At 61.3% G+C, this 56,118-nt stretch carries 57 protein-coding genes and 1 tRNA gene (2 of these 58 cut by a window edge); 41 read left to right on the forward strand and 17 right to left on the reverse strand.

Annotated elements, in window-relative coordinates; genetic code table 11:
* From V7660_RS01335 to V7660_RS01360, 6 genes are all read left to right on the forward strand, one after another.
* A protein-coding gene (locus V7660_RS01335) for a helicase-related protein (protein ID WP_335601320.1) crosses the window boundary here: on the forward strand, positions 1-265 show its 3' end. Its footprint begins 2,450 nt before the window's first position; 265 of the gene's 2,715 nt are visible here — the last part of the coding sequence; the start codon falls outside the window, past its left edge; the stop codon is at positions 263-265.
* On the forward strand, positions 262-549 hold the full coding sequence (locus V7660_RS01340) for an RNA-binding S4 domain-containing protein (RefSeq protein WP_335601321.1): 288 nt from the start codon (positions 262-264) through the stop codon (positions 547-549). Before V7660_RS01335 ends, V7660_RS01340 begins: the two co-directional genes overlap by 4 nt.
* Positions 546-992: a tellurite resistance TerB family protein gene (locus V7660_RS01345; protein WP_335601322.1), complete on the forward strand. Its 447-nt coding sequence runs from the start codon at positions 546-548 to the stop codon at positions 990-992. Before V7660_RS01340 ends, V7660_RS01345 begins: the two co-directional genes overlap by 4 nt.
* An 85-nt stretch (positions 993-1,077) precedes the next feature.
* The gene (fdxA, locus tag V7660_RS01350) at positions 1,078-1,422 is read left to right on the forward strand and encodes a ferredoxin FdxA (RefSeq protein ID WP_335601323.1); all 345 of its coding nucleotides are present in this window, start codon (positions 1,078-1,080) and stop codon (positions 1,420-1,422) included.
* A 245-nt stretch (positions 1,423-1,667) separates the two neighbouring features.
* Positions 1,668-2,189 (forward strand): CarD family transcriptional regulator, encoded by a 522-nt coding sequence (locus V7660_RS01355; RefSeq protein WP_335601324.1) that lies wholly within the window; start codon positions 1,668-1,670, stop codon positions 2,187-2,189.
* 274 nt (positions 2,190-2,463) lie between these two features.
* Positions 2,464-2,733: a hypothetical protein gene (locus tag V7660_RS01360; protein WP_335601325.1), complete on the forward strand. Its 270-nt coding sequence runs from the start codon at positions 2,464-2,466 to the stop codon at positions 2,731-2,733.
* A gap of 54 nt (positions 2,734-2,787) precedes the next feature.
* Here the strand turns inward: V7660_RS01360 and V7660_RS01365 are convergent, their stop codons facing one another.
* Positions 2,788-4,359, reverse strand: coding sequence for a long-chain-fatty-acid--CoA ligase (locus tag V7660_RS01365; RefSeq protein WP_335601326.1), 1,572 nt, complete (start codon positions 4,357-4,359; stop codon positions 2,788-2,790).
* Positions 4,360-4,529: 170 nt separating this feature from the next.
* On the opposite strand from V7660_RS01365, the gene V7660_RS01370 reads away from it, so the two are divergent.
* The 14 genes from V7660_RS01370 to V7660_RS01435 all read left to right on the forward strand — a co-directional run bounded on the left by V7660_RS01370 (position 4,530) and on the right by V7660_RS01435 (position 18,132).
* Complete coding sequence (locus tag V7660_RS01370) at positions 4,530-5,804, forward strand: glutamate-5-semialdehyde dehydrogenase (protein WP_335601327.1); 1,275 nt, start codon at positions 4,530-4,532, stop codon at positions 5,802-5,804.
* Positions 5,801-6,400 carry a nicotinate-nucleotide adenylyltransferase gene (locus V7660_RS01375; protein WP_335601328.1) on the forward strand — a complete coding sequence of 200 codons (600 nt, stop codon included), beginning with the start codon at positions 5,801-5,803 and terminating at the stop codon, positions 6,398-6,400. Before V7660_RS01370 ends, V7660_RS01375 begins: the two co-directional genes overlap by 4 nt.
* The gene (locus V7660_RS01380) at positions 6,397-7,149 is read left to right on the forward strand and encodes a HesA/MoeB/ThiF family protein (RefSeq protein WP_335601329.1); all 753 of its coding nucleotides are present in this window, start codon (positions 6,397-6,399) and stop codon (positions 7,147-7,149) included. Before V7660_RS01375 ends, V7660_RS01380 begins: the two co-directional genes overlap by 4 nt.
* Positions 7,150-7,215: 66 nt before the next feature.
* A complete protein-coding gene (locus V7660_RS01385) occupies positions 7,216-8,232 on the forward strand; it encodes an alpha/beta fold hydrolase (protein WP_335601330.1) in 1,017 nt (338 codons plus the stop codon).
* A gap of 18 nt (positions 8,233-8,250) precedes the next feature.
* A complete protein-coding gene (locus V7660_RS01390; RefSeq protein WP_335601331.1) occupies positions 8,251-8,712 on the forward strand; it encodes a YbgC/FadM family acyl-CoA thioesterase in 462 nt (153 codons plus the stop codon).
* Between the two features lie 166 nt (positions 8,713-8,878).
* The gene (gene tolQ / locus V7660_RS01395; RefSeq protein WP_335601332.1) at positions 8,879-9,592 is read left to right on the forward strand and encodes a protein TolQ; all 714 of its coding nucleotides are present in this window, start codon (positions 8,879-8,881) and stop codon (positions 9,590-9,592) included.
* Positions 9,593-9,595: 3 nt separating this feature from the next.
* Positions 9,596-10,036: an ExbD/TolR family protein gene (locus V7660_RS01400; RefSeq protein WP_335601333.1), complete on the forward strand. Its 441-nt coding sequence runs from the start codon at positions 9,596-9,598 to the stop codon at positions 10,034-10,036.
* A gap of 16 nt (positions 10,037-10,052) precedes the next feature.
* A complete protein-coding gene (locus V7660_RS01405) occupies positions 10,053-11,018 on the forward strand; it encodes a hypothetical protein (RefSeq protein ID WP_335601334.1) in 966 nt (321 codons plus the stop codon).
* Positions 11,019-11,048: 30 nt separating this feature from the next.
* Entirely contained in the window at positions 11,049-12,404 is a 1,356-nt protein-coding gene (gene tolB / locus V7660_RS01410; RefSeq protein WP_335601335.1) for a Tol-Pal system beta propeller repeat protein TolB, read from the forward strand.
* A gap of 225 nt (positions 12,405-12,629) precedes the next feature.
* Positions 12,630-13,181: a peptidoglycan-associated lipoprotein Pal gene (gene pal, locus V7660_RS01415; RefSeq protein WP_335601336.1), complete on the forward strand. Its 552-nt coding sequence runs from the start codon at positions 12,630-12,632 to the stop codon at positions 13,179-13,181.
* A 99-nt stretch (positions 13,182-13,280) separates the two neighbouring features.
* On the forward strand, positions 13,281-14,279 hold the full coding sequence (gene ybgF / locus V7660_RS01420; protein WP_335601337.1) for a tol-pal system protein YbgF: 999 nt from the start codon (positions 13,281-13,283) through the stop codon (positions 14,277-14,279).
* 16 nt (positions 14,280-14,295) lie between these two features.
* Positions 14,296-15,321 carry a tRNA lysidine(34) synthetase TilS gene (gene tilS / locus V7660_RS01425; protein WP_335601338.1) on the forward strand — a complete coding sequence of 342 codons (1,026 nt, stop codon included), beginning with the start codon at positions 14,296-14,298 and terminating at the stop codon, positions 15,319-15,321.
* A gap of 92 nt (positions 15,322-15,413) precedes the next feature.
* On the forward strand, positions 15,414-17,336 hold the full coding sequence (gene ftsH / locus V7660_RS01430; RefSeq protein ID WP_335601339.1) for an ATP-dependent zinc metalloprotease FtsH: 1,923 nt from the start codon (positions 15,414-15,416) through the stop codon (positions 17,334-17,336).
* A 211-nt stretch (positions 17,337-17,547) separates the two neighbouring features.
* Positions 17,548-18,132 (forward strand): GNAT family N-acetyltransferase, encoded by a 585-nt coding sequence (locus tag V7660_RS01435; protein WP_335601340.1) that lies wholly within the window; start codon positions 17,548-17,550, stop codon positions 18,130-18,132.
* A 9-nt stretch (positions 18,133-18,141) separates the two neighbouring features.
* Here V7660_RS01435 and V7660_RS01440 read toward each other — a convergent pair whose 3' ends face one another.
* Genes V7660_RS01440 through sdhC form a run of 5 tightly spaced genes read right to left on the reverse strand, consistent with a single transcriptional unit; the run spans position 18,142 to position 22,241 of the window.
* Positions 18,142-18,765, reverse strand: coding sequence for an RDD family protein (locus V7660_RS01440; protein ID WP_335601341.1), 624 nt, complete (start codon positions 18,763-18,765; stop codon positions 18,142-18,144).
* Positions 18,766-18,821: 56 nt separating this feature from the next.
* Positions 18,822-19,604 (reverse strand): succinate dehydrogenase iron-sulfur subunit, encoded by a 783-nt coding sequence (locus tag V7660_RS01445; RefSeq protein ID WP_034814804.1) that lies wholly within the window; start codon positions 19,602-19,604, stop codon positions 18,822-18,824.
* A gap of 20 nt (positions 19,605-19,624) precedes the next feature.
* Entirely contained in the window at positions 19,625-21,412 is a 1,788-nt protein-coding gene (gene sdhA / locus V7660_RS01450; protein WP_335601342.1) for a succinate dehydrogenase flavoprotein subunit, read from the reverse strand.
* Between the two features lie 22 nt (positions 21,413-21,434).
* Positions 21,435-21,830, reverse strand: coding sequence for a succinate dehydrogenase, hydrophobic membrane anchor protein (gene sdhD, locus V7660_RS01455; RefSeq protein ID WP_335601343.1), 396 nt, complete (start codon positions 21,828-21,830; stop codon positions 21,435-21,437).
* Between the two features lie 12 nt (positions 21,831-21,842).
* On the reverse strand, positions 21,843-22,241 hold the full coding sequence (gene sdhC / locus V7660_RS01460; protein WP_335601344.1) for a succinate dehydrogenase, cytochrome b556 subunit: 399 nt from the start codon (positions 22,239-22,241) through the stop codon (positions 21,843-21,845).
* A 95-nt stretch (positions 22,242-22,336) separates the two neighbouring features.
* Between sdhC and V7660_RS01465 the strand changes: the two genes are divergently transcribed.
* From V7660_RS01465 to V7660_RS01495, 7 genes are all read left to right on the forward strand, one after another.
* Positions 22,337-24,085, forward strand: a complete 1,749-nt coding sequence (locus V7660_RS01465) for a DUF885 domain-containing protein (RefSeq protein WP_335601345.1) — start codon at positions 22,337-22,339, stop codon at positions 24,083-24,085.
* Positions 24,086-24,091: 6 nt separating this feature from the next.
* Positions 24,092-24,805 carry a type 1 glutamine amidotransferase gene (locus tag V7660_RS01470; RefSeq protein WP_335601346.1) on the forward strand — a complete coding sequence of 238 codons (714 nt, stop codon included), beginning with the start codon at positions 24,092-24,094 and terminating at the stop codon, positions 24,803-24,805.
* 130 nt (positions 24,806-24,935) lie between these two features.
* On the forward strand, positions 24,936-26,450 hold the full coding sequence (locus V7660_RS01475) for a phosphomannomutase/phosphoglucomutase (protein WP_442910017.1): 1,515 nt from the start codon (positions 24,936-24,938) through the stop codon (positions 26,448-26,450).
* A gap of 226 nt (positions 26,451-26,676) precedes the next feature.
* On the forward strand, positions 26,677-27,987 hold the full coding sequence (locus tag V7660_RS01480; protein WP_335601348.1) for a UDP-glucose dehydrogenase family protein: 1,311 nt from the start codon (positions 26,677-26,679) through the stop codon (positions 27,985-27,987).
* A 26-nt stretch (positions 27,988-28,013) separates the two neighbouring features.
* Positions 28,014-28,664: a fructose-6-phosphate aldolase gene (fsa, locus tag V7660_RS01485; RefSeq protein ID WP_290480135.1), complete on the forward strand. Its 651-nt coding sequence runs from the start codon at positions 28,014-28,016 to the stop codon at positions 28,662-28,664.
* Between the two features lie 5 nt (positions 28,665-28,669).
* Entirely contained in the window at positions 28,670-29,485 is an 816-nt protein-coding gene (gene thiD, locus V7660_RS01490; RefSeq protein ID WP_335601349.1) for a bifunctional hydroxymethylpyrimidine kinase/phosphomethylpyrimidine kinase, read from the forward strand.
* A gap of 84 nt (positions 29,486-29,569) precedes the next feature.
* Positions 29,570-30,388, forward strand: a complete 819-nt coding sequence (locus tag V7660_RS01495) for a PhzF family phenazine biosynthesis protein (RefSeq protein ID WP_335601350.1) — start codon at positions 29,570-29,572, stop codon at positions 30,386-30,388.
* On the opposite strand, the gene purH is transcribed toward V7660_RS01495, so the two are convergent.
* From purH to htpX, 7 genes are all read right to left on the reverse strand, one after another.
* Positions 30,385-31,989: a bifunctional phosphoribosylaminoimidazolecarboxamide formyltransferase/IMP cyclohydrolase gene (gene purH, locus V7660_RS01500; RefSeq protein WP_335601351.1), complete on the reverse strand. Its 1,605-nt coding sequence runs from the start codon at positions 31,987-31,989 to the stop codon at positions 30,385-30,387. The genes V7660_RS01495 and purH overlap by 4 nt on opposite strands.
* Positions 31,990-32,055: 66 nt before the next feature.
* Entirely contained in the window at positions 32,056-33,948 is a 1,893-nt protein-coding gene (locus V7660_RS01505) for a nucleoside-diphosphate sugar epimerase/dehydratase (protein WP_335601352.1), read from the reverse strand.
* Positions 33,945-35,693 (reverse strand): heparinase II/III family protein, encoded by a 1,749-nt coding sequence (locus V7660_RS01510; RefSeq protein ID WP_335601353.1) that lies wholly within the window; start codon positions 35,691-35,693, stop codon positions 33,945-33,947. Before V7660_RS01510 ends, V7660_RS01505 begins: the two co-directional genes overlap by 4 nt.
* Before the next feature lie 3 nt (positions 35,694-35,696).
* Positions 35,697-36,365 carry a ribulose-phosphate 3-epimerase gene (gene rpe, locus V7660_RS01515; protein WP_335601354.1) on the reverse strand — a complete coding sequence of 223 codons (669 nt, stop codon included), beginning with the start codon at positions 36,363-36,365 and terminating at the stop codon, positions 35,697-35,699.
* A gap of 69 nt (positions 36,366-36,434) precedes the next feature.
* Complete coding sequence (locus tag V7660_RS01520) at positions 36,435-36,920, reverse strand: glycine zipper 2TM domain-containing protein (protein ID WP_335601355.1); 486 nt, start codon at positions 36,918-36,920, stop codon at positions 36,435-36,437.
* Between the two features lie 129 nt (positions 36,921-37,049).
* Positions 37,050-38,318 (reverse strand): RsmB/NOP family class I SAM-dependent RNA methyltransferase, encoded by a 1,269-nt coding sequence (locus V7660_RS01525; protein ID WP_335601356.1) that lies wholly within the window; start codon positions 38,316-38,318, stop codon positions 37,050-37,052.
* 28 nt (positions 38,319-38,346) lie between these two features.
* Complete coding sequence (gene htpX, locus V7660_RS01530) at positions 38,347-39,243, reverse strand: zinc metalloprotease HtpX (RefSeq protein ID WP_335601357.1); 897 nt, start codon at positions 39,241-39,243, stop codon at positions 38,347-38,349.
* Positions 39,244-39,333: 90 nt separating this feature from the next.
* Between htpX and V7660_RS01535 the strand changes: the two genes are divergently transcribed.
* On the forward strand, positions 39,334-39,549 hold the full coding sequence (locus V7660_RS01535; RefSeq protein WP_335601358.1) for a DUF1674 domain-containing protein: 216 nt from the start codon (positions 39,334-39,336) through the stop codon (positions 39,547-39,549).
* A 12-nt stretch (positions 39,550-39,561) separates the two neighbouring features.
* On the opposite strand, the gene V7660_RS01540 is transcribed toward V7660_RS01535, so the two are convergent.
* On the reverse strand, positions 39,562-40,746 hold the full coding sequence (locus V7660_RS01540) for an acyl-CoA dehydrogenase family protein (RefSeq protein WP_335601359.1): 1,185 nt from the start codon (positions 40,744-40,746) through the stop codon (positions 39,562-39,564).
* A gap of 96 nt (positions 40,747-40,842) precedes the next feature.
* Positions 40,843-42,714: a DUF885 domain-containing protein gene (locus tag V7660_RS01545; RefSeq protein ID WP_335601360.1), complete on the reverse strand. Its 1,872-nt coding sequence runs from the start codon at positions 42,712-42,714 to the stop codon at positions 40,843-40,845.
* A gap of 104 nt (positions 42,715-42,818) precedes the next feature.
* Between V7660_RS01545 and hemC the strand changes: the two genes are divergently transcribed.
* The 5 genes from hemC to V7660_RS01570 all read left to right on the forward strand — a co-directional run bounded on the left by hemC (position 42,819) and on the right by V7660_RS01570 (position 47,419).
* Positions 42,819-43,802, forward strand: coding sequence for a hydroxymethylbilane synthase (gene hemC, locus V7660_RS01550; protein WP_335601361.1), 984 nt, complete (start codon positions 42,819-42,821; stop codon positions 43,800-43,802).
* The gene (locus V7660_RS01555; RefSeq protein WP_335601362.1) at positions 43,796-44,524 is read left to right on the forward strand and encodes a uroporphyrinogen-III synthase; all 729 of its coding nucleotides are present in this window, start codon (positions 43,796-43,798) and stop codon (positions 44,522-44,524) included. The genes hemC and V7660_RS01555 overlap by 7 nt, the downstream gene beginning before the upstream one ends.
* A gap of 59 nt (positions 44,525-44,583) precedes the next feature.
* Positions 44,584-45,807, forward strand: a complete 1,224-nt coding sequence (locus tag V7660_RS01560; RefSeq protein ID WP_335601363.1) for a COG4223 family protein — start codon at positions 44,584-44,586, stop codon at positions 45,805-45,807.
* A 6-nt stretch (positions 45,808-45,813) separates the two neighbouring features.
* Positions 45,814-47,250 carry a heme biosynthesis protein HemY gene (locus V7660_RS01565; RefSeq protein WP_335601364.1) on the forward strand — a complete coding sequence of 479 codons (1,437 nt, stop codon included), beginning with the start codon at positions 45,814-45,816 and terminating at the stop codon, positions 47,248-47,250.
* A gap of 93 nt (positions 47,251-47,343) precedes the next feature.
* A tRNA-Thr gene (locus V7660_RS01570) sits at positions 47,344-47,419 on the forward strand.
* Between the two features lie 19 nt (positions 47,420-47,438).
* On the opposite strand, the gene thpR is transcribed toward V7660_RS01570, so the two are convergent.
* Both thpR and V7660_RS01580 read right to left on the reverse strand, forming a co-directional pair.
* Positions 47,439-47,972 (reverse strand): RNA 2',3'-cyclic phosphodiesterase, encoded by a 534-nt coding sequence (gene thpR / locus V7660_RS01575; protein ID WP_335601365.1) that lies wholly within the window; start codon positions 47,970-47,972, stop codon positions 47,439-47,441.
* 84 nt (positions 47,973-48,056) lie between these two features.
* The gene (locus V7660_RS01580) at positions 48,057-48,389 is read right to left on the reverse strand and encodes a DUF2853 family protein (RefSeq protein WP_335601366.1); all 333 of its coding nucleotides are present in this window, start codon (positions 48,387-48,389) and stop codon (positions 48,057-48,059) included.
* Between the two features lie 356 nt (positions 48,390-48,745).
* Here V7660_RS01580 and V7660_RS01585 point away from each other — a divergent pair, with 356 nt between their 5' ends.
* From V7660_RS01585 to V7660_RS01620, 8 genes are all read left to right on the forward strand, one after another.
* The gene (locus V7660_RS01585; protein WP_335601367.1) at positions 48,746-49,492 is read left to right on the forward strand and encodes a Bax inhibitor-1/YccA family protein; all 747 of its coding nucleotides are present in this window, start codon (positions 48,746-48,748) and stop codon (positions 49,490-49,492) included.
* Positions 49,493-49,572: 80 nt separating this feature from the next.
* Positions 49,573-50,136, forward strand: a complete 564-nt coding sequence (locus V7660_RS01590) for a GNAT family N-acetyltransferase (protein WP_335601368.1) — start codon at positions 49,573-49,575, stop codon at positions 50,134-50,136.
* 74 nt (positions 50,137-50,210) lie between these two features.
* Positions 50,211-50,801, forward strand: coding sequence for a peroxiredoxin family protein (locus V7660_RS01595; RefSeq protein ID WP_335601369.1), 591 nt, complete (start codon positions 50,211-50,213; stop codon positions 50,799-50,801).
* A 72-nt stretch (positions 50,802-50,873) separates the two neighbouring features.
* Positions 50,874-52,298, forward strand: a complete 1,425-nt coding sequence (locus V7660_RS01600; protein ID WP_335601370.1) for a M28 family peptidase — start codon at positions 50,874-50,876, stop codon at positions 52,296-52,298.
* A 9-nt stretch (positions 52,299-52,307) separates the two neighbouring features.
* Positions 52,308-52,838: a hypothetical protein gene (locus V7660_RS01605; protein ID WP_335601371.1), complete on the forward strand. Its 531-nt coding sequence runs from the start codon at positions 52,308-52,310 to the stop codon at positions 52,836-52,838.
* A gap of 10 nt (positions 52,839-52,848) precedes the next feature.
* Positions 52,849-54,087 carry a murein hydrolase activator EnvC family protein gene (locus V7660_RS01610; RefSeq protein ID WP_335601372.1) on the forward strand — a complete coding sequence of 413 codons (1,239 nt, stop codon included), beginning with the start codon at positions 52,849-52,851 and terminating at the stop codon, positions 54,085-54,087.
* Between the two features lie 28 nt (positions 54,088-54,115).
* Positions 54,116-55,438, forward strand: a complete 1,323-nt coding sequence (locus tag V7660_RS01615; protein WP_335601373.1) for a S41 family peptidase — start codon at positions 54,116-54,118, stop codon at positions 55,436-55,438.
* 82 nt (positions 55,439-55,520) lie between these two features.
* Positions 55,521-56,118, forward strand: the beginning of a protein-coding gene (locus V7660_RS01620; protein ID WP_335601374.1) for a divergent polysaccharide deacetylase family protein. It continues 698 nt past the right edge of the window; 598 of the gene's 1,296 nt are visible here — the first part of the coding sequence; its start codon is at positions 55,521-55,523; the stop codon falls past the right edge of the window.

Below are 56,118 nucleotides of genomic sequence, written 5' to 3' on the forward strand. Positions count from 1 at the left end.
AGGTGGGCGCAACCAGTCTGCCGGCGGCAGAGGCCCGAAAGGCCCACGCGGGCCGAAGCCGCAGGGCGGCGGCGGACGCGCCAATTCACGGCAATCGCGCCAGCCGGATCCGGACAGTCCGTTCGCGGCGCTTGCGGCCCTGTTGCCCGAGCCCAAGCCCGCGGCCAGCAAGCCGAAGAAAAAGAAGCGCAAGCCGAAACCCAAGGCAGAGGCCGCAGCAGCGGGCGCAGCTGAGTCAGGCTTCGAGTACAAGCCCTTTCAATGACGGACACGCCGACGCTGCGCTTGGATGTGTGGCTGTGGCGGGCGCGGTTTTTCAAGACCCGGGCCCTTTCCGGATCCCATGTCCGCAAGCGGGGCGTGCGGCTGACCCGCCACGGCCAGACGCGGCGCGTTAACAAGCCCGGTACGGCAATTTGCGGCGGAGATGTTGTCACGCTCGCACGAGGCGCGCATATCAGGACCGTTGAAGTGCTGGATTTGGGCACGCGGCGAGGACCGGCAGAAGAGGCGGCGGCGCTGTACAGGACGCTGGAGACCGACACATGATGAACGCGCTGAAGAATTTCTTCCGGCAGAAGACCCCCGCCGAAAAGCCGATGGACCCGCAGGTCGCGGCGGCGGCGCTGCTGGTCGAGGCAGCCTTGTCGGACGGGGTCTATGTGAACATTGAGAGCGACATGATCGCCGAAATCCTGCTGGAAGCGTTCAAATTCGACGCCGACAAGGCCGATGCGGTGCTGGCCGAAGGTGAGGCACTGGCCGAAGAGGCGGTCGGCTCGCACCAGTTCACCAAGCATGTGAAGAAGCTTCCCGTCGAGGAGCGGATCTCGATCATTGAGGGCCTCTACCGGGTGGCGCTGGCCGATGGCGAGAAGAGCGACATCGAGGACGCCTATATCCGTCATGTCGCCTCGCTGCTGCATATCGATGACATTTCCCGGGCCCAGGCGCGTCAGGCGGCTGAAAAGCGGATCGCTGACGCTTCCTGAAGACTCCTGTCAGATACCCTCATTGACATGCGCGCCTGCGCGCGCCATTTCGCCCGTGCACAAACCCCAGAAGGCCTGCCTGCCCATGACCTACATTGTCGTCGACGCCTGTATCCGCTGCAAATACATGGATTGCGTCGAGGTTTGCCCTGTCGACTGCTTCTATGAAGGCGAGAACATGCTGGTCATCCACCCGGATGAGTGCATCGATTGCGGCGTGTGCGAGCCGGAATGCCCGGTCGAGGCGATCAAGCCCGATACCGAGGACGATCCGGACGCCAAATGGCTGAAGCTGAATACCGAGTATGCCAAGACCTGGCCAAACATCACCCGGATGAAGGAACCGCCGGCAGACCGGGAAGAATTTGCGCAGGAAACCGGTAAGCTGGAGAAGTATTTCAGCCCGAAACCTGGTGAAGGCGACGCCTGAATTAGGTCGTCCGAACCCTGATTTTGCTGGACTTCTCAATAAACGTTAACAAAATCAGCGGCCTTGGGAACTTTACTTCTGGTTAGCATCTGGGCGTGTCTGTTGAAAAAGCTGCACATTTATGCTATCGTTCAGACTTGAGTAACAACTGACAAGAGCCGGAAACTTCAACTCAGACCGTCAAGTGCGTCGGACTGAGGGGATTTTTATCGGCTCAAAATGCGTAGAAAAGGGCGATATCCAACATGGCTAAAAAAGCATCTGCGGAACTGGCGTTTGAAGTGGGTCAAAGCGTCGTTTACCCCGCACACGGGGTGGGCAAGATCACGAGCGTTGAGAAGCAGACTGTGGCCGGCATGGACCTGGAGGTCTATGTGGTGTCCTTTGATCAGGACAAAATGATCCTTCGCGTTCCAACCAACCGCGCCGAAGCTTCCGGCATGCGGGCGCTGGCTGGCTCCAAGCTGGTCGAAGACGCGCTGAAGACGCTGGGTGGCCGCGCGCGCATCAAGCGGACCATGTGGTCGCGCCGGGCTCAGGAATATGAAGCCAAGATCAATTCCGGTGATCTGATCTCCATCGCGGAAGTCGTGCGCGACCTTCACCGCGGCGAAGACCAGCCGGAGCAGTCCTATTCCGAGCGCCAGCTGTATGAAAGCGCCCTGGACCGGATGGCCCGCGAACTCGCCGCCGTCGAGAACATCGAAAAAGTCGATGCCATGGAAAAACTGGCAGAATCTCTCGCAAAGAAGAAAGTGGCTGCTTAAGCCTCCAACTCCTTTCGATCATGCAGAACCCCCGTACGGCCGCCTCGCCGTGCGGGGGTTTTTCATGTCCGAAGCCCTCAAATTGCATCAATCATGAACAACCGGGCCCGGAATATTAAAATAGCCGGGGTTTCGGCAGGTTCCTGTTAACCATACGGCAAAGGAGAGCGGGCACTCTTTGCCTGTCGCCGGAATGCTCCGGTGGCGGATGGATGCCTTGGCTGACATGCCCGAAACAGGGTGGCGGCGAAGGCCGGGTGACAGGAGAAACAAGATGCCCTTTTCGGATATTGAAATACAGCCAGGTGGCCTGCTGGGCGCCGACGCGAATGCAGATGAATTCTACCAGGCCGGCCTCGCCTGTGCCGCGGGTCTTGAATCAGAGATGGATCTGATCTCTGCGCACAAATGGTTCAACCTCGCCGTGTCCAAGGGTCATGAAGAGGCCCGGATTCAGCGTCAGGAAATGGCTGACATGCTGAGCACGGATGAGGTCAAGGTTGCGCTGTCTGCTGCGCGCGACTGGCTGAGCCTCGCCAACTAGGCCTTGATGATCAGGTGCGGACGGCGCGGGGACGTCGCGCCATCCGCCTTCTGATCAGCTGATACGCCGCGCCTGATCCTTCCAATAGGTCTCGCGCAAATCCTTGCGCAGGATCTTGCCGGACGGATTGCGGGGCAGGGCCTCGATGAATTCAACCGTCTTCGGGCATTTGTAGCCGGCAATGCGTTCGCGCGCCCAGGCGATGATGCTGTCCTGGGTCGGGTCTTCACCCGGCTTGACGACCACAATTGCCTTGACAGCTTCGCCCCATCTCTCGTCAGGCACGCCTATGACCGCCACGTCCGCCACGGCGGGGTGGCCGAAGATCGCATTCTCGACTTCTGCCGGGTAGATGTTCTCGCCGCCGGACACGATCATGTCCTTTACGCGGTCATGGATGTAGAGAAATCCGTCCTCGTCGAAATAGCCTGCATCCCCGGTACGGAAGAAGCCGAACTCGTCGATGGAGTCCTTGGTGGCATCCGGACGGTTCCAGTATCCCTTCATGACAAAGGCCGCCTTGATGGCGATCTCGCCGACCTCGCCGGTCGGAACCGAATTGCCGTCCGCGTCGAGGCAGCGCACGATCGTTGCCGGATAGGGCACACCGCACGAGCGCAGCTTGCCCCAGGCCGGGTCATGCGCTTCCGGGGGCAGGTAGGTGCCGCAGCCGCCTGTCTCGGTCAGGCCGTAAAGCTGTGTGAAGCGGGCGCCCATGATCTCCTTGGCATCCAGCAAAAGGCTCTCGGCAATCGGGGAGGCGCCATAGAAGACCTGCTTCAGGCTGGACCAGTCCAGATCGCGGACCTTCGGCATCTGGGTCAGCATCAGGATGACGGCCGGTACCCAGAAGGCATGCGCGATCTTGTGCTCTGGGATCAGTTTCAGGATCAGCGCCGGGTCGATCTCGCGCAAGACAACGGCCTTGGCGCCCTGGGCCGCCGTCAGGATACCGATGTTTACCCCCGCCACATGGAAGAGGGGCATCGCGTTCATCACGGCGTCGCCGACATCATAGCTGGCCCATTCCAGCATCCCGGCCTGTTCGAAGACGGCGCGGTAATTGCCATTCGTCAGCTGCACGCCCTTGGGCATGCCGGTCGTGCCGGATGTGTAGAGCTGGATCACATCGTCGCCATCGCGCGTCTTCAGGCCGGGCGGATCTGTCAGCTGGCTGTCGCGCCAGACGGTGTAGGCCTTCCAGTCGTCCCGCTCGCCATCAATTGCGATGATATGTTCGAGGTCCGGCAATTCAGCACGGATCTGGTCGATCAGGCCATAGAAATCCTTGCCGACGAACAGGACTTTGACGCGCGCGTCCGACAGGATGAATTTCACTTCCGGCGGGGCGAGGCGCGTATTGACCGCGGTCATCGTCGCACGGGCCTTGGCAGCGCCGAACAGCATCTCGTAATAGACGGCCATGTTCTTGGCGAGATAGCCGACCCGGTCGTCCGGTTTCACGCCGAGCCCGATCAGGCCATTGGCGATCTGGGTCGAGCGTGTCTCCAGTTCCGCGAAACTTGTGGTCTCGCCCTCGAACCAGAAGGCGGTATCGGCGGGCCGGATATTGGCCTGGACGCGCGGAATGTCGGCAAGATGAGGCATCGCCTCTACGTCGATCATGGGGTTCCTCCGGGATAATTCTTGTTTCCTCCTCTTCATTCTAGGGCAAATTCCGGAAGAGTCAGCCCGCCTGCGACTGCTGAAATCATTGGGGAGGCTGGCATGGGTGGCGTTTCGGCGTCTTGCGGTCTGCCCGGCTTTCCGGCACATCCCTTGGCATGACAGACACGATGACCACAGACTCCGCCACTCTTGCCGAAACCATGCTGGACATGGGCCGCCGCGCCCGCGCCGCCTCGCGCAAGCTGGGCCAGATGACGCCGGCGGATCGCACACGCGGCCTGACCGCCGTGGCAGGCGCCATTCGCGCGGACGCAGCCAAGATCCTGGCGGCGAATGAGCAGGACATGGAGGCTGCGCGGGAAAAGGGGCTGGACGCGGCCATGCTGGACCGTCTGGCGCTGGATGCGGCGCGGCTGGAGGGCATTGCCTCCAGCGTCGAAGCCGTGGCCGGCTTGCCCGACCCCATTGGCAAGGAACTCGCCCGGTGGGAGCGGCCGAACGGCCTCGACATTGCGCGGGTGGCTGTGCCCCTCGGCGTGATCGGCATCATCTATGAAAGCCGCCCGAACGTCACCGCCGATGCCGGAGCGCTCTGCCTGCGCTCGGGCAATGCGGCGATCCTGCGTTGCGGGTCTGAAAGCACGCGCTCGTCCCGCGCGATCATCACCGCCATGCGCGGCGCGCTGAAGGCCGAGGGCTTGCCGGAAGACGCGGTGCAACTGGTGATGACAACCGACCGCGCCGCCGTCGGCCACATGCTGGGGGGGCTCGAAGGCAATGTAGACGTAATCGTCCCGCGCGGTGGGCGCAGCCTGGTCGAGCGTGTCCAGAAGGATGCGCGCGTGCCGGTGATCGGCCATCTGGAAGGACTTTGCCATGTCATCGTCGACAAGGCGGCTGATCCGGAGAAGGCGGTCTCCATCGTCGTCAACGCCAAGATGCGCCGGACCGGGGTTTGCGGATCGGCGGAGACGCTGCTGGTCGATGCAGCAGTAGCGGATACTCTGTTGCCGAAGATCGCGACGGGGTTGATCGAGGCCGGGTGTGAGTTGCGCGGCGATGACCGCGCCCGCGCCATCGTGCCGACGATGGTTGAGGCAACCGAGGCAGACTGGTCGACGGAATATCTCGCGCCGATCCTTGCGGTAGCGGTCGTGAACGACCTGACAGCAGCGCTCGACCATATCGGCACCTGGTCGTCCGGCCATACCGAATGCATCATCACCGAAGATGACGCCGCTGCGGCGCGTTTCTTCGCGACCGTCGACAGTGCGATCCTGCTGCACAATGCGTCCACGCAATTCGCGGATGGCGGCGAGTTCGGCATGGGCGCCGAGATCGGGATTGCCACCGGCCGCATTCATGCACGGGGACCAGTCGGGGCCGAGCAGTTGACGACCTACAAATATATCGTGCGCGGGACCGGGCAGGTTCGTCCTTGAGCAGGGCCTTCCTACCGGGACCCTCGGCCGGGCTGCGCATCGGCCTGTTCGGCGGCAGTTTCAATCCGGCGCATTCCGGACATTTCCATGTCGCCTCCACCGCCATGAAGCGGCTCCGGCTCGATTGGGTGTGGTGGATCGTGGCGCGCGGCAATCCGCTGAAGACCGGACACGGAGATTTCTCGAACCGGTTCCAGTCGGCCGCTGCCGTCGCGGATCATCCCCGGATGCGGGTAACGGATATCGAAGCGCGGCTGGGCCTGACCTATTCCTATCGCACGCTGTCCACCCTGACCGCAGCCGCGCCGGAAGCGAAATTCGTCTGGCTGATGGGCGCGGACAATATGGTCAATTTCCATCTCTGGGGCGAATGGCAGGACATTGCCGACATGATGCCGATTGCGATTGTGGCGCGGCCCGGCATTGGCCCCGGCGCCCGCAATTCGCCCTTCGCCCGTCGCTTTGCCGCAAGCCGGATACCGGAAGCTGCCGCGCCGATGCTTGCAGATTGTGATCCGCCGGCCTGGGCTTATTTGCCAGCGCCGCTTGATCCGATCTCGTCGACCGCCATCCGCCAGAAGAAAGCAGGACAATGAGCCTTAGCCCGGAAGATCTCGCCCGCCACAAGCGCCACATCATGTTGAAGGAGATCGGCGGGCCGGGCGTCCAGAAGCTGCGCGCGGCGACCGTGTCGATTGTCGGGGCAGGGGCCCTGGGCGGGCCCTGCGCCATGTTTCTTGCGGCTGCCGGCATTGGCCAGATCGAAATCTGGGATGAGGACATTGTGGAGCGGTCAAACCTCCAGAGGCAGGTCCAGTTCGGCGAACGGGATCTCGGCAAGGCCAAGGTCGAGGTCATGTCAGCCCGTCTGTCGGCCGATCATCCGTCTACTCAGTTCAGGGGACGCCGCAAGCGATGGGCGCCGAATGACGCGCTGGCGGGAAGCGTGCTGGTCGACGCGACGGATAATTTCCAGACCCGCTATGCCCTGAACCGCGTGGCGCATCTGAACGAGCGGCCTCTGGTGCATGGGGCGGCGGCGGGCTGGACGGGGCAGGCCAGCGTGTTTGCTTCAGGCTGCCGGGAGGGTGCGCCATGCTATCGGTGCTGGGTGCCCGAGACGCCGCCGGATGCAGAAGCGTGTGATGAAGTGGGCGTTGTGGGTCCGGTGACCGGAATGGTCTCTACCCTGATGGCTCTCGAAGTGCTCAAGCTTGTGACCGGCGCAGGTGAGCCTTTGATCGGCCAGATCGTCTTGATCGAGGGCTTGTCTGCCGACCTCAGGAAAGTCCGGTTGCGAAGCGATGCAACCTGTAGTGTCTGCGGCACTGAACGCGCGATTTGACTTGCTGCCGCGAGGGAGGCTTAGTGCCGCTCACCTGATTTTGGAAGAGCGGGAGCCGGGAACAAGATGAAACGATTGCTAGTCGTGCTGGTGACGGTTGCGATCATTCTGACGGCGGGCTGGCTGATGCTGCGTCGCCCTGACATTTCCTACAACACGCTGGAATCCGTCTATTCTAAATCGAACAGCCGTTACCTGAAAAGCGGCAGCAAGATCGTGTTGCATTTTACCGATACCGGACCGCGTGACGCGCCGACCCTGGTGCTCGTACATGGCTATTCCGCTTCCCTGAACACGTGGGATGCGTGGGCTCGCAAACTGCGCAAGGATTACCGGGTCATCCGGCTGGACCTGCCCGGTCATGGTCTGTCGCGCTGCGTTGACAATGACGAGATCGGCATTGAGCAATTCATCACCAGTATTGATCGCGTGACTAACTCGCTCAACGTGGACCAGTTCACCCTGGTTGGCAGTTCGATGGGAGGGCATACCGCCTGGGCCTATGCACTCGCGCATCCGGAAAAGCTGGACGGTCTGGTCCTTGTGGATTCGGCTGGCTGGCTCGACGCCCCCGGCGAGGGCGACAAGGAGCCAATGATCTTCAAGCTGTTGCGGAATGGCCTTGCCCGCAATGTGATGAAGGATCTCGACATGTCGGCGCTGATCCGGGCGGGCCTGGAAGACAGTTTTGCGGACCCCGCTCTGGTCACGGACGAAATGGTGGAGCGTTATTCGGCGATGTCGCGTGCCCCCTGTCATCGCGAAGCCCTGCTCAAGCTCATGAGCGGCACCACGCTGCGAGTGCCGGCATCAAAAGAAGCGCTTGGTGAAATTGCCCTGCCGACGCTGATCCAGCATGGCGGCGGTGACAATCTGGTCCCGGTGTCTCATGCGAAGAAATTTGCGGAGGCCATTCCCGGTTCGAAACTCATCATCTATCCGGAGACCGGGCACATCCCTCAGGAAGAAGTGCCGGCTGCGTCGGTTGAAGATTTGAAAATCTTCCTCGAGTCAGTTTATGCGGAACCTGAGACCGGGCCGGAATCAGAGGCAGAGCCGCTGGGCGGTCCGGGCGGGCAATAGACAAGGAGGCTTCGCGCCATGCCGCTGCCAGATCTGGACGAGGCCAATTTCGACCGCGCGCGCCAGCACTGGATCACCGTGCGGGTCTATTATGAAGACACCGATTTCACCGGCATGGTCTACCACGCCAATTATCTGCGTTTCTTCGAGCGCGGCCGGTCGGACCATTTGCGCGATGCCGGAATTTCCCACCAGTCGCTGCTGGAGCGGGATGATCCGGCCGCCTTCACGCTGACGCGGGTCGAAGTGGACTATCGCAAGGCGGCGAAAGTTGATGATCTGCTGCACATCCGGACGCGCTATATTGGCACCGACGGCCCGCGCATCCTTTTTTCCCAGACGTGTTTCCGGGGGGAGGAGATCATCGCCGAAGGCGAGATCACGGCGGTGATGATCCATGCCGATGGCCGTCCGCGCCGTCCGATCCGCGCGTTGGTGAAGCAATTGGAATCCTATCGCTGGGTTCCGGCTGAAAGTTAACCGAGTGCCACAAAATCTTAACCGATGCGTTCTAGCCCGCAATAAGCTGCGGAAACTGGCGATTCTGCCGTGTTTCTGCCGGATTTGGTGTGGATGAAGGGGTGTGCCGGTCCCAGGCGGGATGCGGCTGATCACCCATGATGTGTAGATAGGAGCTTTAGCCCCCATGGAATCAGAAGCGATAGGCACCGCCGCAAGTCATGCCGACTTCTCGCTCTTCAGCCTCATTATGGCGGCTGACCCGATTGTTAAGCTGGTGCTGCTGTTCCTGCTGCTGGCATCTGTCTGGTCGTGGATGGTGATCGGCGAGAAACTGTTTTCCCTCGGCTCGGTGCGCAAGAAATCGCGCCAGTTCGAGGAAGCCTTCTGGAGCGGCCGGACCGAAGATTTTGACATGCGCCCCGGACAGGCGACGAATGATGCGGCCAGCCGCGTGTTCGCTGCTGCGGCCCGCGAATGGTCAGATGCCAAGCGGATGCAACCCAGTCATGGCGAGGCAGCGGCCCTTGTGAACCGTGCCGAGCGCTCCATGCGGGCAGCGGTCGACCGGGAAATCGGACGGGCCGGGAACGGTCTGGGCATTCTGGCGACTATCGGGTCGGCGTCTCCCTTCATCGGCCTGTTTGGCACGGTCTGGGGCATCATGAACGCCTTCCTCAACATCGCCGAACAACAGGATACCAGCCTCGGCACCGTGGCTGGCCCGATTGCCGAAGCGCTGTTTGCAACCGGCATGGGCCTCGTGGCGGCCATCCCTGCGGTCATCTTCTACAACAAATTCACCGGCGATCTGACCAAGTTGGGCGACCAACTCGACACGTTCTCGCAGGACGTGCTGGTGCGCCTGTCGCGCCGTGCCTCCGAATCCGCGAGGGACTAGGCGATGGGACTGATCCTTGGCTCAGGTGGCAAGGGCGGACGGCGTGGCCGTCGCGCGCTGAATGCCGAAATCAACGTGACGCCGTTCGTGGACGTCATGCTGGTTCTGCTTATCGTGTTCATGATTACCGCGCCGCTGCTGGTGCGCGGGGAAGAGGTGAATCTGCCGAAGACGAGTTCGGGCCCGATCAAGACCGAACCGAATGATGATCCCCTGGCTATCTCGATCCGCGAGAATGGAGAGGTCTTTATTCAGACAACCCTCGTAGAGGATATCTCGACGCTGGGCCCGCAATTGCAGGCCATCATCGGCGAGGGCTATGAGCAGCCGATCTATCTGCGCGGCGACGAGAACACGCCCTATGGCCGGATCATGGAAGTGACGGCCGAAATCCGGGCAGCAGGCTATACACGTGTGTCCTTTGTGACCGAACAAAAGAAGTAGGAGCGATCAGCCCCACATGCTTCGCGGCTTTACCATCTCGACTCTTCTTCACGCCTCCGTGCTTGCCGCGGCGGTGATGACGTGGCCGATGAAAAAGAGCGATTGCGACAAGCAGATCGAACGGCTGGAGCGCGAGGAGCCCGGCCTGTCGCCGGTCGATATCCTGCTGCGCCTGCCGCAATGCGCCAGCACCATCGATGTGCCAATCGACATTGTCGATATTGGTCTGGTCACGGACGTTGCGCCGATCCAGAAGGTGCAGGAGCCCGCCGAAGAAGAGCCTGAAGAGACCGAACCGGAAGAACAGCCCGACCCGGTCGAGGAAGACGCAGAGATTGTCGAGGACCCGCCGGAAGAGCCGGAAGAGGTGAACGAGACGCGCGAAACCGAGGCGGCGGAAGAAGAGCCGGTTGTCGAAAACACCAAGGCCGAGCCAGAGGAAAAGCCCGAAGAGCCAGAGCCCAAGCAGGAAGAGCCTCCGAAGAAGGAGCCGAAGCTGATCGAGAAGCAGAAGCCTAAATCCGAGGCCGATGAACTCGACTTCCTGAATGATTTCGAGGACATCCTGAAGGACAAGGCCCAGACCCAGCGCAAGGCTGCGCAGGAACAGGCCCCGCCGCCGATCAACAAGCCCGTGCTGAAAGATGTGCAGCAGCCTCGCAAGGGGGCAGGGGAGCGGCGCGGCAACACGGCCTCGCTGCAGGCCGCGATGCGCCGCCAGATCGGCTATTGCTGGAATGGCGTTGATGATCTGCCAAAGGATGACCAGATCAATGTCGTGATCCGGGTGAGGCTGAATCTGGACGGCTCGCTGGATGGCAATGCGAGCCTTGTGACGCCGCGTTCGATGCCGATTGGCCGCCGGGGCGTGGTGGTGCAACGGGCCCTGACAGCCGTGCGCCAGTGTGCGAACTACCAATTGCCTGAAGACGATTATGACGAGTGGAAAGATATCGAGGTCACGATCGGCCCGCTCAAGTGACCTGAATAGACATTCTGAGGAGAGTTTATAATGACCCGTATCCTGACAGCCTTGATGCTGGCCCTCATGATACCCATCGGTCTCGCCATGCCTGCAGCTGCGCAGCTGCAGGTCCGCGTCGACGAGGGGAATTTCCAGCCCACACCCCTGGCCATTCCGGACTTTGAAGTCCGCGGCACGAATGCCGAAATGGCAGAGGACATCGCAGATGTCGTCCGGGCCGATCTGGAATCGACTGGCCTGTTCGACATTCAGAACCCGGCCTCCTTCATCCAGAAGGATTTGTCGATTGATGTTCAGCCGCGCTTCCCGGACTGGCGTATCATCCAGACCGAGGGGCTCGTCGTTGGCGCGTATGAAGAGCTGCCGGACGGCAAGATTGCCGTCTCGTTCCGCCTCTGGGACGTTTATGGCGGGGAAGTCATGCGGATCAATGGCCAGCCTGGCCGCCGCCTGACCACGACCCCAGACAATTGGCGCCGCATCGCGCACAAGATTGCCGACTCTATCTATACGCGTCTCACGGGCGAAGACCCGTATTTCGATACGCGCATCGTCTATATCGCCGAGACTGGCCCAAAGACCGAGCGCGTGAAGCGTCTGGCCATCATGGATGCCGACGGCGCGAACCAGCAATACCTGACACCGGGGACGAACACGGTGCTGACCCCGCGCTTCAGCCCGTCGGCACAGGAAATCACCTACATGTCGTATGAGGGTGGTCGCCCGCGCGTCTATCTCTTCAATATCGAGACCGGCCGTCAGGAATTGCTCGGCAATTTCCCCGGCATGACCTTTGCGCCGCGCTTCTCGCGTGATGGCGAAAGCGTGTTGATGACACAGGCCCAGGGCGGCAACTCGGAGATCTACCTGATGAATCTGCAGACGCGCCAGTCGCGCCGGCTGACGGATCATCCGGCAATCGATACCTCGCCCTCCATGTCGCCAGACGGACGCGCCATCGTGTTCACCTCCGACCGGGGTGGCAGCCCGCAGCTCTACATCATGAACACCGATGGCAGCCCGCGGACCTGTCCGTCGGGTGGCCGCGATGTTGCCTGCCGGATCACGTTCAACAAGGGCCAGTATTCGACGCCTGTCTGGAGCCCGCGAGGCGACCTGGTCGCCTTTACCAAGCAATTGGGCGGCCGATTCTATATCGGCGTGATCGGAACCGACGGCAAAGGCGAGCGCCTGCTGACCGAATCATATCTCGATGAGGGCCCGGACTGGTCGCCAAACGGCCGCGTGATCGTTTATTTCCGCGAAAGCCGTCCCGGCGCCGGACCCCAGCTCTGGTCGGTCGATCTTTCGGGCCGGAATGAGCGCCGAATGATGACCCAGACGGACGCCTCCGACCCGGCCTGGTCCCCATTGTTGCAATAAATTCATAGGTTTCGCCCCCGGTTTTCGTCCGGGGGCGTTGCTTTTTGGAGACAAAGCGTCAAAATAGTATCGAATTTGGGCGTTAGCTCTGCTTCCGCCCGATTGTCGCCCGAATTCTGTCAGAATATGGAGACAGATACCCGCTACACCCGGCACAACGTTGACAAACGCCAGCCGTTAAGGCGTCAATTAGCACTCAGGACATCCAGGGGAGTCTGAATAGCAATGAATACCACTTTTAAACTCGCAACCGCCGCTGCGGTTGTACTCACGATCAGCGCGTGTGCTTCCAAGCCGGAGCCTGTTGAACAGGTTCAGGAGCAAGCTCCAGTTGAAGTTGCAGAGCCAGCACCGGCTCCGGCTCCTGTTCAGGCAGAGCCAACCGCACCAGCTGGCCCGCTCGCAGGCTCGCTTGAAGACTTCCGCGTCAACGTTGGTGAGCGCGTTTATTTCGACCTCAACGGCTACCGCCTTGATGTCGACGATCAGGAAATCCTGAAGCGTCAGGCTGCCTGGCTGTCTTCCTATCCGGGCGTTCGCATCATCGTGGCAGGCAACTGCGACGAGCGCGGCACACGTGAGTACAACCTTGCCCTTGGCGAACGTCGTGCGTCCATCGTGAAGGACTATCTGGTCAGCCTCGGCGTTGACTCGTCCCGCATCGACACGATCTCCTACGGTAAAGAGCGTCCGATCGCTGCTGGTTCCGACGAGCAGGCATGGGCCCTGAACCGTAACGGCTTCACGCAAATCATTTCCGGCGCAACCACCAGCTAGGTTTCTGCCGCGAATAGCTTCACAAGATACAGCCGGGTGCCTTATTTTGGCCCCGGCTGTTTTTGTATGTTTGCCCGCAATCTTCTGGAGGCTTCCCCCATGTTCAAAGCGCCCGCTCTTGTCCTTGCCGGCTTTTGTTTGATGGCCAGTCCGGCCGTCGCCCAGCGCGCCGCCCCGATCACTCAGGGCGTGACAAGCTCGGACCTGTCCCAGCAGGTTGCGCAGGCCCGCCAGCAGAGCGCGCAGGTGCAGGTCGAGGTCAATGGATTGACCGGCGATGTCATGCAGCTGACCGGACGGGTCGAGACACTTGAATTCCAGCTCCAGCAGGCACGCGAGCAGAACGAGAACCTTTCCCGGGACAATGAGGCGCTGATTGACGAGGTCGATGATCTGCGCACACGGCTGGAAAATCAGTCTGCAGATATTGTCTCGCTCAAATCCTATCTCTCCTCAGCCGGGATCATGCCTGAAGCGGCTCCCGAGCAGGGGAGCCTCGGCGGGGAATTCGGTACGATGCCGGACGCCAATAGCGCGACTGACCAGGGCTTCACCTCTGTTCCACGCCGCCTTGATGCCCCCACCTCCATGGGTGACACGTCTTCAAACACATCCGGTCCGACCCGCCTGACCAGGGGCGGCGCGGCCACCCCAGGCGAGTCTCTGCCGGAAGGCTCGCTGGGCACCATTCCTGCCAGCGCCCTGCCGGGTGAGGCCGGCCCGCTTTTTGCGCTGGCCAAATCCAAGCTGATCCAGTTCGATTATGCCGGCGCCGAAGAAGCCTTTCGGGCCTTCCTTGAGCGATTTGGCGATGATCCGCAGGCGGGCGAGGCGCATTACTGGCTGGGCGAGTCGCTCTACCAGCAGAAGGCTTATGCCGACAGCGGCGCCGCTTACACGACGATGATCCGGTCCTATCCGGACAATCCGCGTGCGCCGGATGCCCTGGTGAAGCTGGCGCGCGCCATGCGCCTGATCGGGGACAAGGAAAAGGCCTGCCTGGCGCTTGGCACGCTGCCGAGCCGCTACCCCAATGCCTCGGGTGTGACGCGGGATTTAGCAGCGGTTGAGCGGACCAAGTCCGGTTGTGACAACTGATCGCTCTTCCTGACTTATGATGAACGCGTTTGACCGGCTCTGTGGCAAGGCTTCAGGGCCGGTTGGCGTTGCGGTCTCCGGCGGCAGCGACTCGCTGGCCTTGCTCGTGCTGGCCCATGACTGGGCCGTGCAGTCGGGTCGCGAGCTTGTGGCTTTCACGGTAGATCATCGCCTGCGCCCGGAAGCCGCCGATGAGGCGCGCCATGTGGCCAGCCTTTGCGCGCAGTTCGGCATCCCTCATGAAACATTGGTCTGGGAGACGCCTGTATCAAAACAGGCGCTGGCCCGCCGGGCGCGGCATGGCCTGATGGCTGAAGCGCTTCGGGCGCGCAGGGGGACGCGCCTGCTGCTCGGCCATACCTCAGACGATCAATGTGAAACCTTTCTCATGCGCGCGCGCCAGGGCTCGACTTGGTATGGCCTTGCCGGCATGCAGCCCCTCGCGCTCTCCCCGGTCTGGCCGGAAGGGCAGGGGGTGATGATTGCCCGGCCGATCCTGTCGCGCGATCGCGCCGAACTCCAGGCTTTTTTGAGCGCGCGCGGCATCCGATGGATCGAGGATCCGTCCAATCGTAACCCGGCCTATGAGCGGGTTCGCGTGCGCAGGCTGCTCAGCGGCCAAAGCGGTCTGAAAACACGTATCCTCGCCTGCCAGAACCAATTGCAAGGCGTGCGCGTGCTGGAAGAGCGGTTGATTGGCCGCTGGATGGCCGAGTCCGTTGCGCAGGAGGGCACGGCTGGCTTCCGGCTTGACTTGTCACGCCTGCCGCCGGAGCGGCTGGAGCGCGCTCTGGGGTTGATGTTGCAGATCGTAGGGGGCCGCGAGGTTCCTCCGCGCCGGGATGCGGTGCAGCCCTTGGCAGCCAGGCTAATGGCAGATCAGCCCTTTTCAGGGGCCACGCTGGGCGGCGTCCTGATCTATCGCAAGGGCGGTAATGTGCAGCTGTCGGCAGAACCCGGAATCGCCGGTATGGCGGCGGATCCAGCCCTTGCGCGCGTCCGTTTCGGGGCAATCCGGGCGCTCTATACCGGCGATACGTGACAAAACAGCCATTTTAAGAGCTTTTGAGTCGTTTTCATGCGATAAACTTCCTATCTTACGGGCGAACACCGGAATCTGGAGCGATACGCAAAATGAACGTCAGGAACTTGGCTATCTGGGGCGCGATTGCCCTTCTGGTCATCGGCATGGCCGTTGCCATGGGTGGAAATCCTCAGGCCGCCCGCGCTGAAAAGGCCAAACTGTCTGTCATTTATGAGCTGGTTGAAGACGGGAAGGTCGCGGATGCGACCCTCGGCGACCAACGCATCATTGTCACCACGACAGATGGCCGGACCATGGTTAGCGAACTGCGGTCGCTCGACATGACGACCCAGCAATTCCTCGAAGAGAACCAGGTGCCGTTCACGGTGGACGCGGACAGCGGCCAGAACACGTTCGCCTCGCTGATCTTCTCCATCCTACCGATCCTGCTGATTGTCGGCTTTGTCTTCTTCATGATGCGCCAGATGCAGTCTGGTGGCGGTCGCGGCGCAATGAGCTTTGGCAAGAGCCGGGCGCGCCTGCTGACAGAGAAGCATGGCCGCGTGACGTTTGATGACGTCGCCGGCGTGGACGAGGCCAAGGAAGAGCTGCAGGAGATCGTCGAATTCCTGCAGGATCCATCCAAATTCCAGCGCCTTGGCGGCAAGATCCCCAAAGGTGCGCTGCTGGTGGGCCCTCCGGGCACTGGTAAGACGCTGCTCGCCCGGGCTGTTGCCGGCGAAGCGGGCGTGCCGTTCTTCACGATTTCCGGCTCGGACTTTGTTGAAATGTTTGTCGGTGTCGGCGCCAGCCGTGTCCGTGACATGTTCGAACAGGCCAAGCGGTCTGCCCCCTGCATTATCTTCATTGATGAGATCGACGCGGTCGGTCGCTCGCGCGGCGCTGGCCTCGGCGGCGGCAATGACGAGCGCGAACAGACCCTGAACCAGCTGCTGGTCGAAATGGACGGTTTTGAAGCCAATGAAGGCATCATCCTGATCGCGGCCACCAACCGTCCGGACGTTCTGGACCCGGCTCTGCTGCGCCCTGGCCGGTTCGACCGTCAGGTCACGGTGGGCAATCCGGACATTATCGGCCGCGAGAAAATCCTGCGCGTTCACATGCGCAATGTGCCGCTGGCCAAGGATGTGGACGCTCGCACCATCGCGCGCGGTACGCCCGGTTTCTCCGGTGCAGACCTTGCCAATCTCGTCAATGAAGCGGCCCTTCTGGCAGCCCGCCGCGGCAAGCGCGTCGTTGCCATGCAGGAATTCGAGGATGCCAAGGACAAGGTGCTGATGGGGCCGGAACGCCGCTCCATGGTCATGTCCGAGAAGGAAAAGGAACTGACCGCCTGGCACGAGGCCGGCCACGCTGTCGTGGCGCTAAAGGTGCCGGCAGCGGATCCCGTGCACAAGGCAACGATCATTCCGCGCGGCCGCGCCCTCGGCATGGTCATGCAGCTGCCGGAAGACGACAAGCTGTCCATGTCCAAGATCGAGATGACCTCGCGCCTCGCCATCATGATGGGCGGACGTGTGGCGGAAGAGCTGAAATTCGGCGACGACAATGTCACGGCAGGTGCTGCCTCTGACATCCAGCAGGCGACCCGTCTCGCCCGTGCCATGGTCACCCGATGGGGCTTTGCCGATGCGGTCGGCCCGGTCGATTATGGCGATGACCAGGGCGACGTGTTCCTCGGCCAGCAGCTGATGCAGTCTTCGCATGTCTCGGAAGAGACCTCGCGCAAGATTGAGGAAGAGGTGCGCACACTGATCCAGACGGGCATGGATGATGCGCGCCGGATCATGACTGAATCCCGCAAGGATTGGGAAGCGATTGCCACAGGCCTGCTGGAATATGAAACCCTGACCGGGGCAGAGATTTCCGAATTGCTGAAGGGCAATCCCCCTTCGCGCCCAGACTTGGGCGATGACGACACGACGCCCGGTTCGGCCGTGCCGGTGATCGGCAAGCGCCGCAAGCCAAAAGGCGATGGCGGTCTCGGCGATCCGGAGCCAAATCCGGTCTGATCGCGGACCAAGCGACACCAAAATCAGAAAGCGCGGTCAGGAATGGCCGCGCTTTTTGCATTCGCAGAACGGCTTGCCTTTCGCCTGCTGAACACTACCGTTGTCCAGCGAGTCAGGAACGAGTTTCTGTCCGAAGGGTTCTGCCATGACCTAATCCTTGGCGGACCCGGGCCGTTGCGAGGCGAGAAACAGAACGGAGGCTGGCAGCTTCATGTGCAATGCGCCCCTTCAGGTGTCCCTCGACACCGGCCAGGACGTGCTTCTGAGGCCAGTGGGCCTCGAGGATGAGGCGCGATTCCAGCAGATCTTCCGCTCCATGTCTCCGGAATCCCGCTATCTACGTTTTTTCAGCGGCGCCAGTACCGTGCCGGATGCGGTGGTGCACATGCTGGCGGACGCCGATGGGGATCTGCACATTGCCTGGGGCATCCTCAACACGGGCGAAGATGGCACGCCGCTGATGGCAGCTGCCCATGCCATTCGTCAGGAAGAAGGCTGTTCGCGCGCGGAGCTCGCGCTGGGTGTGTTGGATCAATACCAGGCTCACGGATTGTCCCGCCTCCTGATTGCCTCTGTGGCGCTTTCCTGCCGCGCCCGGGGGATAACTACGCTGGAGGCCGAAACCCTGCCGGAAAACCGCAAGGCCAATGGCCTGTTCAAGGCGCTGGGGGGCAAGGTCATCCGCCCCATGCCGCCGACGACCGTCTGGGAATTTGACGTGGATGAATTGATCGACCGGCTGCAGGGCATGGAAAAGCCGGAGGGCTTGCGAGCGGTGTTCAGCACAAACGGGTAAGTGCTTACCTCAGAGGTAGTTCATGGCAAGGTCGAGGGTCCGACAGACGATGTAGATGACGAGGGCGAAAATCCAACGCCAAGCACCAACCACTTGGGTCTGGTACTGAAGACTGTCCACGCGGTCCCAAAATACATAACCATCTTCGCTTAGCGTTCGTGCGCAAATGAACTGGGTGATCAGGCTAATTAGTGGAATGCCGAGCCCCATACCGGCAAGCATCGCCAGGGCTGAACGCTTCAGGCTGGACCGGAAGGACAGCCGGCTTCCAATAATGTTCCGTATTCTGATGCCCATCAGGGCCTTGCCGGGTGTATTTCCGAATTGGGAAACACAGAATGCCTCGAGCACAGTGAAGGTCAGGGCGTGAAACATGAGAAAGACGCCCACCAAGATGTAGCCGTCGAAGATGGTCTCATCCACCGGCCATGCCAGCAGGGTCGCCACAAAGCTGTACAAGAAGATAAGCCCCATCATGATCACGAAAGAGGGGATCAGGCAGAGATAAAAATCGATCCATTTGGCCAGGAAGCGGGCCCAAATGCGGGGTTTGTGCTCGGCTGTCAGGTCAATGCGGGGGTGCTCACCCTCCGGCGCCTCGCCAAAGACATCAATGTCAGGTGAAGTCGACATATAAAAAAGCCCCCATCCGGATCAACCCGGGATGGAGGCTAATTTGGATTCATGGATCAGGAAACCCGTTCGACCATCATGTGCTTGATCTTGGCGATCGCCTTGGCCGGGTTCAGGCCTTTCGGGCAGACCTGCGCACAGTTCATGATCGTGTGGCAGCGATACAGCTTGAACGGGTCCTCAAGATCGTCGAGGCGTTCGCCGGTCGCTTCATCGCGGCTGTCGATCAGCCAGCGATAGGCCTGCAGCAGGGCCGCTGGCCCCAGATACTTGTCGCCATTCCACCAATAGGACGGGCAAGACGTCGTGCACGACGCACAGAGGATGCATTCGTAAAGGCCGTTCAGCTCTTCACGGTCTTCCTCGGACTGCTTCCATTCCTTTTCCGGGTCCGGTGTGACCGTCTTCAGGTATGGCTGCACATAGGCGTGCTGCGCATAGAAGCTGGTGAGGTCCGGGATCAGGTCTTTTACCACCGGCTGCGAAGGCAGGGGGGCAATTGTGATGACGCCGCCCGGTAGTTCGTCGAAGCCCTTGGTGCAGGCAATCGTGTTCTGGCCGGCAATGTTCATGGCGCAGGAGCCGCACACGCCTTCGCGGCAGGAGCGGCGGAAGGCCAGCGTCGGGTCGACATTGTTCTTGATGTAGAACAACACGTCCAGAATCATCGTGCCGGCGCGATCCATGTCCACCCAATAGGTGTCCCAGCGCGGATTGCCGCCCTCTTCAGGGCTGTAACGATAGATCCGGAACTGGCGAAGGTTTGTCGCGCCTTGCGGCTTCGGCCAAGTCTTGCCTTTTTTCGGCGCGGAACCTTTGGGGAGGGTAAGCTGTACCATGTCGTGCTTGCCTTACTGTCCTAGTAAACCCGGGCCTTGGGCTCGATGTAGCTGATTTCGTTCGAAAGCGTGTAATTGTGCACTTCGCGATAGTCGATCGTGACCTTGCCGGCCTCGTCGCACCAGGCGAGCGTGTGTTTCATCCACGTTTCATCATTGCGCTCCGAGAAGTCTTCGCGGGCATGTGCGCCGCGGCTTTCCTGACGGTTGGCGGCAGAATTCACCGTAACGGCGGCCTGCGCGATCAGATTGTCGAATTCGAGGGCCTCGACGAGATCTGTGTTCCAGACCATGCCGCGATCTTTCACGTCGATGCCTGGCGCCTTCTTGTAGACTTCCTCAATCGCATCGACGCCATCCTTCAGAACGTCGCCAGTCCGGAAGACGGCGCAATTGTTCTGCATGCCCTTCTGCATTTCGAGCCGCAGCTTGGCGACCGGCTGGTCGCCGGTGGCGTTGCGCAGGCGGTCGAAGCGCGCGATGTGGCTGTCGGTGGCGCCTTTCGGCAGTTCCGGCTGGGTTGCACCCGCTTCGGTGGTCGCGCCGCAGCGCTGGCCTGCAGCGCGGCCGAACACGACGAGGTCGATCAGCGAGTTGGAGCCGAGGCGGTTGGCGCCGTGTACGGAGACACAGGCCGCTTCGCCGACGGCCATCAGGCCCGGCACGACCGAATCCGGATTGCCATTTTTCTTGGTCAGCACTTCGCCGTGATAATTGGTCGGGATACCGCCCATATTGTAGTGAACCGTCGGCAGTACCGGGATTGGCTCCTTGGTGACGTCCACGCCGGCAAAGATTTTCGCCGTCTCGGAGATGCCCGGCAGGCGGGCCGCCAGCACTTCTGCGCCGAGGTGTTCGAGGTGGAGATGGATATGATCCTTCTCCGCGCCGACACCGCGACCTTCGCGGATTTCCATGGTCATGGCGCGGGAGACCACGTCGCGGGACGCAAGGTCCTTCGCAGAGGGCGCATAGCGCTCCATGAAGCGTTCGCCTTCGGAATTGGTCAGGTATCCGCCTTCGCCGCGTGAACCTTCCGTAATCAGGCAGCCTGAGCCGTAGATGCCGGTCGGGTGGAATTGCACGAATTCCATGTCCTGCAGCGGCAGGCCGGCGCGCAGCACCATCGCATTGCCGTCGCCCGTACAGGTGTGGGCCGAGGTGCAGGAGAAGAAGGCGCGTCCGTATCCGCCTGTGGCGAGCACGACTTTCTGCGCGCGAAAGCGGTGCAGCGTGCCGTCATCCAGCTTCCATGCAGTGACACCGCGGCAAGCGCCTTCCTCATCCATGATGAGGTCGAGCGCGAAATATTCGATGAAGAATTCGGTCTCTTCCTTGACGCACTGGCCGTACAGCGTGTGCAGCATGGCGTGGCCGGTCCGGTCGGCTGCGGCGCAGGTCCGCTGGACGGGGCCTTGGCCGAATTCGCGGGTCATGCCGCCAAAGGCGCGCTGGTAGATCTTGCCTTCCTCGGTCCGCGAGAAGGGCATGCCCCAGTGCTCGAGTTCGTACACGGCAGCCGGCGCTTCGCGGCAGAGATATTCGATGGCGTCCTGATCGCCCAGCCAGTCCGAGCCTTTGACGGTGTCGTACATGTGCCAGCGCCAGTCATCTTCGCCCATATTGCCGAGCGAGGCAGCGATCCCGCCCTGCGCCGCCACGGTATGGGAGCGCGTGGGGAAGACTTTCGAGATACAGGCCGTTTTCAGGCCTGCCTGGGCAGCGCCCAGGGCTGCGCGGAGGCCGGAGCCGCCAGCGCCGACAACCACGACATCATATGTATGGTCGGTCCAGGTGTAATTGCTCATCTTTGTGTTTCTCCCGCGAGGCTCAGGCGCCCGCGCCAATCCAGATTTTGAGAACCGACAGGGCCACCGTCACGAACAGCGCGATGCACGCAAAGCTGTTCAGGATGAGCAGGGCCGACTTGGTTCCTGATTTCGCGATATAGTCCTCGATGATGACCTGCATACCGATCCGCATGTGAAAGAACGCCGCGCCGGCGGTCAGGATCAGCAGGATGGCGTTCCAGGGCTTCGCAGCCCAGGCTTGCGCAGCAGCAAGGTCACCGCCCATCGCATTGATGATGGAATAGACGAACCACGGAACGAGGAAGATCAGCGCAATCGCGGAGACGCGCTGGCGGATATGGGTTTCGGTGCCGGTCTTGGCCGAACCGAGCCCGCGAGCCATCTTTGCTGGCGTGATGAAGTCGTGTGATGCCATGTCAGTCGCCTCCTAGAGCCAGGTCGTGGCGGCGAAGATGGCCGCAGCGCCGAGAATGGCGAACAGATAGATGAACACGGAAACCGTGCTGGCGGTCTTCGGCTCAAAGCCGATATGCGGCCCGTCCCAGAGCAGGTGGCGAATGCCGTTTGCGAAATGGAAGAGCACCGCGACGGCCCAGAGGAACAGGATGATCTGGCCATACCAGGCCGAAACCACTGTTTCGATCACGCCATACCATTCGGCATTGGTCGCGAGGGCGACAATCCAGGCTGTGATGAGAAAAGTTCCGAAATACAGGGCTGTGCCCGTAATGCGGTGGGTGATGGACGAGGCCATCGTGATGTGGAAACGCCAGATCTGGAGATGTGGCGACAATGGGCGGGGATCTGCCCGGGAAGTGCTTGTCATGAGGGATGACCTTGCTTGCCTGCAATGAACGCTTTCGCTTGGGTTCTAGGTTTCTCTATGATCCTGTCAACGGCGCAGGGCTTGGGAGCGACAATATGAAACCTTTTCTTTTTGCATTGGCCATTGGGGCGCTGGCACACAGTGCGGCTGCGGACCCGCTGGACACGCTGGTTCCTGCCTATGAGGCTTATGTGGATGCGGTGAGTCCTGAAGATGCAGCTAGGGAAGAAAACCGAGCGCCGGATCGCTGGGCGGATGTGAAGCCCGCCACAATTGCTGCGCAGGCCGAGGCCGCCCGCGCCCTGCTGGAAGATGTGCAAAAAGCTGAAACCGAGCATGTCATCGATCAGGCGATCCTGATTCGGCTGCTGAAATCCGACATCATATGGGCCGAGACCGATTCGGCGCGTATCCCGTTCACTGGCGACTGGGGGTTCCAGGCTGAACCGGTCTTCGCCGCGATGCGGACAGACCTGGACAGCGTGGACGCCGCGGAAGCCTGGATCGCCCGGCTGAATGATGTGCCGCGATATTTCGCAGAGAATATCGAAAACATGCGCCGGGGGATCGAGACCGGCTGGACCGCCAATGAGGACCCGCTGCAGACCGTAATCGACCAGATTCGGGAACAGATCATGGATGACCCGACCGAGAGCGGGCTATACGCCCCGTTCGCCTCGCTGCCCGACGATATGGACCGGGCGACAGCCGCCCGTCTTCAGGCCGAGGGCCGGGAGGCCACCGCAGGCGCCATCTCAGCCTATCTGGATGTCTGGCGCTTCCTTGAGATCGAGTACCGGCCCTATTTGCGCCAGGGCGCGGGTATTGCGGGTCTGGAAGGGGGGCGGGACGTGTATGCCGCCGCAGTCGAGCATTATACGGCCGGGGCGGGGTACTCGCCGGAGGACATCCACCTGCTGGGCCAGTCAGAAGTGGCGCGCATTCGGGGCGAGATGGAAGACGTCTTGGCGGAAATCGGGTTTGAAGGCAGCTTCGAGGACTTCCTCGACTATCTGCGAACCGATCCGCAATTCTACGCCCAGTCTGCGGATGAGCTGATGGCGGCCGCCGAAGAAATTTCGGCACGCCTGCGCGCCAGCCTGCCGGACTATTTCGGTAAACTCCCGGAACTCGATTTCGAGGTTCAGCCGGTGCCGGATGCCATCGCGCCGGGCTATACGACCGGGCGTTATGTCTCTGGCGATCCGGAAGAGGGACGGATGGGCATTTACCTTGTGAATACCTATGCCCTCGACCAGAGGCCACTCTATGAGCTGCCGGCCCTGTCAGCGCATGAGGCGGTTCCGGGTCACCATCTGCAGATCGCTCTGGCGCAGGAAATGCCGGACCAGCCGGACTTCCGGAAGAATTATTATGCGACGGCCTTTGGAGAGGGCTGGGGGCTGTATGCCGAGCGGATTGCAGGCGAGGCGGGCATCTATCGTACGCCGTATGAGCATTTCGGGGCGCTGTCCTATGAAATGTGGCGCGCCTGCCGCCTTGTCGCGGACACAGGCCTGCACTGGTATGGCTGGACGCGCGCCGAGGCAGAGGCCTGCTTCATCGAGAATTCGGCGCTCGCCCCATTGAACATCCAGACCGAGGTGACGCGCTATATTGGCTGGCCCGGACAGGCCGTGGCCTACAAGGTCGGGGAGCTCAAATTCCGTGAGCTGCGGGCCCGGGCGACTGAGGCGCTGGGCGAAGATTTCGATTTGCGCGCGTTCCATGATGTCGCGCTTGCGGAAGGCGCAGTGCCGCTTGATGTTTTGGAGGCCCGCATTGATGAGTGGATCCATGCGCAGCAAAGCACCCGTTCAACTCCTCACGCCTTGCCAAACTGAGCCCACATGAAACTCACCATCATAGAGACCGGACTCGTCCCCGAGCCCATCCGGCAGGACTTTGCAGATTATCCGGAAATGTTCCGGCGCCTGATCTCTGCCGCCGATCCGGACATGGAATTCGAGACGGTTTCGGTCATCCAGGGCGAGGAGCTGCCGGATCCGGCCTCGCTTGAAGGCATCCTCATCACGGGCTCACCCGCCGGCGTTTATGATGACTATCCGTGGATCGTGCCGCTGATGCAGCTCATTCGCGATGTGGCTGCGGCGCGTGTGCCTCAGGTGGGTATCTGTTTCGGTCACCAGATCATGGCCGAGGCGCTCGGCGGGAAGGTCGTGAAGTCTCCGAAAGGCTGGGGCATCGGCCGGCATACTTATGAGGTGAAATCCTGTCCGGACTGGATGGAGGGGGATTGCCCGGCCACGATTTCGGTCCCGGTTAGCCATCAGGATCAGGTCGTCACCCTGCCGCCTGGCGCGAGCGTGCTGGCGCGGTCGGATTTCACGCCCTTTGCGGGCATAGATTATGGCAAGACCCACGCGATCTCGTTCCAGTGTCATCCCGAATTCAACGCGGAGTATTCAGCCGCCCTCTACACGATCCGCAAGGGCCGTCCGCTGGCGGAAACAGCTGTGGACATGGCCATCGGATCGTTGGAACAACCACTCGACAATCCGCGTTTGGGTGGCTGGATCGCCCGGTTCCTGACTCGGTCCTGAGCAGGGGCAGGGGGCATCCGCCCTTGAAACTCGCAGGTTTCCCCTGTGGCGCGAAACCTGCATACTCTTTGTCGAAGTGACACACTCGTGTTGTAGGGACGCACAACATTTTCGGAGACGTAAGCATATGATGCCCAAACCGCTGGCTGACATTAAGCCAAACACGCTCGAATTCGAGATTCTGCCGCTGGTGAAGCCGACCGGTTTTCGCGAATATGATGCGCGCTGGTGGTTCAACGGCATCGGCAAGGAAAAGGCTCCGGAACTAAATTTTACCGGCGTTCAGGCGCTGGGCCTTGGCATGGCAACGCTGTTCCACGAACTGGGCGTCGAACCGAAAGTCGTGACGGGCCATGATTTCCGCTCGATCAGCCAACCGATCAAGAATGCGCTGATCCTCGGCATGGTGCAGGGCGGCTGCGAAGTCCTCGATGTGGGCCTTGCCTTGTCGCCAATGGTCTATTGGAGCCAGTTTGAACTGGACGTGCCCTGCTGCGCCATGGTGACGGCCAGCCACAATGAGAATGGCTGGACCGGCGTGAAGATGGGCGCCAACCGTCCGCTGACCTTCGGCCCGGACGAGATGGGCCGCCTGAAGGAAATCGTCATGGGGGGGGGGTTCCAGCCGCGCGCTGGCGGCGCGCATCACCGCGTGGATGGCCTGCGCGAAAAATACATCAAGGATGTCGTTGGAGATACCAAGCTGTCCCGTCCGCTGAAAGTGGTTGCCGCCTGTGGCAACGGCACGGCCGGCGCCTTTGCTCCGGATGCCCTGCGCATGATGGGGGCCGAAGTCATCGAGATGGACTGCAATCTCGATATGACCTTCCCGAAATACAATCCGAATCCGGAAGATTCGAAAATGCTGCACGCGATGGCAGAGGTGCTGCGCGAGACCGGGGCCGATGTTGCGCTCGGTTTCGATGGTGATGGTGATCGTTGTGGTGTCGTGGACAATACAGGCGAGGAGATCTTCGCGGACAAGATCGGCCTGATGCTTGCGCGCGACCTCTCAAAGCTCCACCCAAATGCCAAATTCGTCGTCGATGTTAAATCGACGGGTCTCTACAAGACTGACCCCGTGCTGCAGGAAAACGGGGCCACGGTGGATTATTACAAGACTGGTCACTCCTACATCAAACGCCGCACCAACGAACTGGGCGCGCTGGCCGGCTTTGAAAAGTCGGGTCACTTCTTCTTCCGGGAGCCGATTGGCCTTGGATATGATGATGGCCTGGTGGCCGCCAAGGCCGTGCTCGAAATGCTCGACCGTAACCCCGGCAAGACGATGGCAGACCTCAAGGGCGAACTGGGCGTGGCCTATACCTCACTCACCATGTCGCCGCATTGTGACGACGAAACCAAATACGGCATCGTCGACAAGATGGTCGCGGAATATGAAGGCCTGAACGGCACGGAAATCCTTGGCCGCAAAGTGATCGATGTGAACACGGTCAACGGCGCCCGCGTGACGCTGGAGGATGGGTCCTGGGTGCTGGTGCGGGCGTCCTCCAACAAGCCGGAACTGGTCGTCGTGGTGGAATCCATGACGAGTGAAGACGACATGCGGGACCTCTTCCACAAGGAAGTGAAGCCGCGTCTCGGCAAGCATAAGGAAGTCGGTGCCTACAATCAGGAAATCTGATCTCTTCGAGGCAGGAGAAACCGCCTAGAACATGATCAGGTCCGTATCGTCCGGAGCGGGCCTGATCCTTTCTCAACCGGGCAAAACGTCTAGCAGCAACTCGCGTGGGGCGGTGCGAAGTACCGTCTGGCAGCGTCGCCAGAATGGCACACTCAGCCCCTTGACCAATTGGCACAAAAATCGCACCTCCTGCCGCGAAGACACTAGTATCTTGTGAGGATTTTTCATGCGCGTTGCGATGATTGGAACGGGCTATGTCGGCCTTGTCAGCGGGGCCTGTTTTGCCGATTTCGGCCACGTCGTGACGTGTGTGGACAGGGATGCTTCCAAGATTGAGAAGCTCGAGGCTGGCATCATGCCGATCTACGAGCCCGGTCTGGACAGCCTGGTCGAGAAAAACGTCAAGGAAGAGCGTCTGTTCTTCACGACGGAAGCCAGGGATGCAATCCGCAATGCCGATGCGGTGTTTATCGCCGTGGGCACGCCCTCGCGGCGCGGCGACGGCCATGCTGACCTCTCCTACGTGTACGCAGCCGCCGAAGAGATCGCCGAACTCATGGACGGCTTCACGGTCATCGTGACGAAGTCCACCGTTCCGGTCGGCACGGGCGACGAAGTCGAGGAGATTATCCGCAAGAAGCGCCCCGATGGCGACTTTGCCGTGGTGTCCAACCCCGAATTCCTGCGCGAAGGCGCGGCAATCAAGGATTTCAAGATTCCGGACCGCGTGGTCGTCGGAACGGATGACGAGCGGGCTCGCGACGTCATGAAGGAGCTCTATCGCCCGCTATTCCTGAACGAAACGCCCATCCTGTTCACCGAGCGCCGGACATCCGAACTGATCAAATACGCCGCCAATGCGTTCCTCGCCGTGAAGATTACCTTCATCAACGAGATGGCGGATTTGTGTGAGAAGGTCGGCGCGAACGTTCAGGAAGTGTCCCGTGGCATCGGACTGGATGGCCGGATCGGCCGGAAATTCCTGAATGCGGGACCCGGCTATGGCGGTTCCTGCTTCCCGAAAGACACGCTGGCCCTGACCAAGACGGCGAACGACTACAATTCCCCGGTGCGGATTGTCGATACAGTGGTTGAGGTAAATGCCGCCCGCAAGAAAGCCATGGCCGACAAGGTGATTGCGGCCATGGGTGGGGACGTGAAGGGCAAGACAATCGGTGTGCTGGGCCTCGCCTTCAAGCAGAATACCGACGACATGCGCGACGCGCCGAGCCTCGACATCATTCCGGCCCTGCAGGCGGCCGGCGCCAAGGTCCGGGCCTATGATCCGGAAGCCATGGACGAAGCAGCCCATCTGCTGAACGATATCGAATTCGCGAAGAACGCATATGACGCGGTTCAGGATGCCGACGCGATGGTAATCATCACCGAATGGGACCAGTTCCGCGCATTGGACTTCGATAGAATCAAGGCCGCCCTCAGCACAAACATTGTGGTAGACCTTCGAAACATCTATTCACCGGACGACATGGCGGCTCGTGGATTCAAGTATACATCCATCGGTCGCCCGTCTATCTGAGGCGCTAGGCAAACAGGATCCTGAACATGAAATTCTTCGTAGATACCGCAGACACCGGCGACATCGCTGAGCTGGCAGCGACCGGCCTGATTGATGGGGTCACCACCAACCCGTCGCTTGTGGCAAAGTCGGGCCGCCCGTTCGCGGATATTATCAAGGAGATCTGCGAGATCGTGCCCGGCCCGGTCAGCGCAGAAGTCGTCGCGACTGACTATGACGGCATGATCTCCGAAGGCCGTAAATTGGCGAAGATCGCTGACAACGTTGCCGTAAAGCTTCCGCTGACGCTCGAAGGCCTGAAGGCCTGCCGGACGCTGTCGGATGATGGCACCATGGTCAACGTGACGCTGTGCTTCTCGGCGAACCAGGCGTTGCTGGCGGCGAAGGCCGGCGCGACCTTCATCTCTCCGTTCATCGGCCGTCTCGACGACATCAATGTCGATGGCATGGAACTGATCGCCGATATCCGCCAGATCTATGACAATTATCTGTTCGACACGGAAATCCTCGCCGCGTCGATCCGGACGGCAAACCACGTCAAGCTGTCGGCCCTGGCTGGCGCTGACGTCGCCACCATGCCGCCCTCGGTCATCAAGGGCCTCGTCAAGCATCCGCTGACCGACAAGGGCCTCGAAACCTTCCTGGCCGACGCAGCAAAGGCTGGCATCAAGGTCTAACCGATATGGCAACGCCAGACGGTCCTCAGGGCCGTGTCCTCATCATCGCCGGATCTGATTCCGGCGGTGGCGCGGGCATTCAGGCCGATATCAAGGCAGTCACCCTGCTGGGCGGGTACGCCATGACCGCTATCACCGCCATCACGGCGCAGGATACGCGCGGCGTGCATGGCGTGTGGCCTGTGCCCATTGAGGGCGTGCTCGGGCAGATGCAGGTCACGCTCGCCGATATTGGCGCCGACGCCATCAAGACCGGCATGCTGGGCTCTGCCGCCCTTGTCGAAGCGGTCGCAGAGCTATTGTCGGAACGCGCGCAGCTCGTGCCGCGTGTCATCGACCCGGTCATGGTCGCGACCTCGGGCGACCGCCTGGTAGATGCCAAGGCCGTCGCAGCCATCCGGTCTGAACTCGTCCCGAATGCACGGCTTGTGACGCCGAATGCACCGGAGGCGGAAGTCCTGACAGGGAAGGCGGTCGAAACAGTCAGCGGCCAGCGCCGCGCCGCCGAAGCCCTGCTGGAACTCGGCGCCAATGGCGCGCTGGTGAAGGGCGGGCATATCGGCGGCGATGTCATCACGGATGTGCTCCAGACCACGACCGGCGAGTGGATTTTTGAAAGCAAGCGGATCGAGACGACGTCCACGCACGGCACGGGATGCACACTGGCCTCCGCCATTGCGGCCCTGCTGGCGCAAGGGACAAGTGTTCCAGACTCCGTCGAACAGGCACGGGACTATCTGCTGAACGCAATCCGCAAGGCCAAGGGTTTCGGATCCGGTCATGGCCCGGTGCATCATGGCTGGGTACTCGACGAGGAATAGGCCGCCTCAAGGGTCCTTCAGAAATCATCGTTTTTCCGGATTTCGGTCTCATGGCATTCAGGTCTTCTCACGGGAGACCCTGTCATGCCGACCTTACCCTTCTACCAAATTGACGCGTTCGCCTCGAAACCGTTCGAGGGGAACCAGGCCTGCGTCATGCCGCTGGATGAATTTCTGCCTGACGAGACGCTGCAGGCGATCGCGGCTGAAAACAATGTCGCCGAGACGGCCTATATTGTTCCGGCAGGGGAGGGTGTATGGACGCTTCGCTGGTTCACACCAACTATGGAAGTCCCGCTCTGCGGACACGCCACCCTGGCTGCAGGTCACGCGATCTACGCTCATCTTGATTATTCAGGCGATGGAATTGCTTTTGATACGGTGAAGTCTGGTCGGTTGAGCGTGACACGCCATCAGGATGGTCAGTTGGAAATGAGCCTGCCTGCCTACAGGATTTACGAATTGCCGATAACGGATGATATCGAGGCCGCGCTAGGGTCGCGACCTGTCAAGGCGTGGGGTGGGGCCTATTATGCGGCCATGTTCGATGCGCCGGAGGATGTCATCGCCCTGAATGTCGATCATGCTGCACTCAAGCCGCTGGGGGTAGAAGAGGCCGGTTGGAGCCTTGGGAATTTTGGATGCTTTGCACCGGGAGGAGATAATGCCGACGTGACGAGCCGTGTCTTCGGTCCGGGAAGCGGAATCGATGAAGATCCCGCCACGGGTAGCTGGCATGCCATGTTGGCGCCGATCATGAAGGCGCAATACGGTTTGGACGTGATGCAATGCCACCAGGCGCACCCCGGACGGGGAGCTTATCTGGGCACACATTTGGAGGGCGACCGGGTCAAGCTGACCGGTCGTTCCGTCACCGTGATCGAAGGGCGCTTTTTTCTCTAGTGGCGGAAGTGGCGCATGCCGGTAAAGACCATGGCCAGACCGGCTTCATCGGCCGCTGCAATGACTTCATCGTCACGGATCGATCCGCCGGGCTGGATAACTGCCGTCGCCCCGGCTGATGCGGCCTGAAGCAGCCCGTCCGGGAACGGAAAGAATGCGTCTGACGCAGCAACGCAGCCCTTGGTCTTTGGCTCGGCCCAGCCAGCCAATTCGGCGGCATCCTCGGCCTTGCGGGCGGCAATGCGCGCGGAGTCGATCCGGCTCATCTGCCCCGCACCAATGCCGACCGTCGCGCCGTCTTTCGCATAGACGATTGTGTTGGACTTCACATGCTTGGCAACACGCCAGGCAAACAGCATGTCTTCCAGTTCCTGCTCGGTTGGCGCCTTCTTGGTGACGATCTTCAGGTCGGCCTTGGTGATGCGGCCGAAATCCCGGTCCTGCATCAGGAAGCCGCCGGCAACCGTCTTGACGAACCGGCCAGCAGAGGTGGGGTCAGGCAGGCCTTCGGTGATCAGGAGGCGGAGGTTCTTCTTCTTCGCGAACACGGCTTCAGCGGCCGCGTTTGCGCCAGGGGCGATGACGACTTCCGTGAATACCTGCGAAATTTCCTTCGCGGTCTCTTCGTCCAGTGGACGGTTCAGGGCAACAATGCCGCCAAAGGCAGAGGTCGAGTCACAGGCCAGCGCGGCGCGATAGGCGTCGATGATGCTTGTGCCCTGGGCGACACCGCACGGATTGGCGTGCTTGATAATGGCCACAGCCGGCGTCTCATCGCCAAGCTCGCCGATCAGTTCATAGGCCGCGTCGGTGTCGTTGATATTGTTGTAGGACAGTTCCTTGCCCTGCAGCTGTTTGGCGGTTGCCACGCCGGGGCGCTTCTCGCCGGTGACGTAAAAGGCGGCCTTCTGGTGCGGGTTTTCCCCATAGCGCAGGGATTGCTGGAGCTTGCCGCCGAGACTCGCCCAACCCGGCGCGGTCTCGCCAAGCTGCTCTGCGTACCAGCTGGAAATCGCGGAATCATAGGCGGCGGTACGGGCATAGGTCTTTGCCGCCAGCTTGCGGCAGAGCGCGACACTCACCTCGCCTGTATTGCTATCCATCTCGGCGAGCACGGCATCCACATCACCGCCATCGGTACAGACCGCGACGAAGGCGCCATTCTTGGCCGCCGCGCGCAGCATGGCCGGGCCACCAATGTCGATATTCTCGATGCAGGTGTCGAAATCCGCACCGGAGGCCATTGTGGCCTCGAACGGGTAGAGATTGACGTAGATCAGGTCGATGGCGCCGATGCCGTGGGTTTCGGCGTCCTTCACATGGGAAGGATTGTCACGCAGGTAGAGCAGCCCGCCATGCACGGCCGGGTGAAGCGTCTTGACGCGGCCATCCATCATTTCCGGGAAGCCGGTCAGGTCGGCGACATCTTTCACGTCGAGCCCGGCCTCTTTCAGGAGTTTCGATGTTCCGCCGGTGGAAACCAGTTCGACGCCCTTGGCTGCGAGCTTCTGGGCTTGCTCGACCAGTCCGGTCTTGTCGGACACGGAAAGCAGGGCGCGGCGAATGCGAACGGGGGCTCCGCGGGTGGCGGCATCTGTCATGTTGGGAAATCCTCTGGCGCAGGCTTCAAGCTTGTGCCGCGCGGGGTAGCATGACCGCCGCTTGCGTCAAGCGCTCCAGCGCCGCGCCTTTTCGGCGCGTTCGCTTGCATATTCCGGAACCAGAACGCCCAGCAGGCGCAGCGCTTCGGACCGTTCGCGCCGGGATGCCGCCTCAATCAGTTCCACGAGCCGCTTTTCGAACAGTTCGGAGGGCGCGTGCAAATTGTCGACCTGCCAGATGCCGTCCACCTTGGTGGGGACAACGGCTTCATGTTCATAGGTCAGCACTTCGTGCATTTTTTCGCCTTCGCGCAAGCCGGTCGTGGTGATCTTGATGTCGACCCCCGGAACGAGGCCCTTCATGCGGATCATGGTTTCGGCCAGTTGCAGGATCGGCATCGGCTCGCCCATGTCCAGCACATAGAGGCCTGTCTCGGATGTGCGATCCTGAAGGGCCGCAGATTGCAGGACGAGCGAGGAGGCTTCTTCCACCGTCATGAAGTAGCGGGTCACGCCAGGGTCGGTGAGGGTGACCGGACCCCCAGCCGCGATCTGGCGCTCGAACAGGGGCACGACCGATCCGGAGGAGCCGAGCACATTGCCGAACCGGACAATGGAGGCGGCCATGCCGGTCTGCGCCGCAATGCGGGATACCGCCATCTCTGCAAGGCGCTTGGTGGCGCCCATGACATTATCCGGATCCACAGCCTTGTCCGTGGAAATGAATACGAAGCTTTTTGCGCCAACGGTTGCGGCAGATTGCGCCGCATTCACGGCTCCTGCCACATTGGTCAGGATGGCTTCGCAGATATTGCGCTCCATCAGGGGGACGTGCTTCAGCGCCGCCGCATGAATGACGACATCCGGTTTGGCGCGGGTAAACACGTCGCGCACGCGGTTGATGTCGCGCACATCGCCAAGTCGGGCTGTATGCCGCTTTGGCGGCAGCATGCCGGCCAGTTCCATGTCAATCGAATAGAGATTGTATTCGGACGCATCGAGGACGGTGATCGAGGCTGGATCGAGCCGGGCAACCTGACGGGTAAGTTCGGAGCCGATCGTCCCACCGCCGCCGGACACCAAGACATTGGCGCCACTCAGGAGATTGCGAACCGGTTCGATACAGAGGTGGCGTTCCGGGCGCGAGAGAAGGTCGGACGGACGGACCGGCTCGAGCACTTGTGCCGTCTCATCCCGGTTCAGCGCCATGATTTCAGCGCCATGATTGGAGGCCGTCTCAAGCACCCGAATGGTCGTCTCGCGCTTGCGTGCCGCGCCTGTGACAGCGACCCAGGGCGTCTGCTTGTAGCGAACGGTCAGTACTTCAATCAGCCCCCCCAACTCATCAAGGGAGCCGAGAATTGGAATGCCGCGAATCGCGCGGCCGGGTTCGGTTTCTTCCACGTCGACCATGCCGAGCAAGCGAATCTTGCTGCTTTGGGCCGAAGACTGAATACGGCGGATAACTTGAACGCAGCTTTTCGAATCACCGACCAGCAAGACAGGTTGCCCATTCTTGGCGACCGGGCTGAAAATCTGGAAAGGCTCGTGAGTCGTGCGCGAGAGGGCGAACATCCGACCGGCAAACAGGCCGAGGGCCCAAAGGGTGAGTGCGACACTGAGTGTCGCGAAAGGTGTGGCCAACAGGCCGTTCAGCATCAGCATAACCGGCAGGTAGATCAGCGCGGCGAGGCAGATCGCCTGGAAAATCCGCACCGCGTCGGGCCACCCCATATGGCGCCACACCTGCTTCTGTATGCCCAGCACAAGAAAGGATGCGGTAACTGCGGCTGCAAAGAACACCGTGCTGATGGCGATCGAATTCAAGGGCAGGTCCCCTCGAGAGGACTCGGACGACCAGACAAGCAATCCGGAGAACGCCATGGCAAAAATCGCAACACTGATATCGAATCCGAGTGTCAGCGTCATAGCGCGTCGCGCGGCCTGTTTTGGCGTCATGCGGATCTTTCCTTCAGAAATGCCCAGCGAATACAATTCGGCGGCTGTTGTCCGTCCCCGTTAGGATCTGCAAAACCAGCCATAACGATTTGCTCCGGTCTTTCAACCACACCGCGTGCAAGATAAACTGTACGTTCAAGGCGCGCACCTTCGTGGCTGGTCTTGAATTTCCAGACTGTGCCATCGTCACACACCAGACGAATGGCGTCGCGGCCCATGATAGCTGTGACCGTAGGATGTAGATGAAAGCGGATTTCAAAGCCAATGAACTTCCGGTCATCCGAAGGGGGCTGGGAAATGGGTCTGACAAGGGAATCTTCGCCGGTAAGCCGTTGGCCATCGCCTGAAATGAAGAGGCGCCGCCGGTGCAACAAACCGCAGGGTGCCTTGTAGCCGCCATGCTGCGCATCGAGCCAGATTTCGTCGGCTTCTTCGAGGCGTTTGGCCGATATGCCTTCAGGGCCCTGCGCAGACAGCAGCCGCGATTCCTCATTGAGGGAAAAGGTCGAGGAATCTCGCCCGGCCAATATCAGCGTTGAATGTGCGCCGGTCCGCCGGACGGCCGCCTGCCAGTCCACATTGACCTCTGCGCTGTACCCACAGGAGGTCACAAGGCGGCAGGGCCCATCGGACAATTCAAAGCCCAGCGCGCCAGCATGGGCGAAATCACTGAAGGGGCGTTCCGGGGCTTCGCCGCAATCAAGAACCAGACGCAGGCCATTTTTCTCAAGCTTCTGGAAGCCTGATTTGGGCGCAAAGGTGAACCGGCGCGGCGGGACGGGCAGCAGCGACAGGGCCGCCTCGACCACTTCCGGTCGGGCTTCGTCCCCGTCATTGAATGGATTGAGCGCGCCGTCGCCAGCCTGGAAGAAGGCGACCATCGCGCCCATGCGCGGAATCCATTTTTCGAAAAAGTCCGGTTCCGGATGGCCGGCATGGCGGAAGAGATCCTGAAGGGTGAGCAAGTGGACCAGGGCGCGCAAATTGCGTGAGGGACTGCGGCTGACATGGCCGCCATCGGGCAGGATTTGCGCCGTGCATTCGGCGTCCAGGCGTGCGAGCGCCGTGTCGAGGCTCATGGCGCGGTCGATGCACAGCGCCCCCGCGACGATTGTCACCGCACCATACCAGCGCGCCTTTGGATCGGTTGCGGCGTCCACCTGGTCAGACAGGTAGCGTATCTGGCGTACCAGGCATTCGAGCCGGATTTGGCGGGCCTCTTCAGAACCGGTTTCAAACAGGTCGCGGCCGCAGATCATCCAGTTCCAGCAGCGAACGCTCGTCGGGGCCAGCCGCCACGAGAAACCATTGAAGCCGCCATGTGTCTCGATCCAGTCGTCGACGAAGCGAATGGCACGCTCTGCGCCGCGTTCCCCCTGATCGAACAGGTCCGGAAGCCAGGAGAATCGGTGCAGTCGGTCTGCAAAATGCTTGGAGGGCAGGGGGCTGGACCAAGGCGGCTGTCCGGGGGCGAGCGTCAGCCGTTCCATGCCGATACGCCAGATGTCCTGCATCAACGCTTCGCCGCGCCGGTCATCGGTGGGTACAAGGCGGTTCAGATGGTGTGAGAATGCCTCCGGGATCGGGCCCGACAGCTTCAGGCGCTGCAGTACGCCGACTTTGGCGTCGTCGCCGCAAGCTCCACGGAACCTTCGCCAGAGAGCGGCATCATCTGCGCCGGTTCTCGTGCGGTCAGCAAGGATTTCGCTATCTCCGCCTCCCACGTTCACCGTCCATTCCGTCAAGAACTATACCGTTAAGGTCGGTTTGAGCGACCTGATATTATCAGCATAAGCTGATGCGCCGCCCTTGAAAACGGCTGATCCGGCGACAATCGCATTTACACCAGCAGCGATGGCTTTTGGGGCAGTCTCCGAATTGAGGCCGCCATCAATCTCCAGAATGATGTCCCTACCAGTCGAATCGATCATCTGGCGCAGCTGTTCGACCTTGCGTAACTGGCTGTCGATAAAGGCCTGTCCGCCAAAGCCGGGATTCACCGACATGACCAGGATCAGATCGATATCGTCCAGAACCGGCTCCACAATGCTGGCAGGCGTGCCCGGATTGAGGGCAATGCCGGGCTTCATGCCTGCCGCGCGAATCGCCTGCACCGTGCGATGAATGTGCGGACCGGCTTCGGGGTGGACGGTCAGGATATTCGCGCCGGCCTTGGCGAAGGCCGCAATGAACGGGTCAACCGGGGCGATCATCAGGTGCACGTCGAAGGGCTTGTCGGTGCATTTGCGCAGTTTCTCGATCACGGGCGGACCAAAGGTCAGGTTTGGCACAAAATGGCCATCCATCACGTCGATATGGATCATGTCTGCGCCGGCATGGTCGATGGCGGCAATTTCCTCGCCCAGGCGGGAGAAATCTGCAGAGAGAATCGAGGGGGAAATCAGCACGTTTCGCATGTGCATTCCCTAAGCTGGAACAGCCGGCCACACAAGATGGCCGGCTGTCCGAAAGTGTAGCAATCAGCCCTAGTAGCCGCCAGCTGGAACCAGTTTCCAGCCATCGGCACCCGCGATGATATCTACCGGTGTACCTGGCGCGATGTAGACGTCCGCGCCCTGAATGATTTCCTTCACGTCGCCCGTGGAAAAGCGGACGATATAGGCATAGCCCTGTTTCTTGCCGACAGCTTTCCCGGCCTCGTTGCCGGCGATGCCGCCGATTACCGCGCCGCCAATGGCGCCCGCCGTCTGGGCCTTGTCACCGCCGCCGAGTTCGGAGCCTGCGAGACCCCCAAGGACAGCGCCTGTGGCCGTACCGATCAGGGACCGGTCTGACTGGATGGTCACCGCACGCACGGAAGTTACCGTGCCGTGATAGACCGTGGAGGCTTGGCCAACCGCTCCGGGTGTCGCCGTGCCGGCGCCGTAACTGTTTGCACAACCGGCAAGCGCCAGCGTGAGAGCGGCAAAGGCGCCCACGGCAACTTTCCGGGGAGAAAATTCGGTAATCATAGTGAGTGCTCCCTGCACATTAGATGGGTCATCATTGCACAATTGGCCCTGAATGGCAGATGAACTCAGCGAGACCTTTTTGTGGCAAGTCTGTTTAAGCTTTGAAAACCATGGCCGACTTGAAACTGATCAAGTCCGCTGCAGGCGCGCAATGTAGAAGGCGTCATGGCCTGCATCGCCCTTTGGCAGCGTCAGCAAGTCGCCTTCAGCTGTCAGGCAGTCGGCGAAACCGGGGATTTCCGCTTCCACCACAGGCTGGCGCGTATAGAGCCCGTCGGTGATCGCCTGATCGACAATCTCCAGCCCTTCCGATTTGAGCGGGGTGCAGACGCAATAGACGACCGTCCCGCCGGGACTGACCATCTCGGCGGCGGCCGCAAGCAGGCGGGCCTGAGCTGCCGGGAACCGGTCGATTTCCGTCTCGCGCTTGATCCACGCGCCTTCCGGATGGCGGCGCAACGTTCCCAGCGCGGAGCAGGGAGCGTCCAGTAGCAGTTTCGAGACCGGCGTCTCCGGGCGCCATTCATCCGCATTGGCCGCAACAATATTTGCAGACAGTTCCGTCCGGGCGAGGTTTTCCCTCAGCCGTTCGAGTCTCGGTTTCGAGCGATCGACGGCGGTGACATTCGCGCCGGTTGCGGCGAGTTGGAGTGTCTTTCCGCCCGGCGCGGCGCACAAATCGACAATTCGGTCCATTTCGGTTGCGGCGAGAAGTTTTGCAGGCAGCGCTGCGGCGGCGTCCTGAACCCACCATTCGCCCGTTTCATAGCCGGGTAGCGCTTCGATGTTGGCGCTGTCCAGACGGATGGAGCCGGTGGGCAGCAGGTCGCCGCCGGTGGCCTCAGCGACCTGAGCCGGATCGGATCTTGCGGACAGGAAGATGGGCGGTTCGTGCAGTTGATGCGCGGCGAGTTGCTCTGCGCCTTCGGCTCCCAGATCGTTCGTAAACCGCTCCGCCAGCCAGTCGGGCCAGACCAGGGTCGCGGGCATCGCATCGAGATCAGGCGGGGACTCTGTAGCGCGGCGCAGGACGGCGTTCAGGAAACTGCCGCCGGAGCGCGCATCCGGCCAGCCCTTGGCCGCTTCGACCGTCTCGGACACGGCGGCATGCGGCGGGGTTTCCAGCCGCCACAGCTGTACCACGCCAACGCGCAGCAAAGCGCGAATGGCAGGGCTGGTGGCCTCCAGCGGGCGAGAGAGCAGAGGGGCGAGACCGGCATCAATACGGCCGAGCTCGCGGAGGACAGCACTTGCCATCAAGCGGGCAAAGCCCCGATCCGGGCCTTCGAGGTCGTTGAAGCTATCGGACTTGACCATGGCCTCGTCCAGCGTGCGGCGGCTTTCCAGCGCCAGCATCAGCAATTCGGCGGCCGCGCGCCGGGGCAGGGCTCCGCTCATGAGGTCAGGCTTTCGGTCGGTCCCACGCTCAACCCCACGGGCCAGCTTGCCGGCGTGGCGCGTCGGCGGTCTCGGAGCTTACGCCCATATCGGCGGCCATGCGGCGCAGGGCCTCGATCCGGTTGGCTGTCGCAGGATGGGTGGAGAACAGATTGTCGGCGCCCCGACCGTTCAGCGGATTGGCGATATACATGTGCGCCATGGCGGGGTTGCGCTCGGCCGCCATGTTGACCGAGGCGCGGGCACCGCGTTCGATTTTTTGCAGCGCCGAGGCGAGCCAGAGCGGGTTGCCGCAAATCTCGGCGCCGCGCTTGTCGGCTTCGTACTCACGTGAACGACTGATCGCCATCTGGACCAAGGCGGCGGCCATGGGCGCAAAGATCATGATGGCGATGGAACCGATCAGGCCAGCGCGTTCGCGTCCAAAGAACAGCGCGAAATTCGCCAGCATGCCGATGGCACCGGCAATCGTCGCGGTGACGGTCATGGTCAGCGTGTCGCGGTTCTGCACATGCGCCAGCTCGTGGGCCATGACACCCGCGACTTCCTCGCGTGACAATGAGCCGAGCAGGCCGGACGTCGCGGCCACAGCGGCGTGCTCCGGGTTGCGGCCGGTTGCGAAGGCGTTCGGTTGTGGTGTCTCGATGATGTAGACGCGCGGCGCGGGCAGGCCGGCACGCTCTGCCATGCGGGCAACATCGCCAGCGAATGTGCGCAGCATGGGGGAGGAGGTTTCCGGCGTGATCTCTTTTGCGCCCTGCATGCGCAACACGATCTTGTCGGCATTCCACCACGAGAAAATATTCATGCCAGCGGCCACAAAAAAGGCGATTGCCATACCGGGAACGCCCCCGATCAGATAGCCGACCGCCATGAACAGCGCGGTCAGCGCAGCCAGTAACATGAAGGTTTTTGCGGTACCCATGGGTGACACGTCTCCAGTGGTTTCAGTCTTGGGGATGGTTAAATTCCCCACGAACCTATATGGGGATTATTAACGAAATGGGGAGTGCAGATGAGCACACCGGACTTTCCCGACGCAGCCGAAATCGAGCGCCGCAAGGCGCTGTCGCCCGAGGCGCGTCGTGCGCTGGAAGAGGCCGATGCAAGACGGATCGAGACCGCCGAAGACGTGGCCGACCTGCCGGAAGACGAGCGTGGCGGGCCTCGAAAGATCGAGCCCACCCGGTATGGCGATTGGGAACGCAAGGGCATTGCCTACGATTTCTGATCGTCGCGCACGCTAGAGGCCGAGCACCTTCTTCGCGATGATGTTGCGCTGGATCTCGTTCGTCCCGCCATAGATCGATTGTGCCCGTCCGCCGAAATAGGCTGCCACATCCGGCGCGGCATAAGCCGGCAGGCTGCCGGGCAAGTCGCCGCTTTTGCCAAAGGCCTGGCCGAAATGGCCGACCGCATCCAGCATGAGTTCGGTGATCTGCTGGTGGGTCGTGGTGGCCAGGATCTTCACTGTCGAGGCGGCGTCGCCCGGTGATCCGCCTGCGGAGAGCGCGGAGAGGATGCGGAAGACAGTCATCTCCAAACCATCGACGGCCATCTCTGCCTCGGTTAGCTTCCGGGAAAACCCCGGATCATCGATCAGCCGGTAATTTCCGCTCTCGGGGAGGGATTGTGCAATCTCCCGGACATGGCGCAGCATGGCGCGCTTGCCGCCGATGCGGGCATAGGAGGTGCGCTCAAACCCGAGCAGATATTGCGAATAGGTCCAGCCCTTGCCCTCCTCGCCGATGCGGTAGTCTTCGGGCACGGTGACATTGTCGAAGAAGACCTCGTTCAGCACATGTTTGCCATCAATCGTGATGATCGGCTTCACGGTGACGCCCGGTGCATCAATGGGGCAACAGATGAAGGTAATGCCTTCCTGTTTCTTCCCCTCATTGGAGGTGCGCGTGAGCAGGAAGATCCAGTCGGCATGCTGGGCGGCCGAGGTCCAGATCTTGTGGCCGTTCAGCGTGTAGGTGCCATCTTTCAGCTCTGCGCTGAACTGGAGGGAGGCGAGGTCTGACCCTGATCCCGGCTCGGAATAACCCTGTGCCCAGCCGACCGAGCCGTCGCGGATGCCGGGCAGCCATTTTTCTTTCTGCGCATCCGACCCAAACGTGTAGAGGACCGGGCCGACATAGACGACACCCATGGGCGTGACGGTCGGCACGCCAGCGCGCTCCAATTCCTCGTCGAAGACATATTGTTCCTCGACGGACCAGCCGGGGCCGCCATATTCCTCGGGCCAGGCGGAGGCGAGCCAGCCTTTCGCGCCGAGCGCCATTTCAGACTTTCGGACCTCTGCCGTTGTCAGCGCGAGACCGGCGCGGTTTTTTTCGAGAATGTCCTTCGGAAAGTCCGTTTCAAAGAAGGCGCGAACGGTTTGGCGAAAAGTTTCCGTTTCGGGACTGAAGTCGAGGTTCATGGCGTTTTCTCCCTTCCCAAAAGCGTAGGGCAGGGCCTGCCTCAAGCAAGCCCTGCCCTCGCGTCGCCCGGATGGACGCTCAGACTGGTCGTCAGATCAGGCCGCTTTCACTTCCTCGATCCATTGGTCGATGCGGCGTTCGAGAATTTCCAGCGGCAGGGCGCCGCCGCCGAGGACCGTGTCGTGGAAGGCCTTGATGTCGAACTTGTCGCCAAGCTCGTCTTCAGCCTTCTTGCGCAGCTGCTGAATCTTCATCATGCCGATCTTGTAGCTGGTCGCCTGACCCGGCATCACGATGTAACGCTGGATCTCGGAACGGGCTTGAGCTTCGGTGATGGCTGTATTGTTCAGGAAGTACTGAACGGCCTCTTCCTCGGTCCAGCCCTTGGAGTGGATGCCGGTATCCACGACGAGCCGGATGGCGCGCCAGATTTCGGAGCCGAGGCGACCGAAATTGGAATACGGATCTTCATAAGTGTCCGGGAATTCCGTGGCCAGCCATTCGGAATACAGCGCCCAGCCCTCGATATAGGCCGTGAAGCCTGCCTGGGTGCGGAATTGCGGCACGCCTTCCAGTTCCTGCGCGATCGAGATCTGCATGTGGTGGCCCGGAATGCCCTCATGATAGGCGATGACTTCCAGCTCCCGCTTGGGCATGGCGGTCATGTCGGAGAGGTGGGCGTAATAAGTACCGGACCGCGAGCCATCGGGTGTGCCCGGATAATAGTGCTGCGCCGCGCCATCCTGTTCGCGGAAGGGTTCGACCCGTTTCACGACGAGATCCGCCTTGGGCAGGATGCCGAAGAATTCCGGAAGATTGGCCTTGATGTTCTCGATGTGCGTGGTCGCATCATCGATATAGGCCTGACGCCCCTCATCCGTGTTCGGATAGTAGAAGCGCTCATCATCCTTGGAATCGCGCAGCATGGTGAAGAATTCCTGCAGCGTGCCTTCAAAGCCGACTTCCTGCTTGATCGCTTCCATTTCTTCATGGATGCGCGCCACTTCGGCGAGGCCGATCTCGTGGATTTCGTCGGCCGTCAGGTCGGTCGTGGTCTGCGTGGCCAGCAGGTGGTTGTAGTAAGCCTTGCCATTTGGCTGGGTGTCGGCGCCAACCGGGCTGTCCGGGTCCGGCGAGTTCGCCATGTCTTCTTCGGCAAAGGCGATAATGGCTTCATAGGCCGTCTGGAAATCGTCGACCAGCGCGACGCGGGCTTGCTCCAGCTTGGCGTCGGCCTCTTCTTCGGTCAGCTCGCCGGCTTCCGAAAGCTTGGCGATTTCGGATTTCACATCGGCGTAGAGCGCGCTGTCTTCGCCTTCGGTGAAGGGGGCGCCGGTGATGACCTTCTTCGACTGGTCGATCACGCCTTCATAGGCAAATTTCGGCGCATGGACGCCGCGGGAGGCAGACTCTTGCGCAATGGCAATGGCCTGGTTCATGGCCCGGCCGGTCTCGCTGATCCGGGTAATCAGGGCGTCGAGGTCTGCAACGGAACTCACCTCATGGAAATTGATCAGGAAGGTGGGCATGAAGCCCTGCGGCCCGTTCATCTGGTCGAAGATGTAGCCATTATAGAGATAGTCCTCTCCGGCGACTTCCTGCTCGGTCTGGTACTTCCAGATGTCATAGGAAATCCGGTCGGCCGGGGAGAGCGCGTCATAGTTGAACTCGCTTTCCATCTCTTCGGTCGCTGCCACGCGCCAGGCCAGTTGTTCTTCATGGCATTCGATGGTGAAGCAGTCGATCTGGTCATTCTTGTCCTTGCGGCCGAGGAAAGTCAGGCCGATGGGGCTGAATTGCAGCTCTTCTTCGTATTTCGCGTCAAACCACGCATTCAGGCGCTCGCCATTGGCTGCCATTTCTTCTGCAGTCACGGCGGGCTTTTCAGGTTCGGCGGCGGGCGTAGGCTGGCCACAGGCGGTCAGCGCAAGCGCAAGGGCAATCGCGGTGGCGGTTTGCTTGATCATGAGAGGCTCCGGAAAATTTTTCTCGAATAACGATAAGACTTGGTATTCCTTTCCGCGGCGCTGTGTCAATTGGCAAGTCCTCTTGAGGGCGTTAGGTGAGTGGGATGACTGATCCGCGTATTTCTCCTGACAACACATCCCGCCGCGACCAGCGCGTCCTGCGCATTGGCACGCGGGGGTCTCCACTTGCCCTTGTCCAGGCCCGACAGGTTGCGGCAGCCCTGGAAATTCATTCGGGCGGCGCGTGGCGCGGCGAGATCGTCACCTTCACCACGTCCGGTGACCAGTTGACGACCGAACGCCTGATCGATGCCGGCGGGAAGGGATTGTTCACGCGCGAACTCGATGCAGCGCTCGACCGGGGTGAAGTCGATGTCACGGTACACAGCCTGAAAGATGTGCCCTCCGTATTGCCGGGCGGGCAGCGTTTCGTTGCGTTCCCCGACCGGGAAGACCCGCGTGAAGGCTTTCTGTCACCGCATGCAACGCATTTGAACGAATTGAAACAGGGTGCACGGGTCGGAACAGCTTCACTACGCCGTGAAGCACAGACATTGGCGCTGCGCCCGGACGTCGAGATCGTGACCTTCCGCGGCAATGTCGCCACAAGGATGCGCAAGCTGGAAGAGGGCCTGGCCGATGCCACCTATCTCGCAATGGCCGGTCTGACGCGGCTGGGCATGGCGCACCTGGCCCATCCGATCCCGCTGGAAGACATGCTGCCAGCTGCCGGGCAAGGCATTGTCGGGGTCGTGGCGCGCGAAGACCTGCCGGAGGAAGCAGCGGAGGCATTTGTGAAGATGAACCACACGCCCACAGAGGCCGCCGCCCATATCGAACGCGCCTTCCTCGCCGCGCTCGATGGCAGCTGCCGCACCCCAATTGCCGCGCATACCTTTGACATCGGCGAGACCTGGTTCGTGAAAGGCGAAGTCCTGTCACTCGACGGCAAGCAGACATGGTCTGCCAGTGGATCCTGCGCCAAGAAATCCACCCTGCCGCAGATGGCTGAGCTCGGCGCCCGCCTTGCCGCCGAAATTCGCGAAGCCGCGGGCGGCGAGCTGCCAGCCTTTGGCAGCGCATGGTGACGCCGCCGGTCATCGTGACGCGCGCCGAGCCGGGCGCGTCCGAGACCGTAGAGCGGCTGCGGGCAATGGGCCTGACGGCGATTCCCTCTCCAATGCTGGAGCTGAAAGCGCTCGACCTGCCGATGCCGGATCTGTCCGGCATCTATAATCTCGTCTTCACCAGTGCGAATGGCGTGCGCTATTTTGTGGAGGCCGTGGGCGGCATCAACGAACAGGTGGCCGACCTGACGGCATGGTGTGTCGGGCCTGCGACAACCGACGCAGCAAAGGCGGCGGGCTTCCAGCGTATCATGGCCGGAGATGGAAACGCGGACGAGTTGTCCGACCTGATCCTGTCTGCGGATGGGGTAGAAGGTGGTTTTCTCCATGTCGCGAACTCAGCCGCAGCCGGAAACCTTGTTGCTCGGCTGACAGGGGCGGGCCGTGAGGCGCGGTTCGTGGCTCTCTATGAGACGGTTCCGGCGTCCGGCTTCGATGAAGACGCCAAGGCTGCACTCGTCTCTGAAGCGGCCACTATTATCCTGTTCCATTCGGCCAAGGCGGCCCATGCGTTCGTGGCCCTTTCGGAGGACCTGCCGATGTGTACGAATGTTGTGGTGGCAATTTCGGAAGCCGCCGCTGCCCCTCTGGAATCCCTGAACGCCCGCGCTGTGATCGCGGCGGCGCGGCCCAATGAGGATGCCCTCATGGAGGCACTGCTGCAGGCCTGCAAAGGGCTTTGATCGCTGCCGGACTATATGCAAATGTGGACAAAACTCCCGTCTGAAGGGAAACATGATTGATGACCGACGATTCCATACCGGAAGACGACCCGATCGACTCCTCCGAGCCGATTGACGCAGATTTCGAGCCCGCTCCGGAAGAGACGGGGCGCAGCCGGGGCGGCCCGTCGGTTGGGCCCGGCTGGCTGGGTGCGCTCGTGCTTTCCCTGTTCGCAGCAGGGTTGGGCGGTCTCCTCGGCATGGCCGGGACGAGATTCCTGGCAAACAATTCCACCAATCCCGGCATGGTCGAGACCCGCCTCAAGGCCATGGAAGCGGGGCAGGAGGAAGTGTCCATCCGGCTCGCCCGAACGATCCGTGAAAAGGATGGACTGAAGGCCAGCATGTCGGCTCTGGCGACTGAGATGGATGAATTGGCCAAGCGTGAGGGCGGGGCATCTGTTGGAGTCGACAGCGCCGCACTTGAGGACCTTCAACAGCGCGTCTCCGCGCTGGAATCCATTGATACGTCCGGAGAGGTCAGCCCGGAAGATGTCTCCCGCGCTGTCGCCAGCCTGGAAACGCGGCTGGATCGGCTCGCTCGCTCGGTCGAACAGCTGGAAGAGGCGCCCGGCGGAGTAGAGGTCGAGCGCGTGATCGAGGTCGAGACCAAACTTGCCGAATTGCGCGACGATTTGAACGAAGCGAAACTCTCCAACAGCCGTGACGCCGAACAATTGGCTGGCCTGATCGAAGGCATGCGCCAGGATGAGGCCGCCGCGCGCGGAGCGGCTGAAGCGGCATCCCAGACAGCAGACATGGCGCGAGCGGTCTCCGCCATTGAAGCGGCGTCGCGCCGGGGAGGGGGCTTTACCCCCGAATTGCGCACGTTGAGATCAGCCATGCCGGAGGATGCCTCGGTGCGCCAATTGACATCGATTTCTGACGATGGCGCCCCAACCGTGGCGCAGCTCCAGACCTCCTTCGAGGCGGCGAGAGCCAAGGCCGAAGCAGCCATACCTGATGCGTCCGAGGCGGGACTGTCCTGGCTGAACCGGGCCTTTGGGGATGCAGTCAGCGTTCGGCGGCTGGATGGTGAGGACAGCGAACCGGATGCCATTCTGGCCAAGGCGAGCGACACACTCGCCACGGGTGACCTCGCCGCGACGCTTGAATTGGTGAACCAGCTCGACGGTCCGCCTGCCGACGCCATGGCTGACTGGACCGAGCAGGCAAACCGGCGCATCACTCTGGAAGCGGCGCTGGAAGCCTTGCAACGGCGTCTCCTTGAAGGGAAACAATAGGAACCCATGAATCGGATTGTCCTGTTTGTCGTGATCTTGCTGCTGTTTGCAGTGGCCGCCTCCTTTGCGTGGTGGGCGCTGTCATTGCCCGGCGCGGTGACCCTTCCCTATGGCGAGCAGGAAATCTCGATCCAGTCGGGACTGGCGGCCTTCCTGATGCTGATACTGGGCGGTGTGATCGCCTTTGCCTGGTGGATCCTCAGCGGCCTGTTCATCCTGCCCGGCAAGATCGGAAAGTCCCGTCAGGTCTCCCGCACACGCAAGGCAAACTCTGCGCTGACCGAGGGCTTGCTTGCGGCTGAGGCTGGCGACGCCGATACGGCGTTGAAGCTGGCCCGCAAGGCGGCGAAACATGCCGATGATGAACGTCTGCAACTCCTGCTCGAAGCACGCGCGGCGGAAGCCAATGATGACTGGGCCGGGGCCGAGCGGGCCTGGGGACAGCTGACCCGCCTGCCGGGTGGGCAACTGGCAGGCCTGCGTGGTTCGGCCTCGGCAGCGGCAGAACGCGGAGACCAGCAGACCGCCGAAGTTCGGGCGCGGGAAGCGCTTGGTATCAAGTCTTCGGCCGACTGGCCGTTCAATTCCCTGTTCGACCTGCAGGTTTCGCGGGGCGAATGGGTCAAGGCGCTGGAAACCCTGTCGATTGGCGAGAAGCGTGGCCTTATAAAGGGCGACAGCCTGCGTCGCCGCCGGGCCGTGCTGCATACGGCGCGGGCTGCTGGCCTGCCGCATGACCGCAAACTGGAAGCGCAGAAGGAACTTGCCGAAGCCCTGCGCTCGGCCCCGGCCTTTTCACCCGCCGCCTGGCATGGCGCCCGCCAGCTGATGACCGATGGCAAGACGAAATCGGCGCAAGGTGTCCTGGAAACCGGCTGGAAGGCACGGCCGCATCCGGCATTGGCCCAGCTCTCACGCCGACTGGTGCCACAGGACACGCCGGAGAATATCTCGGCGCGCCTGAAAGCGCTCATCAACACCAATCCGACGCATCGGGAAAGCCGTATCCTCGAAGCTGAGCTAGCTATGGACAGCGCCGACTGGACCGGCGCGATCAAGGCGCTCGCTCTGCTAGTCGAAGAGAACCCGACCGCGCGGCTTTGCCTGCTGATGGAGCGGGCCCTGAAGGGATATGGCGATAAATCCGAAGCCGAACGCTGGGGCCGTATGGCGGTGTCTGCATCGCGCGAGCCGGATTGGTCCGATCTCGACCCCAAGGGCATGGCGTTCGACTTCTCCCAGCGCAATTGGAGCCGGCTGGTCTACGCCTTTGGCGATGTCGGAGACCTCGTCCATCCGCGGTACGAATCCTTCGGACGTGAGCTGGAAGCGGGCCGGGTCATGGCCCTCCCGTCCCCGGATGAAGAAGATGATCTGGTCACTGCGAAGGCGCCGAGCGAGCCGCGCTTGCCGCCGTTGGATTATGTCGCCGACGAGGATTAGGCCCGGCCGCTGCAGCCGACCGGCCACCACCTACAAAAGCGTCTTGCGAAAATGGGCCCGTATCGGTATGACGCGGGGCTCATAAGTGGATGTGCCGCTATAGCTCAGCTGGTAGAGCATCGCATTCGTAATGCGGGGGTCAGGTGTTCAAGTCACCTTAGCGGCACCATTTCCACCCCTTGTTCCAGTCATTCCAATACATAATCCGCTTCGGCGACGTACCGGCTCGGTCCCTTGCCGCTATGGCTTGAGTACAGATGGAAGCCTTCGGCCCAGAAGGGGCCGCTGCGATAGGCATGGTGGCGTTCGACCCAAGCCCGGGTCTCGTCGAGGAGCGTCCCGTGCAGATAAGCGAGGGTGACGTGCGGCGTGAAGGGGCGCCGGTCAGGTTCCAGGCCGAGGCGGCGGGCGGCCCGTTCGCACTGCGCTGACAGCGCGCGCAAGGCGTCGCTTTCGCGGACGCGGGCCCAGACCGCTGTCGGCTCACGCCGGCCGAACCAGCCCATGCCTTCCAGCGACACTTCAAAGGGAGGGCAGGAGATTTCTGCCAGCAATTCATCCAGGTCGTGTGCGGAGGCATGTGAGACGTCCCCGAAGAAGCGAAGCGTTATGTGGAAATTCTCCGCTGGTCGCCAACTCGCGCCGGACAGGCCTGTCTGGGTCTCGACCAGGCCGGGATGAAACGCTTCAGGGACGGGGAGGGCGGCAAACAATCGGTACATGTTTTCGTTTGAACTATTTTCCGGGACAAAAGAAAACCCGGCACATCGGCCGGGTTTTCATCAAACGTATCGGGCGGGCGTGTCTCAGCTTGCCAGTGCGTCGAGCTTGCCGAAATGTTCCGCCAGCAAATAGTAAAACGTCACGCGCGACTTGGAGCCGCCTTCGGCGCTCATCTGGTCGCATACAGCCTTGATGGCTGCATCGAGCTCGCTTTGCGTATGAGGCAGGCCCAGCTTGCCGCGGCACCATTTCTCCCGGATGCGATCGAGTTCACCAGAATTACTGCAGGCAACAATGGAACTGTCCCGATTGCGCAAGGCAATCCCCAGTCGTCCCACAATTTTCTCTGCAGCGGCCTGATTGTAGCCTTTCGCATATTTCTTGATGTTGTCGGCATATTCAGAAGCGTCTGCCATGTTTGTCCCCTTTGTTCTCGGCGTCCCCACTGTTGGAATTACGCCAGATTACGAAAATTAACCTTGGGTAATTCCAAGTCAATCCATTAGACCCGTTGGATTACAGCAGAAAATGACCGGATCATTCTGCTGGAACTGCGTTTTGAACAACAGCCTGCACTCGCGAGGACGTTTCATGGCAGGTTCTGCCAATCGGGCATTGGCCATAATGGTTTGGGGCCTGACCTCATCCTTCCGGAGGAGTCGCAGGCATGGCCACCGGTTTAGCTTGCTAAAGACGGCTTGCCCCACCATATTCAGGGTCAGTTTGGCGGGTCTTGAACCCCCGCCGATCAACCAGAAAGGGTATTACACCTATGAATGACTTCAATCGTGCCTATTCGCCGGGGCCCTCTGGCCAGACGATGGACATGTCGGTCAATGAAGGTCTGCGCAGCTTCATGCTGGGCGTCTACAACAAGATGGCGCTTGGCCTGCTGCTGACGGCAGCATTGGCCTATGCCTTCGGCGCGCTGGTGCCGGAAAGCGTCACCCTGACCCTCCTGACCGGGCCCATCGGCCTTGTCATCATGTTTGCTCCGCTGGCGATCCTGCTGCTGTCAGGCTTCGTCATGAAGAACCCGTCGCCTACGGCGGCGAACCTCGTCTATTGGTCGGTTGTCTCGCTGATAGGGGTCGGCATGGGCGCCATCGTCTATGTCTATGCCCGCCAGCCTGATGGCATGCTGATGGTCTCCAAGGCCTTCCTCACAACGGCTATCGCGTTCGGCGGCCTGTCACTCTACGGCTATACCACGAAGCGCGACATGTCCGGTTGGGGCGTCTTCCTGATCATGGGCGTCGTCGGCATCATCGTTGCGTCGATCCTGAACATGCTGATCTTCCAGTCCAGCATGATGCACATGGTGATCTCGGTGGTCGGCCTGTTGATTTTCGCTGGCCTGACCGCCTATGACACCCAGCGCCTGAAGAACATGTACTTCCAGATTGCCGGCAATGCCCGGGCGATGGCTGTCGCCACGACCTATGGCGCCCTCAGCCTCTATCTGGACTTCGTCAACATGTTCCAGTTCCTGCTGGCCATCATGTCCGGTCGCGACTAGTCGAACTGTCGCAACAAAGGTAAACGAAGCCCCGCCCGCAAGGCGGGGCTTTTTTGTACGTGACATGCGGAGGGGACATCATGGCCATTGGTCCGACCATTGAAACCGAACGACTGATCCTGCGTCCGCCGCTCGCAGAGGATCTGCCTGCCTGGAACGCATTCCACGCCGATGAGGAGGTCATGCGCCATCTTGGCGGCGTGCAGGGGCCAGAGCTGACCTGGCGGTCTGTGTGCGGCATGGCGGGCGCTTGGACGATTGAAGGCTTCTCCATGTTTTCGATCATCGAAAAAGCGACCGGCGACTGGGTCGGCCGGTTGGGGCCGTGGCGGCCCAGTGGCTGGCCGGGCACCGAGATCGGCTGGGGGCTGGCGCGTGCCGCGTGGGGGAAGGGATATGCGACCGAGGGCGCGTCCGCCGCAATGGATTATGCGGTCGACATTCTTGACTGGAGTGAGGTGATCCACACGATCCTGCCCGAGAATACGGCGTCCGTGCGCGTGGCGGAGCGCCTCGGTAGTCGTTTCCTGCGGAAACAGGAAACCCCGCCGCCTTTCGAGGGCATGGTTTGGGACGTGTACGGCCAGACCGCCGAGGAGTGGCGTGCCCGGCGCAGCTCATCACGCCCGATCAAGCCTGTGTGAGCCGCGTCGTTTTCGTCTCGCAAGCCGACGCGACCGGGCGTAAAGCTGGGCGACAGACCCCGAGGAGATGTCCCATGATCCGCACGCTTACCCTTGCTTCCGTCCTGGCCATGTTGCCTGCTGCCGCTGGCGCACAGGACGCAACCGACACGCCGCGCGCATCGACGGGTCTGCCAACCCCCGCCATCGGTCTGGCGCTTGGCCAATCGGCCCCAGCAGTCCAACTGTTGCGTCAGAATGGTCAGGCGGCGGGCCTGACCGATGTGATGGGAGAGAAGGGGGTCGCGATTGCCTTCGTCCGCTCGGCGGACTGGTGCCCTTATTGCCAGAAACAGCTGAAACAGATCGACGATATTTCGGGCGAACTGGCGGAAATGGGCTGGCCGCTTGTGGCAATCTCCTATGACGATCCGGACATCCTGTCGAAATTCGCCGACAAGAATGGACTCGGTTTCGAGCTTCTCTCGGATCCGGACTCTGCTGCCATCATGGCGTTCAATCTGCTCAATGAGGAGATGAAGTCCGGTTCGCGCTATTACGGCATTCCGCATCCGGCCATCATGTTCGTCGGGACGGACGAGACAATCCGGGCTGTGCTGCGCGAAGAAGGGTACAAGAATCGCCCCTCGCTCGACGTGATCCTGCAAATTGCCGAACAACTTTAGACGTCAGGGCTGTTCATGTCGCCGGGGGGACATGTAGTCTGGCGCCTCACATTCCAGCGGGAGACGAGGCGGATGAAACAGGTCAGGCAAATTGCAGGAGTCTTGGTGGGAGTGGCAGTGCTGGTCGGCGCGTCGGCCCATGCCCAGGAAGCGGAATTGTCGCCGGACATTGCGGCCACGACCCAGCAATTGATCGACGATGCCCTGTCCGATGAAGTCGGCTTGCAGTTTGTCGAAGACCTGACCACGGAAGTCGGTGCGCGGCTGGCGGGTTCGCCGGACGAGGCGCGGGCGCGGGTCTGGGCCATGAACGCGCTGAAGGAACTGAACTTCGATGTCACGCGCGTCGAGGATTTCACCATTCCGTACTGGGCCCGCACACATGAATCCGCTCGCGTGGTCGGCCCGAATGCGCAGGAACTCGTCATCACTGCTCTGGGCGGCAGCCGCGCGACGCCGGATGGCGGTCTGGAGGCGGAGATCGTACGGTTCGACTCCCTGTCAGACCTCAAGGCCGCAGATGCTGCGAGCCTTGCGGGCAAGATCGCCTTCATTGATGAGCATATGTACAAGACCCAGAACGGCGCGGGCTATGGCCTCGCCGTGCGCAAGCGGAGCGGGTGTGCGAAGGCCGCAGCGGACAAGGGCGGCGTCGCCTGCCTGATCCGGTCGGTTGGCACCCAGCCTCACCGCATGCCGCATACGGGCGGCATGTCACGCGAAGGCGCGCTTGGCGCGTTGCCAGCGGCCGCCCTGTCCGGCCCGGATGCGGACCAGCTGACCCGGTTACTGGCGCGCGGACCCGTCCGGGTGAATCTGGATATTGGCGTTGAATATGCCGACTCCGCCCCCTCCGGAAACGTCATCGCAGAAGTCGAAGGATCCGATCTGAAAGATGAAATCGTGCTGATCGGGTGCCACCTCGATAGTTGGGATCTCGGCACAGGTGCCATTGATGACGGCGCCGGATGCGGCATCGTCGTGGGGGCGGCCAAGCTGATAGCCGACCTGCCTGGAAAACCCCGCCGAACGATCCGTGTGGTTCTCTATGGTTCCGAAGAAGTCGGCCTGTTCGGGGGCGCCGCCTATGCGCGCCGGCATGGCGATGACCTCGCACAGCATGTGCTTGCGGCGGAAAGCGATTTCGGCGCTGGCCGCATCTGGCGCTTTCAGTCCAATTTTGGTGAGGGAGCCATCCCGTACGCAGATACAATCAAGTCCGTGCTGACCCCGCTGGGCGTGTCCGAAGGGGACAATTCGGCAGGCGGCGGGCCGGATATCGGTGTGCTGAGCCGGGCAGGGGTGCCCGTTGTAACCCCTGGTCAGGATGGGCGCGATTATTTCGACTATCACCACACGCCGGATGACACGTTCGACAAGATCGACCCTGAAGACTTCCGCCAGAATGTGTCTGTGTACGCTGCGTTCACTTATATTGCGGCTGAGACAGGATGGGATTTTCGAATGCCAGATGCGGAAACGGTTGGCTCCGACTGACCCGAACGTATGAACGCACCGGAAAAAGTCGGCCCCGCCCTCGCGGCGGCTCTGGAGGGGCTCAAACTTGCCCGGAGAGAGCTCGACCATGTCGAACAGGATTCCGAGCGCTGGCGCTGGGTGGCGGTTGGCCTCGTAACGGCGCTGAAATGCGCCACTCTGGCGGCCTTGTCGGGATATGAAACCGCCTCTGTGGAGGACACGGCCGATTTGAAAATCCCTAGCAAGGTCGCACCGTTCCACCTGTTATTGCGCCGCGCGCGATCGGATCGCTATCTGGCACCGCCGGAACAGCTGCCTGCCACGGGCGGGCAGGTCGACGCCGTGCTCCGGCTGGCGGAATACCGCAATGAAGTCGTGCACGGCGTCCTGGCCAATCGGCCAACCACGATCATTTCGGATGGACAGGTCGCAATGGACATGATCGCGCATTTCGTGGTCCGCGTGCCAGCGTTCGATACGGCGAATCATGCTGTCTATTGCGCACTGCTTTCTGACGAAGTTTCTGCAATCACCAAGCGACTTGCGGCGCTTGGTTAATCTTGAGGTCATGACCGCCTGCAATAAGGACGGGATGCGCGTGAATTGCCGGCCCCTTTTGTTGACCCTTGCGGCGTTTGCCCTGACGGCGGCGATGCCGGACACGTTTTCGCGGGAAGACCTGCAGACGCTGGAAGCCGAGCGCCGCGCCGCCGAACAGAAGCTGGAAGCCTTGCAGACGGCGGGCGACACCACGCTGAATGATCTCAAGAACATCGACAGCCAGCTGATATCCGCCGCCATGGAATCCCAGCGCAGGGAAGAGCAGGCGTCGAATGCAGAGAAGTCCCTTATCGATCTGGGCGCACGCCGGATATCGGCGCAGATGAGCCTGCTCGAAAATAGGCAGGCATTGGAAGACCTGCTCGCCGCGCTCGCAGCCTCCAATCGCCGGAAGCCTCCTGCGCTGATCGTGTCTCCCAGCAAGGCAAACACGGCCGTGCGGCGTGCGATCCTGATGAGCGAGACAACTCCGCGCCTGGCTACCGAGACCGAAGAATTGTCACGGGAAATCGACACGCTGAATGAGCTTGAGCGCCGTATCCGAGGCGAAAAGGCCCGGTTGGATGCGGCCGAGGCAACGCTCGCGCTGAAACAGGTCGAGATTGAACGCCTCGCCGCCGCCAAGCGCGGGAATTTCGAGGATTTGTCCAGCGACATTGCGGTGTTGAAAGCCCGGGCTGCGGCGATCGGCGCGAAAGAAGAGGATCTGAGGTCACTGCTGGCGTCCCTCGAAGCCCAGGCCCCTTCGGCGCCCGGTGCCAAACCGGACCTCAGGCCACGTCTTGTGTCCAGTTCGCCCTCAAAGCCCTCTGCCTCGCAGGCTGTTGCGCGGACACCCGCCTCGCGTCCTCTTGGAAAGGCTGTCCTGGGGGCGCTGAAGCCGCCCGTCGCCGGATCGCTCGCGCGGGCATTCGGTGAAAAGCTGCCCACCGGGGGCAAGTCAGAATGGATTGCTTTTGCGGCGCGTGCCAATGCGCAGGTCGTCGCGCCGGTCGGCGGAACGGTTGAATATGCCCGTCCCTTCCGGACGTATGGATCAATGTTAATTTTGCGGACGAGTGACGGTTACCATGTTATTCTTACAGGTATGAGCCGGATCTATGTCACTGAAGGCCAAGGCGTTTCTGCAGGCGAGCCTGTCGGGCGCATGCCCGACCGGGCCGAGCCGGTTCCCGAGCTGAATATGGAATTAAGGCTTGGCGACAAGGTAATGAATCCGGCAGAGTGGTTACCAGGCCGGAGCTAAGGTCAAAAGGATGATGGAGGACTGGAATATGCGTTCACTACTGACAGGGGCTGCCCTGGGTGTCGTTCTGGGTGGCGCAGCTGTCGGATTTTCCGCTTTCGCCTCACCGGAGGACAAGGCCGAAGACCCGCGCATGGTCACCTACCAGCAGTTGGACCTGTTCGCTGAAATCCTTGCCCGCGCCCGTCAGGATTATGTCACCGAAGTGGATGAACGCGCGGCGATGAAAGCGGCCATCAATGGCATGCTCACCTCGCTTGATCCGCATTCCAGCTATCTTGATCCGGACGATTTCCGCTCCATGCAGGTTCAGACCAGTGGCGAATATGGTGGCCTCGGTATTGAAGTGACGATGGAAGATGGCTTCGTGAAAGTCATCTCCCCGATGGACGACACGCCTGCCAGCCGGGCAGGCATCGAGCCCGGCGACCTGATTACCGCCATCAATGGCAAGCCGATCATCGGACAGACCCTCAACGAAGCCGTCAAGGAAATGCGCGGCGAGAAGGGGACCGACATTGACGTGACGATTCTGCGCGAAGGCGAGGATCCGTTCGACGTCACGCTGACCCGCGAAGTGATCCAGCAGAAATCAGTGACCTGGAAGATGCAGGAAAGCGATATCGGTTATATCCGTATCTCCACCTTCAACGAGCGCACGACCCTGCTGCTCGAAGAAGCCATCGAAGGTATTGCGCAAGAAACCGGATCCCGCCCGCGCGGACTCATTGTGGACCTGCGCAATAATGGCGGCGGTCTGCTTGATCAGGCCGTGTCGGTTTCCGACATGTTCCTCTCCGGCGGGGAAGTGGTGTCGACGCAAGGTCGGCGCATTTCCGACATGGAGCGCTACAACGCGCATTCCGGCGAAGTCTTCAAGGGCATCCCGATGATCGTTCTGATCAATGGCGGATCGGCCTCTGCGTCCGAGATCGTTGCCGGCGCCTTGCAGGATCGCCACCGGGCAACCGTGGTCGGCACGACCAGTTTCGGTAAGGGCTCGGTTCAGACTGTCATTCCGCTCGGCGCAGATCGCGGTGCAGTTCGACTGACGACGGCGCGCTATTACACGCCGGCGGGCCGCTCCATTCAGGCGCTCGGCATCGATCCCGATATCGAGATCACCCAGTCGCGTCTGTCCGAAGAAGAACTCGCCCGGATCCAGCGCTGGTCCGAAGCTGACCTGCCGCATGCGCTTGCCAATGAAGACGGTGAAAAACGCGAAGACATCTCGATGCCGGATGAACAGCCGCCCGAAGACTGGGATGGCGAGGATTTCCAGCTCAAGAGAGCTGTGGAAATGCTCAAGGAAGGCACTGTAACCGCCAGTGCAATGAGACGTGCCGGTTAACCAGATGTTTGCGACCTGTTAACCAGTTGGATGCAATTCTGATCGTTCAGAATTCTTCAAACTGGTTCGACGAGGTCCATCAATGGCTAGCCGCAGGGATGCCGACCCTTCACCTTTGCGCACGGGTCTGACCCATGCAGCCATGAGCTTGCTCGTTTTTGGGGGCTTGGCCGCCAGCCTCGGTGCTGGCATCCATTACTCCGGCAACCCTTCGGATTCCGGGCCGCGCGCCGTGCTGGCCCTGTTTGAAACCAGTCAAGGCTCCACCGCAGAGCTCAAATCCCGCTTGAAAGGCGAGACCCCCCAGGCACTTGGCGCCCGTGTGGTGCTGGCGGAAGATGACACGCCATCCGAACAGCCGAGCCTCGGGGTCGAATACGCCGAATCCGCCGCGCCATCTCCCGCTCCGACCGGGCAGGGGGATGAAGACTCGCCCACAGGCGGCATCCGCATCAATGGCAAGCTCGTACGCCCCGGCGAATCCTATGGTGAGGTCACCCGCGTGACCTCACTAGATACCGCCCCCGTGGCTGGTCTGACCGAACGCGTGAACGGCCTGTCTCTTCCGCGCATCTCCGCAGACGGACAAGCGCCGGCAGATGTTTATGCCCGTCCCTTCGCCAATCCGGGCAACCAGCCCGTCGTGGCGCTGGTCATTGGCGGTCTTGGCATCAATTCGA

The sequence above is a fragment of the Hyphomonas sp. genome (genome assembly GCF_036964145.1).
In the GTDB taxonomy this organism is placed as follows: Bacteria; Pseudomonadota; Alphaproteobacteria; order Caulobacterales; family Hyphomonadaceae; genus Hyphomonas.

Bases quoted from the DNA above. Each gene is read 5' to 3' on its own strand.
- V7660_RS01340 (WP_335601321.1), top strand. From the start codon at position 262: ATGACGGACACGCCGACGCTGCGCTTGGATGTGTGGCTGTGGCGGGCG.
- V7660_RS01345 (WP_335601322.1), top strand. From the start codon at position 546: ATGATGAACGCGCTGAAGAATTTCTTCCGGCAGAAGACCCCCGCCGAA.
- fdxA (WP_335601323.1), top strand. From the start codon at position 1,078: ATGACCTACATTGTCGTCGACGCCTGTATCCGCTGCAAATACATGGAT.
- V7660_RS01355 (WP_335601324.1), top strand. From the start codon at position 1,668: ATGGCTAAAAAAGCATCTGCGGAACTGGCGTTTGAAGTGGGTCAAAGC.
- V7660_RS01360 (WP_335601325.1), top strand. From the start codon at position 2,464: ATGCCCTTTTCGGATATTGAAATACAGCCAGGTGGCCTGCTGGGCGCC.
- V7660_RS01365 (WP_335601326.1), bottom strand. From the start codon at position 4,359: ATGATCGACGTAGAGGCGATGCCTCATCTTGCCGACATTCCGCGCGTC.
- V7660_RS01370 (WP_335601327.1), top strand. From the start codon at position 4,530: ATGACCACAGACTCCGCCACTCTTGCCGAAACCATGCTGGACATGGGC.
- V7660_RS01380 (WP_335601329.1), top strand. From the start codon at position 6,397: ATGAGCCTTAGCCCGGAAGATCTCGCCCGCCACAAGCGCCACATCATG.
- V7660_RS01385 (WP_335601330.1), top strand. From the start codon at position 7,216: ATGAAACGATTGCTAGTCGTGCTGGTGACGGTTGCGATCATTCTGACG.
- V7660_RS01390 (WP_335601331.1), top strand. From the start codon at position 8,251: ATGCCGCTGCCAGATCTGGACGAGGCCAATTTCGACCGCGCGCGCCAG.
- tolQ (WP_335601332.1), top strand. From the start codon at position 8,879: ATGGAATCAGAAGCGATAGGCACCGCCGCAAGTCATGCCGACTTCTCG.
- V7660_RS01400 (WP_335601333.1), top strand. From the start codon at position 9,596: ATGGGACTGATCCTTGGCTCAGGTGGCAAGGGCGGACGGCGTGGCCGT.
- V7660_RS01405 (WP_335601334.1), top strand. From the start codon at position 10,053: ATGCTTCGCGGCTTTACCATCTCGACTCTTCTTCACGCCTCCGTGCTT.
- tolB (WP_335601335.1), top strand. From the start codon at position 11,049: ATGACCCGTATCCTGACAGCCTTGATGCTGGCCCTCATGATACCCATC.
- pal (WP_335601336.1), top strand. From the start codon at position 12,630: ATGAATACCACTTTTAAACTCGCAACCGCCGCTGCGGTTGTACTCACG.
- ybgF (WP_335601337.1), top strand. From the start codon at position 13,281: ATGTTCAAAGCGCCCGCTCTTGTCCTTGCCGGCTTTTGTTTGATGGCC.
- tilS (WP_335601338.1), top strand. From the start codon at position 14,296: ATGATGAACGCGTTTGACCGGCTCTGTGGCAAGGCTTCAGGGCCGGTT.
- ftsH (WP_335601339.1), top strand. From the start codon at position 15,414: ATGAACGTCAGGAACTTGGCTATCTGGGGCGCGATTGCCCTTCTGGTC.
- V7660_RS01435 (WP_335601340.1), top strand. From the start codon at position 17,548: ATGTGCAATGCGCCCCTTCAGGTGTCCCTCGACACCGGCCAGGACGTG.
- V7660_RS01440 (WP_335601341.1), bottom strand. From the start codon at position 18,765: ATGTCGACTTCACCTGACATTGATGTCTTTGGCGAGGCGCCGGAGGGT.
- V7660_RS01445 (WP_034814804.1), bottom strand. From the start codon at position 19,604: ATGGTACAGCTTACCCTCCCCAAAGGTTCCGCGCCGAAAAAAGGCAAG.
- sdhA (WP_335601342.1), bottom strand. From the start codon at position 21,412: ATGAGCAATTACACCTGGACCGACCATACATATGATGTCGTGGTTGTC.
- sdhD (WP_335601343.1), bottom strand. From the start codon at position 21,830: ATGGCATCACACGACTTCATCACGCCAGCAAAGATGGCTCGCGGGCTC.
- sdhC (WP_335601344.1), bottom strand. From the start codon at position 22,241: ATGACAAGCACTTCCCGGGCAGATCCCCGCCCATTGTCGCCACATCTC.
- V7660_RS01465 (WP_335601345.1), top strand. From the start codon at position 22,337: ATGAAACCTTTTCTTTTTGCATTGGCCATTGGGGCGCTGGCACACAGT.
- V7660_RS01470 (WP_335601346.1), top strand. From the start codon at position 24,092: ATGAAACTCACCATCATAGAGACCGGACTCGTCCCCGAGCCCATCCGG.
- V7660_RS01475 (WP_442910017.1), top strand. From the start codon at position 24,936: ATGCCCAAACCGCTGGCTGACATTAAGCCAAACACGCTCGAATTCGAG.
- V7660_RS01480 (WP_335601348.1), top strand. From the start codon at position 26,677: ATGCGCGTTGCGATGATTGGAACGGGCTATGTCGGCCTTGTCAGCGGG.
- fsa (WP_290480135.1), top strand. From the start codon at position 28,014: ATGAAATTCTTCGTAGATACCGCAGACACCGGCGACATCGCTGAGCTG.
- thiD (WP_335601349.1), top strand. From the start codon at position 28,670: ATGGCAACGCCAGACGGTCCTCAGGGCCGTGTCCTCATCATCGCCGGA.
- V7660_RS01495 (WP_335601350.1), top strand. From the start codon at position 29,570: ATGCCGACCTTACCCTTCTACCAAATTGACGCGTTCGCCTCGAAACCG.
- purH (WP_335601351.1), bottom strand. From the start codon at position 31,989: ATGACAGATGCCGCCACCCGCGGAGCCCCCGTTCGCATTCGCCGCGCC.
- V7660_RS01505 (WP_335601352.1), bottom strand. From the start codon at position 33,948: ATGACGCCAAAACAGGCCGCGCGACGCGCTATGACGCTGACACTCGGA.
- rpe (WP_335601354.1), bottom strand. From the start codon at position 36,365: ATGCGAAACGTGCTGATTTCCCCCTCGATTCTCTCTGCAGATTTCTCC.
- V7660_RS01520 (WP_335601355.1), bottom strand. From the start codon at position 36,920: ATGATTACCGAATTTTCTCCCCGGAAAGTTGCCGTGGGCGCCTTTGCC.
- V7660_RS01525 (WP_335601356.1), bottom strand. From the start codon at position 38,318: ATGAGCGGAGCCCTGCCCCGGCGCGCGGCCGCCGAATTGCTGATGCTG.
- htpX (WP_335601357.1), bottom strand. From the start codon at position 39,243: ATGGGTACCGCAAAAACCTTCATGTTACTGGCTGCGCTGACCGCGCTG.
- V7660_RS01535 (WP_335601358.1), top strand. From the start codon at position 39,334: ATGAGCACACCGGACTTTCCCGACGCAGCCGAAATCGAGCGCCGCAAG.
- V7660_RS01540 (WP_335601359.1), bottom strand. From the start codon at position 40,746: ATGAACCTCGACTTCAGTCCCGAAACGGAAACTTTTCGCCAAACCGTT.
- V7660_RS01545 (WP_335601360.1), bottom strand. From the start codon at position 42,714: ATGATCAAGCAAACCGCCACCGCGATTGCCCTTGCGCTTGCGCTGACC.
- hemC (WP_335601361.1), top strand. From the start codon at position 42,819: ATGACTGATCCGCGTATTTCTCCTGACAACACATCCCGCCGCGACCAG.
- V7660_RS01555 (WP_335601362.1), top strand. From the start codon at position 43,796: ATGGTGACGCCGCCGGTCATCGTGACGCGCGCCGAGCCGGGCGCGTCC.
- V7660_RS01560 (WP_335601363.1), top strand. From the start codon at position 44,584: ATGACCGACGATTCCATACCGGAAGACGACCCGATCGACTCCTCCGAG.
- V7660_RS01565 (WP_335601364.1), top strand. From the start codon at position 45,814: ATGAATCGGATTGTCCTGTTTGTCGTGATCTTGCTGCTGTTTGCAGTG.
- thpR (WP_335601365.1), bottom strand. From the start codon at position 47,972: ATGTACCGATTGTTTGCCGCCCTCCCCGTCCCTGAAGCGTTTCATCCC.
- V7660_RS01580 (WP_335601366.1), bottom strand. From the start codon at position 48,389: ATGGCAGACGCTTCTGAATATGCCGACAACATCAAGAAATATGCGAAA.
- V7660_RS01585 (WP_335601367.1), top strand. From the start codon at position 48,746: ATGAATGACTTCAATCGTGCCTATTCGCCGGGGCCCTCTGGCCAGACG.
- V7660_RS01590 (WP_335601368.1), top strand. From the start codon at position 49,573: ATGGCCATTGGTCCGACCATTGAAACCGAACGACTGATCCTGCGTCCG.
- V7660_RS01595 (WP_335601369.1), top strand. From the start codon at position 50,211: ATGATCCGCACGCTTACCCTTGCTTCCGTCCTGGCCATGTTGCCTGCT.
- V7660_RS01600 (WP_335601370.1), top strand. From the start codon at position 50,874: ATGAAACAGGTCAGGCAAATTGCAGGAGTCTTGGTGGGAGTGGCAGTG.
- V7660_RS01605 (WP_335601371.1), top strand. From the start codon at position 52,308: ATGAACGCACCGGAAAAAGTCGGCCCCGCCCTCGCGGCGGCTCTGGAG.
- V7660_RS01610 (WP_335601372.1), top strand. From the start codon at position 52,849: ATGACCGCCTGCAATAAGGACGGGATGCGCGTGAATTGCCGGCCCCTT.
- V7660_RS01615 (WP_335601373.1), top strand. From the start codon at position 54,116: ATGCGTTCACTACTGACAGGGGCTGCCCTGGGTGTCGTTCTGGGTGGC.